This window comes from Bacillus sp. ISL-39 (assembly GCF_018613295.1).
Taxonomy (GTDB): domain Bacteria; phylum Bacillota; class Bacilli; order Bacillales; family Cytobacillaceae; genus Mesobacillus.
Map to the genome: position 1 here is coordinate 1 of NZ_JAGGQM010000017.1, position 57,671 is coordinate 57,671.

Below are 57,671 nucleotides of genomic sequence, written 5' to 3' on the forward strand. Positions count from 1 at the left end.
ACCTTCTATAAGGGCACGATTTGGCTTTAATCGTAACCTTATGCAGGGAGGTCACCTTCTATAAGGGCACGATTCAACTTTTATCGTAACCTTATGCAGGGGGGTCACCTTCTATAAGGGCACGATTCGGCTTTTATCGTAACCTTATGCAGGGAGTTTGCCTTTTATAAGGGCACGATTCGGCTTTTACCGTACCCTTATGCAGGGATTCCACCTTCCATAAGGGTACATTTCATTGATGAAATAGCATTTACCACTTCCGAAATTAACCACTCACAAAAAAGTAGACAAGCTCCGTTTCAGTGAGCTTGTCTACAGTCTGAACACCTAAATTAATGGTCAGGTGTTTGTTTTATTCTTCATCATTTTGTTTTTGAATTGCTCTTAATTCCTGTACACGAGATTTATCTTCTTCAAAGAACTGGACAAGGTCTCCAATCCTGTCGATTGCATCCCAGCTTAAATGATGTTCAATACCTTCTACATCATTATATATATTTTCCTCTTTTACGCCAATCACCTTCAGCAATTGCTCAAGTAGTTCATGACGGTCGACCAGCCTTTTGCCGGTTTTATATCCTTTTGGAGTCAGCACAAGACCTCGGTATTTCTCGTAAACCACGAACTGGTCTTTATCAAGCTTCTGGACCATTTTTGTCACTGAGGAGGGATGGACCGATAATGCCTCTGCGATATCCACTACCCGGGCATATCCTTTTTGTTCTATTAATATAAAAATTTGTTCAATATAATCTTCCATACTAGGTGTTGGCATCCCATGACCTCCAATGCTTAAGCAATAGCCATATTAAAGTTTACTATAGAAGGACAAGGGTGACAAGGCGCTATCCCCCTTGATTGACCGGCTGTGCAGCTATATCGAATTTGAGTTTATTTTCCTCTCCATCCCAATATAGCTTCGCGTTAAAGGTTTTATCCTTACTCTGGAAGCCTTCAATCACGTCTGTACTTCCTTCTGCCAACAGCTTCTTGATATTCTTCTGCGTTACTGTCTTTCCAAGGATTTGTTTGGAGAGAGTGAAGTTGCATTTAGTTTTCTGGTAGTTTGAACAGCCGTAGAACGTCCCTTTGTCCACAACCATGCCATCGCATATTTTACAATTTCCCAGGTTAGTAGTTCGGCGGGAACGCCCGCCCTTTTTCCCCGGCACAAAGGCGTTTGTTAGTTCCTCGGAAAAAGTCCAGCCTGAGGAGCCTTCGGAGGTTTCAGAAACAAGATGTTTAATCATTTTTGATGTCTGCTCAATGAACTGCTTGGGCGAAGCCTCTCCCTGCCCTATTTGATGCAGCCTCTGCTCCCATTTCGCTGTCATTTCCGGTGATGCAAGGACTTGTCCACCAACGGCCGCGACGAGTATTTTTGCTTTTGCAGTTGCATATACGAGGTTTTTGCGGACTTCAATATATGCTCTGTCTTTAAGCATGGTAATGATGCCTGCTCTCGTCGCTTCAGTTCCAAGGCCTTCTGCTTTCATCAAAACCTTTTCAAGTTCCTTGTCCTCAATATGCTTTCCTGCCGTTTTCATTAAGGTAATCAACTGGCCTTCAGTCAGCCTTTTTGGCGGCTGTGTTTTGCTTTCCTTTACCTCTGCTTTCATGACCGTTCCAGTTTCTCCTTGCTGGACAACAGGCAGCTCTGGCTCTTTGTCTGAGTCTTTTTGCGGAAGAACTTTTTTCCAGCCTTCATCCAGCTGGACTTTTCCCTTGGAAATAAACTCAGCTCGTCCCTCCACGACCGTCTTGATGGTTGTATATTCCGCGATGTATGGACCATAATGGGCTGCAATCAGTGTCCTTGCCAGCAAATCATATAATTTCAGCTCATCCCCGGACAGCCTGCTTAGGTTTGGAACTTGTTCGGTCGGGATGATTGCGTAGTGATCTGTGACTTTTTTTTCATTCACGTAGCGTTTATTATTTTTTATCGATGAATTTGGTAATGGAAAAAGCTGCTGATACTCAGGATTAGCCTGCAGTTTATTCAAAATGGCAGAAAAGCCTTCTGCTTCTCCTGGGGTTACATATCTGGAATCAGATCGCGGATAGGATACGATTCCCCTTTGATATAATCCTTGTAAAATGTCCAGAGTCTTTTTTGGCGACATTTTAAAACGGCGATTTGCTTCCGCCTGAATTGCAGAAAGATTAAAAAAAAGCGGCGGCAGGAATTCTTTTTTCTCAGAGGCAACCTCTGCTGCTTCCGCAGTCTTCCCATCGCAAAAAGCAGCAATTTTCTCGGCCATTTCTTTCGTTTTAATCCGTGAATCACTGTCTTTTTCCCATTTTCCGCTGTACTTCTTGCCATTGATATTGAATTTTGCGAGTACTTCCCAAAATGGTTCCGATACGAAATTTTCGATTTCCAGTTCTCGTTTTACAATTAAAGCAAGCGTAGGAGTCTGTACCCTGCCGACAGAAAACACGTCTGAATAGCCTTTCTTTTGGAGAAGAAGAGTGTACAGCCTCGATGCGTTCATGCCGACAACCCAGTCAGCACAAGCACGAGTGTATGCTTCAAAATATAGATTCTTTGTATCTGATTCTTTCAAAAGGTTTTGAAAGCCTTCCTTTATCGCTTTCGGAGTCAGCGAGGAAATCCACAATCTTTTCATTGGCTTCATGCAGTTGGCAAGGCGAAGGATGTTCCTGATGATCAGTTCACCTTCGCGCCCGGCATCGCCTGCATGGATGATTTCAGTGACCTGCGGATCGGTGGCAAGCTTTTTTATGATCTGGAATTGCTTTGCTTTCGATTTGACGACTTCATACTTGAAATTTTCCGGAATGATCGGCAGTGTATCCAGCGACCATTTTTTCCAGGCTGGATTATATTGCTCGGGTGCAGACAATTCCGTTAAATGGCCGATTGCCCATGAAACGTAAGCACCTTTAGGGAATATTTCATTGGGGAGTATCTCGATGAAACCATCCCTTTTTTTCATTTTGAATACGGAGGCCAGCGTTCTGCCCTGGTCAGGCTTTTCCGCAACAATCAATTTCATAATTTCCTCCTGAAAAACTTTTATATGAACGTGCTGTTTAATCTTCGAACTCTATTTTATCTTTTTTTCGACAAAGGCGTAAAGGACTTTTATTGCTGCTTTCCCCGCCTTCCTGCATTGACTGTGTACCCTAACCCTTAAAAAAAATAACAGGCAGCTGAAATGATCAGCTGCCTAAAAGATTTATTATTCCTCAAATGGCTCAACTATGTTGTTGTCATTAATGTACCATCGATTCCTGTTAACGACTGCCGAGACGGTTAAAATCAGCGAAGGAACTTTTTCGATCCGCACCACGATTGCCCCTACCAGCTGCTGGAAAATCACAAAGGATTCCCCATGGCTGAACCCCGCCCACTGGGGACCCATGATGGCAATGGAACGGATAATTTCTTCCTTTTCTGTTTGCTCAAGTGAAAGATGCGGAGAAAAAATGATAATCCAATCCTCATCACCTATCGAAAAGCGGTACATGCCCTCACCCTTTTAATTCATCATCATTGACTATTAAAAGATATGAACGGCGTCGGCAGATTATACCCCTACAATTGAATCATTAAGTACTCGAGAGATCCTTAACCCGCGATTCAGCCGCAAATCAACAAGTGTATCCCCGGTTTTAATCAATGCCCTTAACGGCTCGAATGGGTCAACCATCAAGATTGTCCCCTCTTCGCCGTCGCTAAGGAGGACACGCCTTCCTACAAGGCTGTCCATGATTCTGTACAGGAAAACGAGCATGATTTTCGGATTGAATTTTCCGAATACATCGTTTTGCATCTGGGAAATAACAATATGGAAAGGCTCTGCCTGGTGATAGACCCTTGAGGATGACATGGCATGGTATACGTCTGCAACGGCAACGATTTTCGCAAGCTCGTCTATCTTTTCGCTGCGCAGGCTGAACGGATAGCCTCCACCGTCCTCACGCTCATGGTGCTGAAGAGCAATCAGCGCAACTCTTTCATTTAGTTCTGGAATATCCTTTAACATCCGGTAGCCATAAGCTGTATGGCGTTTCATTTCAATGTATTCTTCCTGCGTCAGCCTTCCTGGCTTGTTCAGGATGTTGGCAGGGATACGAGCTTTCCCTATATCATGGAGTGTCGCTCCCAAAGTGAGATCATTCAACTCCGATTGGCCCAGATTCATCCATTTCCCTATCAATGTGGAGATGATGCCAACACAGACTGTGTGCCTGTAGGTATACTCATCCTGCGCCTTCAGCTCATAGAAGAGATGATAGATATGGGGAATTTCAGCCGCCTGCCTGATTACAGGCAGGATGTCATTCTTGATTTCACCAACAGGGACAACTCCTGTCTTTGCAACAATATCGAATATCTCTTCCATTTGCCTGGAAGCATCATCGATTTTCTTTGATATATCATCAAGCTTTTTATTTACTGCGATCTGTGGTGTGCGGTCCTGAATGGCATTGCCATTCCTGATTGTATCCAATAATGCATCAATTTGATGATCAGTTAAGGACGTGAACGCGGATGGAGTGGTCTTCTTCATTGATACCCTCCTCTTAGCTTATAATAGACTTGTAGTTTAAAATGATTGCTCTCTGATTAAGAAAATAATAACAAATATTTCCGGAAATAGGAACTAAAGAGGAGATAATTTCATTTTATTTTAAATTAACTAAATTTTAAGATTATTTAGTTTATATGGCGCTTACATTCTTGACTGAATCCTTCCCAATATTGTATATTTAAGACATCATTTAATAGATTATAATTGCCATGGCAAAACTGCAGGTGTATCCATTAGATGATAATATTCAACTTGGCACACATTTGTGCCGCGAAAGACATGGGAGGAAAGTTTAACATGCAAAACGGTAAAGTAAAATGGTTCAACAATGAAAAAGGTTTCGGTTTCATCGAAGTAGAAGGCGGAGACGATGTATTCGTTCACTTCTCAGCAATCCAGGGTGATGGTTATAAGTCACTAGAAGAGGGTCAGGAAGTTTCTTTCGAAATCGTTGAAGGAAATCGCGGACCACAAGCTGCTAACGTAGTAAAACTATAATTCAAAAAGTTGAAGGCTGGCGCCTGACGCCAGCCTTTTTTGATTGTTTGATTGTTCTGAGCGTTTTATGGACATTTTGACTTCGAACTTCCAATGAAATGTCCATTAAAAGCACTTTCTTAGACATTTTGACATCGATCTTCCACTGAAATGTCCATAAAAACCACTTTCTTAGACATTTTGACTTCACTCATCCGTTGAAATGTCCATAAAATTATCTTTCTTGGACATTTCGGCCACTCATTTCCTTTAAAATGTCCTTAAAAGTTCTACCATGAAATCGAAACTAAAGTCTTTGTCCGCATTTTTTTATTTTTTCCCCAACGGTGCATTCGTTAATGCAGAACCGGTGGGCATATCTTTTTCCGTTTTCTTGCCGGTGATGCTTTTTCAGGAAGCATCCATTGCAGTATGTATTGAGCAATGTTTCCACCTCGGCAAGGACTTCATTACGCGTCAATCTATTCCCGCCTTTCTCTCCTCGTTATAATATTTGCATTTTGCTATTGATCATTTTACCTTGCAATGCCTGTGTCGCCAGTTTGTCAGCCTCTTTATTTTCCTTCCTGCCTACAGGATTGTATTTCGGATACAATCCCAGTTCCTTGATCTTATTCTCAATCCTGTCGAGCCAGCGGTTCAGGGTTTCTTCATAGCATGGCCACTCACCCTCAAGCTGCTTGAGTACCACTTGCGAATCCCCTTTAATGTCACAGGTCATGTTCCTTACACCCATTTCCTCAAGGATGGTGAGGGCAAAATAAAGAGCAGCGTATTCTGCTTCATTATTCGTTTCAAGCTCATCGAAGACCTCATTGGCACGCAATCTGTACTTCTTCTTTCCCTGCTTGAAGTAGATTATGGTTCCAAGTCCTGCCTTATGATTAAAATTATCAAATCCACCGTCAAAGTAAACTGTAAGGTCATGAGGTTCTTCTTCCACTTCTTCAAGAAGCTTGCGCATCTCCTTTATCGTCCACGAAGTACCGATTTCATCTATAAAAGATATTTCTCCAGCTTTACCTGATTTCTCTAACTCTTCACCGGCCTGAAGTGCATGCTCACCATCAAGAAAATCTGAGCTGAACAGGATTCGATCTATTCCTTTTACTTTATATTCCCATTCCAATTTATATTTCATGAATTCTCCCCCGCATTCTAATCTGTTTTTTCGCTCCGCCAAATGGGTTATTTTTAGTTATCTTACCCATTTTCTGAACACGTTACAATGAAAAAGGGACGATGAAACTTTATTGGTGGTAGTATATTTTATAAATTATCGCTCCTATTATGATACACTAACTATTATCTGTACAAACAAACCGGGAGTGATCTTTGTTGTTCGAAGTTTATATTGATGGCGCAAGTGCTGGCAACCCTGGACCAAGCGGTGCTGGCATTTTTATAAAAGGAGAAGGAGAAGTTTTCAGATACTCCATCCCTCTTGGGGTCATGTCTAACCATGAAGCTGAATATCATGCATTTATAAAAGCATTGGAAATCTGTCTTGAAAAAGGTTTCAGTGTTGTATCATTCAGGACCGATTCACAGCTCGTAAATGCAGCAGTGGAAAAGGAGTTCGTGAAAAACAAGCTTTATTCCCCCCTGCTGGAAAAAGCATTAATGCTTGCCGGGCAATTTGATTTGTTCTTCATGAAATGGATTCCATCGAGTGAAAATAAAACAGCGGACGACCTGGCAAGAAAGGCTGTAAGGGAGAACAACATGAAAGGAACCGAAGAATAATATGAAAGCATCAACTTTCGCGGATTTAAGCTTGCTTTTCGTAGCCCTCATCTGGGGAGCAACATTTGTGCTTGTACAAAATGCAATATCTTTTCTCGAGCCACAATCCTTCAATGCAGTCCGATTTACCCTGGCAGCAATCTTGTTAGGACTTTGGCTTATGTTTTTTGAAAAAGACCAGCTAAAAAAGCTGGATAAGAAATTGGTATTATCCGGGATCATGCTGGGATTCTGGCTTTTCATCGGTTATGCATTCCAGACATTAGGATTGCTGTATACGACTTCATCCAAGGCTGGCTTTATAACTGGGTTGAGTGTGGTCCTGGTACCACTGTTAATGCTTGGAATCCTGAAACAGCGGCCGAGCTTGAACTCGATCGCAGGGGTCTCTGCAGCAACTGCTGGCCTTTATCTCTTAACAATGTCGGATGTATCCAGCCTGAATATTGGTGACGGCTTTGTCCTAATATGTGCCGCAGGATTTGCACTGCACATCGTTTTCACAGGAAAATTCAGCAGCAGTTATCCGACACTCCTTTTGACGATGATCCAAATCGCAACTGTAGGGGCTCTGTCAGCAATATCAGCTATCCTTTTTGAGGATTGGAAAAGAGCATTCAACCCTGAGGTCATCTTTTCAGCGAATGTCCTGATCGCCCTGCTGGTTACATCCATACTGGCGACTGCTCTGGCGTTTTTTATCCAGACGAATTTCCAGAAACACACAACGGCCACTCGAGTTGCCTTGATTTTTGCAATGGAACCAGTTTTTGCAGCAATTACGGCTTACTTCTGGGCAGATGAGCGCCTAACCTATCTTGCCCTTGCCGGCTGTGTATTAATTTTTGCCGGTATGGTTTTCGCGGAATTGCCGTCTGGCAAATTCGAAAGTTTCATTCGTAAAATAATCCCTAAAAAAGAGGCTGATTTCAAAGCATAGCGCTTTGGAACCAGCCTCTCTTTATATTCTAGTTCAGCTTCAGCGCTTGTCGGGGCTGACCCGGCGCTTCCACTTTTTGTCATACGGCCAAAAGCTCGATTTTTTTAACGTACTGCAACGCTTCTTTGCGGGAATGAATTTTATTAGAAGCAAAGGTTTCCAAGAGCGAAATATAAAAGCTTCCATCAAATCCTTTTTGGGCTTTTAGTGTGATTTCAATGGCTGTATTTGTGAGTTCATCGGTAGAATTTGTATACTGTTGACCGAAATAAATAAAGCCGATGGCGTCCTCACGCAAATGGAACCCTTTGCTTTTCAAATGAAGCAGGTAATCTTCAACTGTCCGCACTGACTGAATCAATCCTCTCTTCAAGCCGTTTCTAGTAAAATTTTACCGCAATATTCGAGCTTTTTCTACCGTTTTTTTGTTAAAAGATATCCAGCAAATCCCATTGCCATGCCAATAAGGGCTCCGCCAAGTACCTCTTTTGGCTGGTGGCCCAGCATTTCCTTCAATGGATCTGGAGACTTTTCTTCAAACTCTACAGGGTCATCCTCATGAATCTTATCCATTAATTCATCAAGATCATTAACTTTTAAAGTCAGTTCTCCTGTTTGTCTCCTTATCCCCTGGGCATCATACATGACAATAATGCCATACACGAGTGACAATGCAAAATCAACCGAACGTACACCTTTAGTAAGAGCAACATATGTTGTTAAAGATGAGACACCAGCTGAATGGGAGCTTGGCATTCCGCCGCTGGCCAAAAATAAATCTGGTTTCCATTCCTGTGTCTTAGCATAATGAAACGGTATTTTTAAAGCCTGAGCAAGGCCAATACTTGAAATTGCAATAACTGCACCTTTATTCATCTTCCGTCACCTCCATGTTATTTTGAAGAAAAATGATTGCTTTTATTCTTGCCCGTTCATAATAAGGATTAAGCTGTAATAAGCAGACAACCTATAAAGGTTAATTCTCATTTCTGAACATTTTTAAACAAAAATTTTTCTGGAGGGATTGCTGAATATGAGCAAAAAGGGAAACAGAGGGACAAAGGCACCCGGGGTAAATCCACAAGGCTATGGACAAGATGCTGAATTTGCTGAAGAACCAAAGTCAAAGCTGGAAAATGCCGCTAAGAAAAAGAATACAAAATAACGAAGTTTGCTGAACGCTAAACCATAAAAAAACGGCTGGTATATTACCAGCCGTTCCCATTAAGCGAGCATTTCGTATTCGAACAGACGGTGCAGCCCTTTGAGTTCAACTTCATTGAACTTGGAAAGAAGCTTTTCCCGGTCAATTTTAAATCTGGCGTCGTCGATCTTGCATTCAACAGGTACATCACATTTGATTTCAGCCAGCTGTCTGCTTAAATGAAGCATATCAAGGTCAGCTTCGATTTTAGCTCGCTGAGATTTTGTCAGTAGATGCAGGTTGGCGATGACACCTTCAACATCCCTATGTTCCTGAAGCAGCTTAATAGCAGTCTTTTCACCAATCCCGCGGACTCCAGGATAGTTATCACTTGGGTCGCCCATGAAGGCTTTTAAATCAATCATCTGTTCAGGCCAGATGCCTTTTTCTGCAAAAAGGCTATGGCGATCGTGGACTTGATAATTGCCGTAGCCCTTCTGGAGCAGGATGACAGAAACCCGGTCGTCAATAAGCTGTAGGATATCCTTATCACCTGTCAGAATCGTAATGGAGTCCACTTCCTTAGCCGTCCTGGCAATCGTCCCTATACAGTCATCAGCTTCATAGCCTCTCAAACCAATATTTGGTACATCCAGAGCTTCCACTACCTCTTTAACAAGGTCAAACTGCGGCAGCAGCTCAACAGGCGCCTCAGGTCTATTTGCTTTATAATGGTCGAACATTTCTGTACGGAAGGTTTTGCTGCCCATATCCCAGCATACTGCAGTATGGGTAGGCTTGAAATTTGCAACTGCAGTCGCAAAGTGTTTGATGAACCCGTGGATCGCATTTGTTGGGACCCCTTTGGAATTTATCATGAACTGTCCGGAAACAGCTGTTGCATAGAATGCTCTGAAAAGCAAAGCCATCCCGTCAACCAGCATTAGCGAAGTTTTATTATTTTCCAAGCTGGCACCTCCAATGAGAATTTTGAGCCATTGCTTTATTTAAAAAGCTTGATGCCTTAATGTGAAAGTCAACTTTGATATTATAACACAATTATAGGTGTTCCCTTGTATATTCCGAAAATAACCATTCTTCAATCATCTAACCAGACTGAGTCAAAGCGACTTTTCCCCAAAACATCATTCACTTTTGGAAACGGGATTTTCATGATAAGAAACCCAATCGCTGTAGCTTCCTGCATAGAGTCTGACATTCTTGAATCCAGCTTCTTTTAAGGCGATATAATTAGGCGTTGCCGTCACTCCTGAGCCGCAATAAACGATGATTGGCTCGCTAAAATCCAGGTCTTTAAATCTCTTTTCCTGCTCGTCCCGAGGCTTAAAAAAACCATTTTCAAAGCCGTCCATCCAAGGTTTATTAATCGCTGTCGGGATATGGCCGGGAATCCGGTCAATTGGCTCCTCGATTCCAAGGTAACGTCTGCTTTCCCGGGAATCAACAAGGACAGCACTCCCTTTCCCTTCAAGTGCAATATCTTTCACCTCTTCATAGGAAGCCAGCATATCGTTATTTTCATTTATCGTGTAATTTGTCTTTTGATAATGCGTTACGGATTCCTCAGTCGGATACCCTGCCTTCTTCCACGCGTCGAAGCCTCCGTTCAGGATATAGACTTTCTCATGTCCAACGTATTGAAGAAGCCACCACATCCTTGATGCGAATGCTCCTTCCTTTCCGTCGTAGACAACGATTGCTGTTTCATTATCGATTCCAGCATTCTGAAGCTTCTCTTTAAACTGACTTGTTTCAGGGAGAGGGTGCCTGCCGCCATGCTCCCCGACCGAACCAGAAAGATCTTTTTCCAGGTCGAAATAAACAGCGCCTGGAATATGGCTTTGTTCATATAGAAGACTGCCCTCATCAGGATTCCCCAGCTTGAATCGGCAATCGACGACTCTTGTATCCTTGTCTCCCAGACGATCATTAAGCCATTTTGAATCAACATGATTTCTCAAGGCATTCACTCCTTCGTTTGTTTTTGGACCATCAATTTTTTTACATGCTCCTTTGGATCCCAGCAGTTGAATTGATAGTGGCTTTTCGTTTCATAGCCAAGCCTTAGGCAATGATATTTCATTTTCCCATCCATTTTTTCAGCCTGAAAATTAACACAAGTAGCACATGCATGAAATCGATTACTGGTCATCCCTCATACAACCTTTATTGATCGTTTTTTATATTCATCAATGCAGCTTTCACAGTATCGATAGAGAAATTATCATCAAGGGCAGAGGTGATTCCTTCGAAATACTCGGTGATCTGCTCTGAAAAATCCTTTTGGACTTTCTCAAACTCACGATCTAATTCAGGAAGGTAGTGGTCTTTCATCCTTGCATTCTCTTTTTCAAGATAATCCCCTGCAGGTCCGTGTAAAAGCTTTTCAAGTTCATCTGCCATTAATTTCTTTTCATTTTTCTCAAAGAAGGATTTGGGATTCTTGAACATTCCAAGCGTCTTCTTGAATATCGCATGATCGATGTCCTGGTATGCTGTTTCAAAGTCTACTCCGGTTAATGGACCATTTTCTGTGGCAGAAATAGAAACCGAAGAATTAATTTTCAGCAATTCGGCTGACAAAGCTTCCTGGAACTCTTTCAATATCCGTAAAATAAACGCCTCGGCCCTTAATGAGGTGGCCCTCATTTCCTGAGCCAGATCATATCCAATGCTCTCAATCAATTCATCAAGCGCTGTTTCAAGAGCCTTCTTCATATTGCGCCCATCGTCCTTCAAAAGCGCTGGATTGAAGGCCTCCCTAAAGAATTCCCCAAACCTGATGAAGACACGCTGGCGAATATAATATGTCAATTCATCGCTTTCCTGGACAAGACGATCCTTAAGTACTGCCGGTTGCTTCTCGGATAAAACGCTCAGCATTTCTTCTTTTTGTGATAATAGCTTCCTCCGCCTATCATTCCTTGCAGCCTTGTCTTCTTCTGCCGACCTGATCATTTCCTCGATCACATTGACAGCCTGACGCCATTTTGCCTCTGCAGACTCAACAGCCATATTCATAAGGTCATTGGCAATGAATGAATAAAATGCCTTTTCAAATCGATTAAAAAGCTGGTCTCCACCAGTCTCATGATCCAGCTTAGCATTTAAGCCATTCAAACTTGAAACCGGGAATAGATGAGGCTTCCTGATGCCATATTGGACAAGCTGGTCTTTCACATATTCTAATACGGCTGACTGCTCTTCCTCCGAATTCGCCAAATCAACGGCATTGACAATGAAAAACATTTTATCAAGCTCAAAGGTATCCTTGACCCTGCCCAGCTGGATCAGGAACTCCCTATCCGCTTTTGAGAAGGCATGATTATAGTAGGTTACGAATAAAATAGCATCCGAATTCTTGATATAATCGAAGGCAACTCCTGTATGGCGGGCATTGATTGAATCGGCACCAGGCGTATCAACCAGAGTGATCCCCTCTCTTGTAAGTTCGCAATCATAATAGACCTCTATCCATTCAACAAAACAAGATTTTTCCTCTTCAGCAACATAGCCTCGGAATGATTCAAGATCAACAAAAAGCTTCTCGCCGAAACTATTTTTAAAATCACTGAATCCTTTGGCAAAAGCCTGGAGAAATGAGTAATGCGTTTTTTCTGCGGCACTGTAACCGCTATCCTCGGAATTAAGACTATTGATTTGATCGATCGCTCGTTCGAAATCAGTCGTGTTCTTGCCGAATAATCCCAGAGAGCGGTCCAGTTCTTTCAGCAATTCACTGGCACTTTTTATTTTGACAATGACCGTTCCGTGAGGATTCTCATTTGTCACCGGTTTAATTTTATTGATGGCAGCAGTTGTCGGATTTGGTGATACCGGCAAAATCCGTTCCCCTACCAGAGCATTTGCGAAAGAGGACTTCCCAGCGCTGAATGCCCCGAACAAGGCAACAGTAAATTCTCTTTCCTTTAACCTTGAGGCTTTATCCTTTAATTCACGGGCGATTTTTTTCAAGCCAGGTATATTCTCGATCTGTTCAGATGTAAAATTCATTTTTCTTACCAGCTTCTGTTGTTTCTCATGAAATTGTGCAATCTCAATCCCGCCTTGCTCGACAGGAGCTTCCTGTACTGAAGGATCGGTCACTTCCTTCGCAGTGTTTGATGAGGCAATATCATCAGTTACGATCACTTCTGGCTCGTCTTCGGCAGCCTTAAAAATCAGATACGCTTCCTCTTGATATTCTGTCGGTTGACCATACAGAATTTCTGATACGAGCCTGCGTTGCTCGGCAAGGTTTTCCAGGATGACATTCAATGCCTTCCACGCTGAGAAAAGCTTCGCGAGTTGTTCTTCTTTCTTGAGAAGTTCATTTATCTCCTCATCATCCTGACCTTTTACATAGCCGATGAACTTTTCCTTGATGGGCTCCAGCTTTCTTCTTGCAAGATTCTTCAATGCTTCGGCGACGTCGTTAGTATAATTGAGAACATAGTCTCCTGAAAGTCTGGCACCAGGCTTGACGGCTCCAGATAGCAGCTCGGTTTGGAACTCAATCTTAAAGCTATTGGCTGATGTCTGCAGCTCGGTCTGCGAAAGATTATGTTTCTTGAACAGCTCGGATAAAAAGTTCTTGATATGCCAGTCGAGCTGGGATTGAACTTTATCCTCGAGGTCTCGATAGAAACTGTCGAGTCTTGCTGTTCGTTCCTGTTCCGTTTTTTGTTTTGAAAATAGCAAACCCACTTTAAAGTCTGGCTGCCTGGACTGCAGATAAGCCTCCGCCAGCTCCCTTGTCTGGAATGGCATTAGATAGGCGCTTTTTAGAATATCATTGAGTCCATCCCGGAATTCACGTTCAGGATCCCGTTCACCCTGGATTTTTTCAATATTCATCCTTAAATTATCCAGTTCATATGACAGCTGTTGCCTTTCACTGTCCGAAAGCCCTTCGAGGATTGTTTCAAATTGATCGATTTCTTCAGAGACATTCTGATGAAGATGCGCCAAATGATCCTCGGTCAATTTTTCCATCGACTTAAAAATTGAAACTGGCAGTATTTCTTTTCTCTTACTCTTCCGCTCCATGATAAACGAAAGGAGTTTCTGAAATTGATTATGTGGCGATTCAGGGGCTTTCAGCGATGTATAAAAAATCCCCGCATGTTTTACTCCCCAGTCAGCAAAAGAATTTTCAACACTCGTCTTGAATTGCTCAAAAGACAATTCTGCATCCTGGTGCTTGTCGACCTGGTTGATAATCAAATATAGTTCTTTTCCTGCATCTGTTAATTCCTTCGTAAAAAGGAAATTCAGTTCAGATTGGACATGGTTATAATCCATCACATAAAACACGATATCTGAAAGATGGAGCGCCGATTCAGTGGCAATCCGGTGGGCATCATCAGTGGAATCGATCCCAGGTGTGTCCATGATGACGGCCTGTTCCAGAAACTCCGTACCATTATGGCTGATTTCGATAGCCTGGATTTGCTCGCCATCCTTGCAGTAAGTTTTGACAGTTTCATAATCATATGGTGCCGGATATAAGCGTGAGCCGCCGTCTTTGAAGATGACCTTTGCATATTCAGTACCTGACTTAATCCGTACCAGGTTCGCACTGGTCGGAATCGGGCTTGACGGCAGGATATTGTCGCCGATCAGTCTGTTGATCATGCTCGACTTCCCTGCAGAAAAGTGTCCGCAAAAAGCAATTGAAAATTCCTCCTCAACTGCTTTCCTTCCCAATTCCTTTACTTTTTCAGCTGTATCGTCATCGTGATTTGAATTCATTAAATTATATAAAGATAAAATCTTTCCAAGAAGCTTATGATCTTGCTGTGCAATAGTCTGGCCCATTCCTCTAACCCCTTGTGACAAAATTGTGAATAACTTTATTTTATATGATTTTTCGGTCTTTTCCTATAATTACATTTTCGCCTCTTAGAAAAAGTAAAACAAATACATTAATCAACCTAGAAAAGCACTGACAAATGGACAAAAAGAAAAAGCCCGAACTTAGTCCGGGCTTTCATCTAATTGAGAATCTGTTTATTAATGTGGTTTTAGTACATTGCTCAATACATATTTCATAAGTAAGGAGTAAGCTGCTATGGTAGAAACAACTAACATGGAAACCATTGGTACGACACCATCCTTAAGGTTCTTTTTTAACTGAGAATAATTTTCATCTTAAGGAAAGTGTAGCACTATTGATTATCATTTTCAATGGAAGCAGATTAATTGTCACACTTATTTAACAAATTCGGGACGAACCGACCCTGATTCGAGAATTCAGATTCATACATGGTCAACTCTCGCAATGCCTTCTCCTCTGCAGGAATCCTGATCGATAAAATCAGGATGTTCAGCAAGGTGAAGACTGCCATTGTGATATAGGCATTGAACATTAAAGGAATAACAATCAATTCTATTGCTACAATTAAATAGTTTGGATGCTTGATGATTTTATATGGTCCTCTTTTGATGACGTTAGCTCCTGGAAGAATGATGATCTTTGTATTCCAGAACCTTCCCAATGAAGAGAGTGACCAAATTCTCATCACCTGCGTAAAAATAAACAAAGCAAGTAATGCCGGCCAATATCCTGACAGGTTTTTATCAAAGAAGATCACTTCCAGGATAAAAAATATGAAAAAAGCTGTATGGATTGACACCATTGCGGGATAGTGCCCCTGCCCAAACTCTATTGCTCCCTGTGCTTTCATCCAGGCTTCATTTTTTCTGGCTATGACTAGTTCTGTCAGCCTCTGAAAGATGATTAATCCGATAAATATGAGGAACACCATGTTATTCCCACCTCATCAAAAGCAATTCGGAGCTAAATCCGGGTCCTAAGGCTGCCCCCAGTCCAAGATCGCCTGCCTCCGCTGTCTCCATAAACCTTTTTAATACATATAGTATTGTTGCTGAAGACATATTCCCATAATCTTTTAAGACCTCCATTGATGTCCTGGTCATTGCTTCAGGGAATTTCAGAGCAGAAACATAGGCATCCAGGACCTTCTTTCCTCCTGGGTGCGCAATGAAGTGATCGAGATTCGAAACGTCAAGGTTATTGCTGTTCAAAAACCTTAAAACATTGGGCTGAAGCCAGTTTTCGATGATCGTCGGTATATCCTTGGAAAACACGACATAAAGTCCCTCATTTTTCACTTCCCAGCCCATGACATCCTCAGAGTCAGGCATGGTTGTTGACTGAGTGCCGATAATATTAGGTGCAGCATCTTTTTTCATGATATTCTCATAGCCGGAATCATCACCACAGACCAGGGCGCACGCAACCCCATCCGCAAACAGTGAAGTTCCAATCAGATTGCTTTTTGAACGGTCATTACGCTGGAAGGTTAAACTGCACAATTCAATTGACAGCACCAGAACCTTTGCCTCCGGGTATGCCAGACAATATTCAAAGGCTCGCGACAGTCCAGCTGCCCCACCAGCACACCCAAGACCCCAGATTGGGATCCTTTTAGTATATTGAGATGATGGCAGGACATTCATTATTCTCGCATCAATGCTTGGGGTCGACACACCCGTGCTGCTGATAGTAAAAATAGCATCGATTTCTTCAAGATGTACTTGGTTTTTTAAAAACTCATCACTTTTCAGGCAATTCGAGATTGCTTGTGCTCCTAGTTCCACAGCTGCCTCAATATAGGCATTATTCTTCTCTTCAAAAGTATGGTCACTTTCAAACCAATCAAGATTTTTAGCAAAATGGCGTTTCTCGATTTGGCCATTCTGAAATACAGTTAGCAGCCTATTTATATCTTTAAAGGATTCTTTGAATAGCTTTTCTGCAAAATCCATTACCTTTTCCTGCTCTATTGAAAATGGCGGCACAGCTTCTGCGATGGATATAACTCTTGGCATGTTTATACTCTCCTCACATCTATGTACGGTTACTTTTTCCATTTACCCAGAGAGTATACAGTCAAACTAGACTTGGACTGAAACGAAAAAAAGCTTTCCCCACAAATAAGGGAAAGCCTAACGTTTTGAAGGAGTTGCTGTGCAAGTTCATTATACAATGCACTCAACCCTTGTACATTATAAAATCATTACCAGTTGACATTATATTTCTTAGAAGACTGTCTGTTTTTTACCTCATTGGCTTCTTTTGTACGAAGCAGAGTACCTGCTTTTACCTTTTTAGACCTCGCAGATCTTTTTCGGGTAATGGATCATTACATGTCGGTATCGTTCAAGCAGAAAGATACCCTTATGCAAGGCATTCCTCCTCCATAAGGGTATTATTCAAGCGTAAAGTTACTATTAAGCATGCAAATCCACTTTTTTTACAGTTTGCTCCTCAATAACATTTTCAGGACAATACAGTAAACAAACTACTGCTTATAGTAAGTCTATTTTATCAGGCAATCAAAAACCATGGATCGTCATTCCACCGTCTACAAACAGGGTTTGTCCAGTGACATAATTCCCGGCATCTGAGCTTAGGAATACCACCGGCCCCACAAGCTCAGGCAACTCCCCGATCCGCTTCAATGGTGTAACTGCCAGGATATCCTGCACATACGCTTCGTCGGCCAATAGCTTTTCAGTCAGAGGCGTTTTGAAGTACCATGGACCGATTGAATTCACATTGATACCGTATTGTCCCCATTCCATCGCAAGCACCTTTGTCATCTGCATAAGGGCTGCCTTAGTTGCCGCATAGGCCACGCCCGTCCTGAGGGCTACTTGCCCCGCTACAGACGCAATATTAATGATTTTGCCTCCTGATTCCTGTTCCTTCATGATTTTTCCCGCTTCCTGGGACATCATGAAGGCAGATTTCAGATTGGTATCCATGATTGTTTGCCATTCTTCATCCGTTGCTTCCAGAGCCTTTGAACGGATGTTCATACCCGCATTGTTGACAAGAATATCAATCTTTTTCCATTCAGACCTTACTGTAGAAATCGAATTATGTACTTGATCCCTTTTTGTCACATCTGTTGGCAGCACCAGAGTTTTTCTTCCCATTTTTTTAATTACCGAAGATGTTTCTTTGAGATCTTCCTCCGTGCGTGCAAGTAAGGCAACATCTGCTCCAGCTTCAGCCAGACCGATTGCAATCGCTCGGCCAATCCCTCTGCCAGCACCTGACACTACTGCTGTTTTACCTTTCAAATCAAAAGATGGCAAAAACATTCACATCATCCTCCCGTTCTAAAATTGACTTAATTTTAACATATTGTCCGGGAAAATCAGGATATCTCGCCTGCGAATACGAAAAAGCACCAAACCAGGTGCTATTTTTCGTCGGACTGCTTTTGTACCTCAATCCAGATTTGTTTTTCAGCTGCCCTCCCGCATTTTTTGCATAATCTTATTTCATCATATATGAGGCGGCAATGTTCGCAATAAAACTTTTGCATAAACCCACTTCCTGATAGATCCATTTTCTATTAGTTTATTAGCTAAACGTGGAATGGTGATTCCTGTTTTTCTAATTGCTTTTTTAAAAATGTCAAGTCGTTCTGTCACATCCCGATTTGATTGCTTGCTAATATGCTCAAATTTTCACATAAATCTATTCACAGATTTTTCACATTTACCCATCGTTACATGTGACTTAAATCACTGTATTGACGCGTTTTCACCATTAACATAGTAAATATATCAGGTATGAACAATTTGTGAACTGTCTGAAACCATATTTACGTTTCCAAATTGTTTTGTATTATGAAAATGTACTTATCATTTATAAACGAACATTTCATACGAAGGGAGTGGACCGGGATGGCTCAGCCTGGAATTGGGAAGAAAACACATACAAAGGTGGAAGACCAATCTTCCTTGAAAGGAACACTTGCATCCGTTTTCTTGTTAGGATTCTTTTTAATCGTTACTTGGGTAGGCGTTTATTTCTTGTTTGTTGATCGTTTCTAAGATAGACCAAAAGGGGAGAAAGAAGTTATGCATATTCATAAATTTGAAAAAATCTGGCTGATATTCGGAATTACGACCTTAATCGTATTCCTGACTGTTATTGGGGTCAGCGCCTTCTATTTAGGCAACCAGCCTCCGAGCTGCCTGGCAACAATCAATCCTGAAAAGGTAGATACTACAGCACCTTTCGATAAACCTGGACTAAAGAAGGTTGAAGGAAAAGAATGGGATTACGAACTTGTTTTCGTGGCATCGGCATTTGCCTACAACCCTGGGCAGGTCGAAGTTCCTAAAGGAGCTACAGTGAAAGTAATCGCGACTACAAAAGACGTCATTCACGGTTTCCAGGTTGCAGGAACTAATATCAACATGATGCTTGAGCCTGGATATATCAGTGAGTACGTCACCACGTTTGACAAAGCCGGTGATTACCTGATTGTTTGTAATGAATATTGTGGTGTCGGCCACCACATGATGTCGTCTAAAATCGAGGTGGTAGAATAATGAATACTAAATCAATTAATCCAAAGGTTGACCGCCGAGACGGCAAATTGGCAATGGCCCACTTTTATGTCGCTTTCATCGCTCTTGCAATTGGCGGTCTTGCAGGTTTGCTCCAGACACTTGTCCGTTCAGGAAAATTTGAATTACCTTCATGGACTGGGTATTACCAAATCCTTACCATCCATGGTGTCGTACTTGGACTCGTGCTTACAACATTTTTCATTATGGGATTCCAGCTCTCTCTTGTGAGCAAAACATCCGGAACATTAACAAATAAACAGCGAAAGACTGGCTGGATTGGTTTCTGGACGATGACAATCGGTACTGTAATGGCTGCTATCATGATCCTGACAAACCAGGCTTCTGTTCTTTATACATTCTACGCACCATTACAGGCACACGCACTCTTTTACTTGGGACTTACACTCGTGATCGTCGGAAGCTGGATTGACGGCGCTGCAATCATCATGGCTTACTCTTCATGGAGAAAAGCTAATCCTGGAAAGCCTAGCCCGCTGTTGACTTTCATGTCACTCGTCAACACGCTTATGTGGATCGTAGCTACGATTGGTGTTGCTGCAACAGTACTATTCCAGCTGCTTCCTTGGTCGCTTGGCCTTGTTGAGCGTGTAGATGTATTGGTCAGCCGTACATTGTTCTGGTATTTCGGCCACCCGCTTGTGTATTTCTGGTTATTGCCTGCATACATGGCCTGGTACGCAATCGTTCCAAAAATCATAGGCGGAAAGATTTTCTCTGATTCATTAGCTAGAATGTCATTCATTCTGTTCCTGTTGTTCTCAATTCCGGTTGGTTTCCACCACCAGTTAATGGAACCAGGTATTGACCCAGCATGGAAATTCCTTCAGGTTATTTTGACATTCCTTGTTGTCATCCCATCATTGATGACCGCATTCTCATTGTTTGCAACATTTGAAATGTTTGGCCGTTCTAAAGGATCTACCGGCCTATTCGGCTGGGTGAAAAAGCTTCCTTGGGGAGATGCCCGATTCGCAGTACCTTTCATAGGTATGCTTGCATTCATCCCTGCCGGTGCTGGTGGACTAGTCAACGCTTCCCACCAGTTGAACCAGGTAGTACACAACACAATCTGGGTTACAGGACACTTCCATTTAACACTTGCAACTTCAGTTGTCCTTACTTTCTTTGGGATTTCTTATTGGCTGGTCCCTCACCTGACTGGCAGGGTCTTGACAAAGGCTATGAATAAACTAGCCATTATCCAGGGAATTGTTTGGGCAATCGGTATGACATTCATGTCCGGTGCGATGCACGCAGCTGGTCTGCTTGGAGCTCCACGCCGTTCTTCATTCTCAACGTACGGCGGTTCAGAGCAAGCAGCTGAATGGATTCCTTACCAGGTTGCACAGGCAGTCGGCGGATCCATCCTGTTCCTTGGAATCATCCTGATGCTTTACATTTTCATTAACCTTGCATTCTTCGCACCTAAAGGGGAAGAAGAATTCCCTGTTGGAGAAGTTGCTGACCAAGCAGAGAAAACTCCGATGGTATTCGAAAACTGGAAGCTATGGCTTGGCATCACTGTCCTTTTGATTCTCTTCGCATACACGATACCGTTCATCGATATGATCGAAAATGCACCGATCGGGTCGAAGGGATATAAATTCTTCTAAAAAACCACTTTCTATGAATCAACCAAAACAGGGTATGAAATTCCAAAAAATTTCACCCTGTTTTTTGTTGTTTTAGCAGCATTTATACGATTAACATATAAATAAAAAACTTAATATCACACTATTTAGCATGCTGATCTTGTCATTCCCGCCCTGTTATTTTACATACAAAATACCTGCCATTAAAATCGAACATAACCCGATGCCTACCAATATAAGAGGCGTGTTATGGCCGCATCATGGAATAGCTTATTCGACTTCCATGAAAAAAATAGGATGCCTCAGCATCCTATTTTGCATTTTTACACATATTTTAATTAAAATTCTGCATTTCCTGGTGTACGAGGGAATGGAATGACATCGCGGATGTTCTTCATCCCAGTTAGATACATAACAAGTCGTTCGAATCCAATACCATAACCAGAATGCTTTGTGCTGCCGTATTTTCTAAGCTCGAGATACCACCAGTAATCTTCTTCCGCCATACCAAGTTCTTTAATTCGCTCTGCAAGAACGTCTTCTCTTTCCTCACGCTGGCTTCCGCCGATTAACTCGCCAATGCCGGGAACCAAAAGGTCTGTCGCGGCAACTGTCTTGCCATCCTCGTTCGCTCGCATATAAAATGCCTTAATTTCTTTCGGATAGTCGGTTACGAAGACAGGACGTTTGTAAATTTCCTCGCTAAGGTAACGTTCATGTTCCGTTTGCAAATCTGTACCCCATTCAACAGGGTATTCAAATTCCTTATCTGAGTTCTTCAATAATTCAACAGCTTCGCTATAAGTAACGCGTCCGAAATCGGATTCTAATGCATTCTTCAATCTTTCGATAAGTGTTTTATCAATAAAGCTGTTAAAGAAGGCCATTTCTTCTGGTGCATGTTCAAAAACGTAATCAATGACATACTTGACCATTTCTTCTCCAAGGTCCATGATATCCGGTAATTCTGCAAAGGCAACTTCCGGCTCGATCATCCAGAATTCTGAGGCATGTCGTGCCGTATTGGAATTTTCTGCTCTGAAAGTCGGACCAAAGGTATACACATTACGGAAAGCAAGAGCAAAGCTTTCGACATTTAATTGGCCGCTAACAGTTAAGTTTGTTTCTTTACCGAAGAAATCTGCACTGTCATCCACTTTTCCGTCTTCGGTTTTTGGAAGCTGGTTCAAGTCCATTGATGTTACACGGAACATCTCCCCTGCTCCTTCAGTATCACTTCCGGTAATAATCGGTGTATGTACATATACAAACCCTTTGTCTTGAAAGAATTTATGAAGGGCATAGGATGCAAGAGATCTTACTCTGAAGACGGCTGAGAAGGCGTTGGCTCTCGGACGTAAATGAGCGATTGTTCTCAAATATTCAAGGGTATGTCTCTTTTTTTGTATAGGATACTCTGTATCCGACAATCCCTCGACTACAATTTTTGTTGCTTTGATTTCAAACGGCTGCTTCATTTCAGGAGTTGGAACAAATTCACCTTCTACTAAAACAGAAGAGCTAATAGGCAGCTTTGTAATTTCTTTGAAGTTATCAAGGGTATCTTCAAAAACAACTTGTACACTCTTAAAGAATGTTCCATCGTTTAACTCCATAAAACCAATGGTTTTGGAATCGCGTAGCGTACGGATCCACCCTGTAATTTGAACAGTTTTGTCTTTAAAATTTTCTTGATTTCTGTATAAATCTTTTACTACGGTCTTAATCATAATTAGCCTCCTTATGGTAATTTTTTTGCAATAAAAAAAGCCTTCTATCCCCAAAAAAGGGACGAAAGGCTGAACTTCCGCGGTACCACCCAAATTGTCATAAAATGACCAACTTTACTATTGCATATCCCAGTCTATAACGTGCTGGAAACGTCTAAGCCTACTCACGATATCCCTTTCGGTTAGAACTCAAAGGTGTTCTTCATTTATGCTTCATCGCCAGGCTTCCACCGTCCCCGGCTCGCTATCGAATATAGCAAAAACTACTTTCCTTTTCATCGATTTAAAAATATGTAGTTTTCAAAGGATTTTTACTGTAATAATTTATCACAAAACATAATCCTTTGTCTAGTTGCCCCCTAAGTTATCTGCATTTTTCGCTAAAAATCTTTGATTACAATCTAAAGTGAAACAATTTACCTAAACCAAAAAGTGCTTTAATTTGAAGGAAAAGGAGCCTAGGTTTGTGACCAGGCTCCTTTCTCTGTTAATTCGTGCGTTTATTATTTGCTTTTTTACCACTTCAAACGAGATTGAATCACACAGTGAAGTGCTTTTTTTGCTTCCTGATGGGAATTGAGATATTGATAGATATTACAGATATGATAATCAACGCAGATCCGAGCATCTGAAGACCGCCCAGCCTGTCACCATACACCAGTATTCCCAGCATGGTGGCAATGACAGGTTCCAGTGTAGCAACTACTGCAGCAGTACTGCTTTCCGTCCTTTCAAGGCCCCAGGAGTATGCAAAATATGCAATCACAGTCGGGAAGATCCCTAAGCCTATCGCATAAAGCCACGCATTCCCGGTGAAAAGGACAGAAGCCTTGCTGACTATACCAGTTGTCGGAGCCAGGGCAGCCGAAGCCACAAGGAATGTATACAAAGTGACTGTAAAAGGATGGTACCGCCTTAATGCCACCTTGCCAAATATACTGTAAAGAGCGTAGCCGAACCCTGCCCCTAGGCCAATAAGGATACTGGAGACAGAAAATGACGTTCCCCCGTGCCCTGTAATGCCTGCGGCAAGTGTGCAGCCGATGACCGTCATGACAATCGCCAACAGCTTCCTCCTGTTAATGCTTTCTTTCAGGAAAAGAAATGATAAAACCGCAACAAAAGCAGGAGAAGTATACAGTAAAGCTACAGCAATCGGGATGTTCATCAGGTTGATTGCCGTAAAATAAGACCAATTAAAAAAAACAATGCTTAAAATTCCTGTACCCACAAAAAGATACAAGTCTTTCACCCTGATTTTTAAATGACTTCGGTAAAAAGCAATTCCCACCAGAATCAAAATAATGGCTGCGGTCAACACACGGATAGCCACAATCTCCATAGCACTGAACCCGGCATTATTCAGGCCTTTAACAAAAAAACCAATCAGGCCCCACATTGCCGCAGCAAATGCGATCATAAAATAAGGCAATTTCCCGTACATACATTCACCCACAGAAAAGATGGCAGGAAGACTGCCATCTTATTTTCTAAAAAAGAATCTTATTAAACCAGCTGATATACTTTATTGTATTTTTCGTATAAATAATCGACTAAGTACTGAGCATTAAGTCCCTCTCCAGTTACATCAGTCAATATTTCAAGTGGTTTTTTCATTTTTCCATGCTTATGGACTTTCTCAGTCATCCACTCTTTAACCGGCTGAAGATTTCCTTGTTCCAGGAGTGCCTCATAGTCAGGCAAATCTTTGAGCATGGCATTCTTGAACTGCGCTGCATACATATAGCCTAAAGCATAGGATGGGAAGTAGCCAAAGCTGCCTCCTGCCCAGTGTACATCCTGCAGCACACCTTGTGCATCATTTTCCGGCCTGATTCCAAGATACTGTTCATATCTATCATTCCAGATCTGCGGAAGGTCCTTTACTTCAATTTCATCATTGAATAAGCCTTTTTCAATTTCATATCGTACCATCACATGGAGTGGATATGTCAGCTCATCTGCCTCAATCCTGATCAAGCTTGGCTTGGACTCATTAATTGCACGATAGAATTCCTCTGCCTCCACCCCGGTAAACTGTCCTTCAGAGAACTCCTGCAGCAGGCTGTAGTTGTGCTTCCAGAAAGAGTAATTTCGTCCAACAAAGTTCTCATAGAAAAGCGACTGTGATTCATGGATGCCCATTGAAGTGCCTGAACTCAGAGGAGTTCCAACCAGTTCATCCGAGATGTTTTGTTCATAGAGAGCGTGGCCGCCTTCATGAATGGTACCGAAAACAGCTGTCCTGAAATCTGCTTCATCATATTTCGTCGTAACCCTTACATCCCCTGGGTTAAGCCCCATTGCGAATGGGTGAACCGTTTCATCAAGCCGGCCTGCATCAAAATCATATCCCATTTGCTTTAGGATCTCGAGGCTGAAAGCACGCTGCTTTTCTTTAGGAAAATGCTCAAAAAGGAACTCTGTATCAGGTTTGGCAGTTGAACTGGAAATCTGCTGTACAAGCGGGACAATTTTTTCACGAAGGTCTCCAAACACCTGGTCCAAAACATCGACCGTGACCCCAGGTTCATACATATCGAGCAAGGTGTTGTATTTATTGCCTTCATATCCCCAGTAACCAATGAATCTCTTAGTGGTATCCACCAATTTTTCAAGATACGGTCTGAACATTTCAAAATCGGACTCTGCTTTTGCCTCTTCCCAAACACTTTCTGCTTTTGATTGAAGAATCACATATTCACGATATTCTTCTGCAGGGATTTTTTTATTGCGGTCATAATCCTTTCTGCACTCATCCAGCGTTTTACGGGTAATCTCAGATAAACTTGTTTCATTAGAAAGTCGTGCTATGTATGATGCCATTTCTTCTGATGTTGACATGTTAAAAAGCTCGGAAGATAGTACTCCGATCACTTCAGAACGCTGACCGGCTCCCTTTTTCGGGGCTCCTGTCCTTAAATCCCAATAAATTAAAGAAAGCGCCTCTCCATAGGCAGCCATTTTTTTGACATAATCCAAAAATTTCTTTTCTGTTTGCATGACTTCACTCATTCATTTCACCCCATTTTTCTCTTTCTCGTCTATCTTATCATACTTTTCTGAACTTTACGTTCAAGAAAATCTAAAAGCCATCCCGCCTAAAAGGGCTGTGCACTGAAGCCGTATTCTTTATGAACTTAATGAATTCTGAAACAAAATAAAAGTCTGTTTCGTAAAGATTATTGTTAAAATCCTAAAGTTGATTTTAACGTAAAATAAAGCCATTTTGCAGTTCTGTATTAAGTTTGACATACTCTTTTTTCACAAAAGAGTCAACTTTCCGAAGAAAAATTGGTCATTCAACCCGATTTTGTAGTCAATAGCAACAAAGTTTGAGAAAAGAGCCAAATAAAAACAACAGGCGAACCTGTTGTTTAATAGAATCATAGGATGTTTTCCAGATAATTATTTCGTTTTACCGATTGCCACTCGCCATGTTTCTGGGCCTTCCTCTAGATACTCCCATGAAAATGACTCCGGGCGTTCCATCATGAATTGGTATTGCAGCGGTCTAGGGTCATGGTCATTGACGATTTGCATGAATTCCCCCTTGTGCAGTGAGTCAAAGTTTTGGAATATGGTCGGGTGTTTTTCCCGTGGGGCATAATCAGGAACATTGATAATAACATTGAAAGTCATTTCACTCTCTCCTTTAATTTCTGATTTCCTTTACATTTACATTATAATTCTCCTGTATCCCACTTGTAGTGAGCGCGGTCACAGAGTAACTATGACTTCTTTCATTCGAGAAGTTCAGTCACCTCTAAATGTGATCTGTAAAAAAATAGAGGAACTACTTTTTCTAGAGAGAATTCTATGAAGGGGAGGGGATTTTTTGAAGGAGCTAGTTGGCAGCTGCGATCGTTGTGGAAAAGAGATTTTTTGCCTGGATGGTTTTTTGAATGGTGTACATAAAGATGGGAAAGTGCTTTGTTTTGAATGCGAAAAAGAAGAGGAACAAAAATCATAATAAAAACCGCAAAGCGATAACGCTTTGCGGTTTTCCTATTAATCTTCATCAACAGCCAAATCTTTTACTGGCAGCTGTTCTTCTTCTTTATGTGTCACATTACGGAGATTGAAGAGTGCTTTTACGCTGAATATTGCCAGCGCAGCAACACCAATCAAGAAAATCGTATCTGGTATTGCCCTCAGCGTCAGGAGCATTTCAACTGTTTCCCGCTGTAAGAACTGAGATGAACGTGAAGCTGCATAGCCATTGAAATATGCTTCTTTTAACTGAAGATATCCGACTGGCAGCAATGACAGGAATACCATGCCAGCCAAGCCTGCGTTCAGCATGATGACTATGAATTTAACCCACCTGTCGTTCCACTTTTCAGGCTTCACAATATTGCGCAATGAGTAGATCAATACTGCGCCTGCGAACATTCCATACACACCCATCATCGCCGCGTGGCCGTGTGCTGGTGTCAGGAATTGGCCGTGCTCAAGGAAGCTGACTGCAGGCAGGTTGATCAGGAAGCCAAGTACACCTGCACCTACCAGATTCCAAATGGCTACTGAAATCAAGAACCAGAATGTACCTTTATAAGGGAAATCAACTCCCCCATCCCTCATCATTTTGTACTGTTCATATGCTTCCAGAATGAGCAAGGTCAACGGGATGACTTCCAGAGCAGAGAATACAGAACCGAGCGCAATCCAGACTTCGGAAGAACCATTGTAATAATAATGGTGGCCGATACCGATGACACCTGCTCCCATCAGCAGGATTAACTGGAAGTATAATGCTTTTATTGTTGATTTTTTCGTGACTAGCTTCATTTGGACCATTAAGAAACCAATGACAACGACTGCGAAAACTTCGAATATTCCTTCAACCCAGAGATGGATGATCCACCAGCGCCAGTAGTCAGCAAAGGTATAGTGTGTGCCTGGATTGATCATGAAAGCGAAGAAGTAAAATGCTGGCACGGCAATTGCTGAGTAAAACAACAGGTGAATCAGGCCGCCTTTGTCTGATTCCCTCTTCAACCCACTCTTGATCCCGCGGAATACGATGAACAGCCAGATCAGCATTCCGGTCGCAAGAATGAACTGCCATATGCGTCCCAGCTCAAGGTATTCCCAGCCCTGGTGACCTAATAAGAACCAATTGTTGCCCAGGTAGCCGTTTGCACCAAGCCATTGGCCAATCATGCTGCCGGCTACAAGCACAACTAGTGCCCAGAATAATATGTCGACTAGTATTCCCTGGCGCTTTGGTTCATGCCCGCCGACCAGCGGAGCGATGAAGATGCCCATTCCTAACCATGCAGTCGCAATCCAGAAGATTGCCAGCTGAAGGTGGAATCCTTTTGTAATATTGAATGGCAGGATATCATGGACCCACTTCATTCCAAAGAAACTGTCAGGCTCGATATAATAGTGAGCGAGCAGCGCTCCGAACATTGCCTGAACAAAGAACAGTACAGAAACAACCGCGAAATACTTACCTGTTTTCAATTGCGAGGATGTAAGCGGAAGCTTCCTCAAATCGATTTTCGGGAAGTTCCCGGCTGTATAAGCCTCTTGCATCCCTAAATGATAACGGTAGAAAACAAACAGGATTAATCCTACGAATAGAATCAATATGGTCACACTCGCACCACTCCACCAGATTGCAGAGAAGGACATAGTGTTTCCGGCATCCTCATAATATGGCCAGTTATTTGTATAAGTAATATCATCTTCGGGTCTTTCTGTACTTGAAAGCCATGCTGTCCAGAAAAAGAAATCAGCGATTTGCTCAATCTGATCGCCCTTTGATACCCAGGCTCGCTCCCCGTCCGGCATATGTTTTTCCTGAATTAACCCTGGCTTTAGACCCCACTGATCACCTTCAGTAAAAATAGTATGATAGAATTCCCTTACCTTTTCGTGCCCATATATTTGTGCGTCTGTCAGCACCAGCTTATCGGTATCCGGCACATAACGGTTTTCACGCATCTCCTTCATGACAGTGTCCCGGATGATTGTTTGTTCATCTCCCGTCAACGCTTTAAAACCCTTACCATATTTTTCTTGTGACTTGAAGTCATGCATCCCATCAGTATAAATTTTCAGTGCCTCTGCCGTGTAATCAGGCCCCATATAGGATCCATGCCCTAATACAGTTCCATAATCCATCAAACCATATTTCTGGAAGACAGCCTGCCCTCCCATGATGCTTTCTTTCGTTAAGATGACCTCTCCCTTTTCGTTTGTCACTTCTAGCGGCCTAGGAGCCATATCTTTAAAGATCCAGTAACCTCCTGTCAGGAGTACTGTAAAGCTAAGTAATAATGTGATGATGAGTACGGATTTCAGCAGTGAGTTTCTATTTTTCTTGACCACTGCCTTCGTGGATGTTCCATGCTGGATTTCCATCTACCATACACCCCTTCCCTGTTTTTTTTACAACTTAAGCATAATGGGAATGAAATGTTTAGTTTGTGAAGTTCCTCATTTGCCGGGTGTGATATTTCCCACAGCAATGATAATTATTTTCATAAAAACGTCAAAATATGATTCAGGTCACTTTGCCCTCCTCTTTCCCTTGATAAAATTTACGGCAGATACTTAATCAAATCATAGAGGAGCAGATTGAGATGCATATATCACAAATCAGACAGCAATTGAAAGAAGTTCCTATTTTCAAAGAATTATCGACAGAGGAGCTGGATCCGATCATAGAAATCGCCCAGCCAAGATTCTTTAAAAATAAAATGTATGCTTTCATGCAGGGAGATCCGCTAGACCGCGTTTTCTTCATTCATTCAGGGAAGGTGAAAATTTATAAAACCGACTCATCAGGAAGAGAACAAATCGTTTCTGTCCTTGAATCCGGTGAAATGTTTCCTCACGCTGGCTTCTTCAGGAAAGGCCAATATCCTGCCCACGCGGAAATAATGGAAGACACACTGATGATCATCGTACCAATCTCTAAATTTGAAGAGATCCTGGTTGCCTATCCCGAACTATCTATTAAGTTATTCCGAGTCCTTGGAGAGAAGATCATTGATTTGCAGGCCAGGCTCGAGGAACAGATTCTTCACAATACATACGAACAGATCATTATGCTGTTACTCCGCCTTTGCAAGACAAATGGAGAAAAGAAGGAACATGGATTTAAATTGACCACCCATTTTACCAATAAGGAATTTGCCAACATGATCGGTACTTCCAGGGAAACTGTCAGCAGAACCATCAACCATTTAAAGAAAAAAGATTACTTAAGTTTGGATCCTGACGGCTACTATCTGATCGACCATGAAAAATTGCATCAGGAATTGTTTTAACAGGAAGAGCAATTTTTCTGCGGTTAAGTGATGCGTATCACGGCAGAAAAGAGTGAAAATGATTATCATTTAATCATACCAACTAAAGTATCGAGGAGCTGAATGATATGGAACACAGAACGATAGAATTGGATGTGCGTGAGGATATAAATAACAAGCTGGAGCCTTTCCAAAAAATCATGGAAGCTATTGGCGATTTAGAATTGAATGACAGACTGGTCCTCCATGCACCTTTCAAGCCTGTCCCCTTGTATGGGGTTTTAAAAGCAAAGGGATTTGAACACGTAGTCGAAAAAATCGAGGCAAAACATTATAAAATTACTTTTACAAAAAAGGGAGGGAAATAAGATGATCCTGGATAACAGAGGGCTTGAACCGCCACAGCCGATGATGCGGACACTGGCAAAGCTGGAGGAGCTTGAGGAAGGACAGACGCTTATCATTATCAATGACCGACGTCCGATGTTTCTGTTCGAGCAGCTTGATGAACTAGGATATCTTTATTTGACTGAACAGCAAGAAGATGGAAGCTATCGCGTGACTATTTCCCGCAAAGCGGGGTGAATCAAATGTTTCAGCAAAAAAGTGGTAACGAAACAAATATAAAGCTTCCTTTTTCATTCATCGGCTTCAGCATGCTCGCGTTAATTCTTTCACAGCTGCTAATCCTGCTGAACGGTGACCTTCTTGTTTCCGGCTTATTCCGATTGCCGGCAATCTGGTCTGCTGCACATCTGTTCGTACTCGGCTGGGCCCTGATGGTCGCTATGGGTGCCATGTACCAGCTGGTCCCTGTCGCATTCCTGACACCGATTTGGAACGAAAAATTTGGATTTTGGCAATTGGCTGTAACGACTGCAGGAATCGTATCTTTCGCTGCAGCATTATACCTTCGCCCACAGGATGCCTTGGTTCCAGGAATCCTGACATTGCTCGGAATTTTGATGTTCATATTTCAGATGTTCATGACGCTTAAAAGCCAGGCAAAACCAAATATCTTAACTTTGTTCGTCGGTACTGCACTGTTTTCTCTCCTGGCAACAATTACACTTGGTATCACATTGGTTCTGAGCATGAAAACAGGTTTTGTATCAGAGTATTATCAATCTATTTTTAAAACTCATATCCTGCTGGGTACAGTGGGCTGGTTCTCATTATTGATCTTTGGTTTTTCTTATAAAATGGTTCCGATGTTCTCACTTTCACATGGGTATTCCATGAAACCGGCACCATTTGTATTCGGTGTTTATGTTGTTGGAATTATCCTTTTAATCTTTTCCTTCTTAACGGGCAGCCATTTATTTGAAGTGTTGGGAACTTTCATGCTATTTGCCGGATTCATGATTTTCACCTGGCATGTCAAAATAATCATTGATAAGCGTGTGAAGAAGAAGCTTGACCGCCCATTCATGTTCGCCTTATTTGCGATTGGCTGCGGTGCTTTAATCCACTTTGCCGCTTTTGCAGGAAGTGCCGCAAATCTTTTTGCAAAAATGGCAGGGCCGATTATTTTACTATATTTAGTCGCATGGATTGCATTCAGTATCATTGGTTATCTATATAAAATTGTTCCTTTCTTGTGGTGGACTCATAAATACAGCAAGGAAATCGGTAAAAAGAAGGTGCCTGCGTTAAAGGACATGATGGATGAGAAGCTGGCACTGCCGCTTTTCATCTTGTTCACTGCCGGGACGATCCTTCTATTACTTTCATTCATTGTCAGGCTGATGCCGGTCTTTTACATCGGTCAGGGATTGATTGTTATCGGGACTGTCCTATTCAGTTATATTATCGCCAAAGTGGTCACTATTTAAGGAGGAGTTAGAAATGAATGAATTAATGGAAAAAATCAGGGGAAATTTAAAAAATGTTATCGATCCAGAATTGAATATTAATGTTGTGGATCTAGGTTTGATATATGAAATAGATGTTCCAGAACCCCGCAAAGCAAAAATTTTAATGACACTGACAACTCCGGGCTGCCCACTTCATGACAGCATCGCCAGCGGCATTAAATATTGCGTACAAGGCATGGAGGAAATTGACCATGCAGACGTCCAATTGACGTGGGAGCCAGCCTGGACACCAGAACGGATGACCGAGGATGGAAAAAGACAGCTTCAGGGTTTTTAATCAGGGGAAATGATGGTTTCATAATCAAACAGCAAAGATGCAAAGAAACGCTTGGGCTTCAAGCGTTTCTTTGCATCTTTGCATTGGCTTATTTAAGATTTGAAAGGCCAAATGACAATGCCTGCCGAAAGTTATTTTCTGCTTCCTGCAATTCTGCCAGCTGGAGTTCATCAGCCTGGAATTCATTACGCAAAGCCTCTGTACTAGTTGAAAGAGCTTTTGAGATCCTTTGGAAGTCGATAAATGTATAATTCATTGCCATCCCTCCGTTTCATAAGAAATGCGCAAGCGCCTTGTTCAGCCCCGACAAGCGTTGGAGGGCCGCCCACTGAAGTCGTTTTTGACTTCATAGGGCGGACCGAACTCGAAAAGCGTTTGCGACTGCCCAACTCCGACAAGCTCTGGAGGGCCTGACAGTGAAGTCGCTCTTTGACTTCATTGGCGGGACCGAAGAGTCTCGAGGAGTTAGGAGCCGTAGCTAGACAAACGTCTCGAGCTGCTCAAAGCTAACGTTTTTCGCAAGATACTCGAAGAAGCCCTCTCGGGGATGAAAAAGGCGCTGAAGCTGGACACTAATCTAAGTGTAAACAGTTGGTACTTTCTTATCCTTTACGAAATACAGATATAAATGTATTTTATGATGTTCTCCCCATATTTATTCCTGTTAGTCAGCCTAGTGGTTTTTTTAGAGGCTGTTTCATCTTGCATATTTCAATTTTTCCAGAAAAAATAAAGCCTCCTGGGATACAGGAGGCTGTGTCTTATTTATCAACTCTTGGAGGGCGTTTACCCCAGTACTGATAGTAATCTGTCCGGATGAACCCATTGAACAGCTTCCGTTTCTTAGTTGCCGGCTTTCCGTACACTTGTTCAAAGTCCTCATTGGAAGTCAGGATGTAAATGGACCATGTGTCAAGCGGATCAAAAGCCTTGCCCATCTGGGTGTACATTTCTTCAACTGCTTTCTTTTCACCCAGTCGCTCCCCGTATGGTGGGTTGCCAACAATGACGCCATAGTCTTTCTTTGTCGTAAAGTCCTGGACACGCATTTGCTTGAAGGAAATCAAATCGCCAAGCCCCGCTTCAAAAGCATTCTCTTCGGCGATTTTTACCATACGATGGTCGATGTCCATGCCGCTGATGTCCAGAGGCTGATCGTATTTTGCAAGATCCTCTGATTCCATCCTTACCTCGTCCCAAACGGAATCAGGAAGAATTGGCCAGCCTTCTGATACAAATTCTCTGTTAAAGCCTGGTGCAATATTTTGACCAATTAATGCAGCTTCAATCGGAATCGTTCCAGACCCGCAGAACGGATCGACAAAGGGCTTGTCCGGATTCCAATTGGTCAGCATGATCAGGGCAGCTGCAAGGGTCTCCTTCAATGGAGCCTCCCCCTGGCCAGTCCTGTAACCGCGCTTATGAAGGCCGCTTCCGCTGGTGTCTATTGTCAGTGTTACGACATCCTTCAGGAGGGCAACTTCTATTTTGAACAATGGCCCGTTCTCTTCAAACCATGTTGTTGTTTTGTATGACTTTCTCATTCGCTCAACAATAGCTTTCTTAACGATTGCCTGGCAATCCGATACACTGAAAAGCTTGGATTTCACTGACTTGCCCGAAACAGGAAATTCAGCATTCTCCGGTAAAAAATCCTCCCATGGGAGAGCCTTCGTTTTTTCAAATAATTCGTCAAAAGTATAAGCCTTGAATTCGCCGATTTTGATCTTAATTCGGTCAGCGGTTCGGAGCCACATATTGCTTCTGGCTATCGCCCTGGCGTCCCCTTTATAAATGATCTTACCGTTTTCCACCTGACATTCGTACCCTAAGTCACGGACTTCCTTTGCGACAATTGCTTCAAGACCCATAGCAGAGGTTGCGATTATATCAAAATTCTTCATCGTTTCACCCTTTATATCCAATATCTTATGTACTCCATTATTAAGTTTGCCCAATAGACTTAATATACATAAAAAAAGCTCTCCTGGCAAAAGGAGAGCTTTAGTAAACACTCATACAAATCCATTAATAACGTTCTGTAAGCCATGTTTTGTACCTTTGTACTGCAAACGACCAAAAGTCTCGTACTCCGGCGGTAATCATCTATCTACAGATGAGAACTCATCTGTCCTTCCCTTTGTTCAGTTCCTCCAGGAAGATGCCCCTACCATCGTTTGGGTTTCTCGCTCGTGGGGTTTACCTCGTTCCACCCTTCCGATTTCTCGAAAGGCTCCGTCACTGTGGCACTTTTACAGGTATTCATGCCATATCGTTGCCGACTTAGGCATTTTCCCGGCCGTCAGCCGAGCGTGAGCCCGACTGCCCTGGCTTATGAATTGGCCAGGCACGAACACTACAGGCATCTCAGCCTGTGCGAGCATGGACTTTCCTCTGCAGCAGAACTGCAGCGATTACCCGAACGTTATTAACAGCTACAAGAAACATTATATGAAATATAGGTTTGAAAAGCAATGGTAATACATTTCAAAAACTAGCAAATGCTGGATTAATCGTAAAGTTTATCCCCAAAAACATGCTTTTCCAGATTCGAAAGCCTTTTAAGGATATCGAAATTCGTTGTGCCGGCCGCCTGTGTGCTTGGTCGGCGTGAAGCTTCATCAAGTTGCTTTTTCAGGCGAAGATTGTCCTGTTGGAGCTCCTCGATCTCCTGCTGCATAACTTCATAGTCCTTGATAATCATATCAAGAAACTTATCGACATCTTCTGGTTTGTAACCACGCATTGCTGTTTTGAATTCTTTTTCTAAAATATCTTTAGCAGTCAACTGTATTTTATCGGATAGCATTCCATTCACCTCAATATACCCCAATCGTCACATTTATTTTTTCAAAAACAAGGGGATTTGTCAATTTTTCTTTTAATAAACTTATTTATGTGGTTCTGCAGGAAATATTTATGGTTAAAAACCCTGCTGTTTCAATTGTTCCTCTTCAACCGCCATTTGTAGATCGTACAATGTGATTAATCTTATATCATAATCGTTTGCTTCTTGGAATTTTTTTGCTGTTTCATATATAAATTTTGGACTGCCTTCTTTTTCAGGATCATATAGCAGGACCAACAAGTCGCTTTTCTCTATAAAAAATTGATTCTTCAACCTGAATTGCCACGGTCTTTCGTATGGCTTTTTAGTGATGGAATCAACATGGTCAGCGCCAGCAATCACTGATTCATACCACTCCTTATTGGCCTCTTTCCAAGTTTCCTCCTGATTCAGAAAAGGAGTGAATACAGAAAGTTTAAGTTCGGGATATTCTTCCTGGAGCTCGAATACAGCCTCACCAGCCCATAATTCAACACCGAGCTGTCCACTTATCATCACCCATTCAAGTCCTTCCTCAATTAAAGGGATCAAGTTCTTCTTTATCGCCATTTTTATGTATTCAGCTGACGGATGATCATGCTGGAATACGCCAAGTTCAAAAGGTTTATAACCAGATATCGCAGCTACTTTTACCATATAATCTCCTTTGAAACATTGATTATAAATAAATCCATATTGAAGGTATTCCCTTTTAGCAGTAAATATTACACCTGAAATTTTCAAAAATAGCTATTTACAAACCGATTGTACTTTCTAAACATATTTTTGCTTCCACAGTCTTATAAGCGTCAGGGCTCATTTCAAGGAGACTTCTACACATGTAATGAAATACTTTACTCTTGATTGACCAAGTAACTGTCTTCGAAAAGAGCTAAAAAAACAAGGGCTGCAAGAGCCCTTGTTGAAGTCATTTTATCGGCCAAATCCTGGACCGCCAAATCCTGGTCCACCAAATCCTGGGCCGCCGAATCCTGGGCCGCCGAATCCTGGGCGAGGTCTCGGACCAACTGGAGCCACTCCGCCTGGCACCGGACCAGGTCCACCATAGTGGTTCTGATGTGTCACCTGATTAACCGTAGACTGTGTTTGCGGGAAATAATGGACGTGATCATAATTGATGTGGTTTACGTTTGTAGTATGTGTTGGATGAACATGTGGTACCACATTATTGGTAAAACTATTGTTCACACAGCACTGAGTAGGATGAACTACTGTTGGCAATACATTTGTTGGCTTGCAGTGCATAGTGCATAACTCCTTTCAATTAGACTTATTGTTTACATTATCAGCCTATGTAGAAGTGATGCGCCTTGTACTAATGAAAACACCTATTTTTCAAAAGAAATTCCCGTGCAAGCACTTAGTGAAATTCTTAGAGGAATGTGTAAAAGTTGTCCTTCAACCCGCTGAAGATCACAGCGATGAGAGTAATCACAACAAAATATAGAACTAATACCGCTTTATACATCAAACCAGCCCCGTAAAATTATATTGTTTTTTAACACCATACAATTTTACATTTTACAACGTCTAAACCATACATACAACAGGATATTACAGGTTTTAAAAGGATAAATGTTAAAATTTTGTTACAATTCAGGATTCCGTGACGAAACCTGGCATAAAACCAATTTATTTTGGCGAATTCTGCGCTTGCCCGGGAAATTCTTTTCGGGAAATCCTCAGGATTCTTTTTTCGAGCTCGCCGGTAAAAATCATGTCTTTTTTTGTTGTACCTTTTTCTTCGCGGTGTATTTCTTCAGCAAGCCGGCAATACTTCATGGCCATTTCAAGGTTTTTCTCGCGATGCTCGAAATGTTTGGCCAGCTCGATGCACGCTTCTTTCTGCTGCTTTTTCGTTCCTTGGGCTGCACTTTCTTTCCATAGCGCAACTGCTTCTTGCCATTCTTTATGCTTTTTATACTCAAAAGCAAGTGCATGCTTAGCTGAAATCGCTTCCTCATTTCCATCATCTAGAAGCCCGCTGAACGCTTGCTTCGCTTTATCCGATTCGCCAAGATAGGAAAACCAGCGTCCCACCTCGTAAGTTTCCCGCGGTGTTTGTGTACGGTCCCTTCCGAGAATCTGGAAAGTTAAATGTGTATAGAGAGTCAATAGTGACAGGATATCCGTTTCATTGTGCCTAATGACTCCCAGCAAGCCTTCAGGGTTTTTTCTCTCCAGAAAGTCAAAATAGATCATTGGTGCCAAAAAGCCAGGAATGTCATCCTTTCTTTCAAGACCTAATACTTCTTGTTCCACAATGCTTAATTTCATCCGCTCAATTTTATGCTTCCATAATCTTCTCGCTGCATGATATAAATCAAAATGGCCAAAGGAAGGCAGCTTTGGCACATGGTCACGGACAAGGGTGTGCCTCGTTTTGACCTGTGGCCAATCGAAAGCCTTGCCATTGTACGTAACCAATGTCGTGTAATCGGCATTCATTAAAAAGCTCTGGTAAAGAGCTACTTCTGCTCCCGGATTTGGCAGGATATGCTGTTTCAATTTTAGTGAATTCCCTGAAATGGACGCATGGCCAAGCAGGAAGATGGTATTGCCTGTCCCTCCCCCAAGCCCTGTTGTTTCGGTATCAAAAAATACCATGTCGGCTGGGCTGTGCCCGAATGCAGAAAGCGGATGCTTTGTCTGCTCCTTGTTCCACAGTGAAACAGCCTCCAGTAAATCGCCGAATTGGTAATGGCCGTGCTGTTGGTCAAGTGGATAACTCACTTCCCTGACAAGGCAATATTGTCCGTCAAAATAGAAGGGGGATACCTGCTCCTGCTGCCAGACATCAAGAAATGGGATTTCCGGTGTTTCTTCCGCTTTAACCGGTTCGGTCTTGGGCTTTTCAGCTCCGCTTTTTATATGCGGCTTCAGCCTGTTCAATTTATTCTTGAGACTCATATTCCCCCTCCTTCCCTACACAGCCGCTTTAAGGAATAAATTCAGTAATTTTACAACATCATTTTTTGAATGAATAGAAGATGTATCCGTTCCGATGCAGGATGGGCACCCGTCTGAACACTGGCAATTCAGGACCATTTTTTTAGTTTGGTTCAAAATTTCTTCGATTCCGGTATATATTTTTTCGCTTAACCCGATTCCACCAGGGTAGCGGTCATAAAAGAAGATAGTTGGCTTTTCATTATGGGCCGCCTTGACCTGCGGAACTACATGAACGTCAGAGGGATCGCACATTACGAATAATGGGGCGATATGTTTTAGTGCCTGAGATGTCCCAATAAGCCCTTCCTCTAGCCGGTCATGGCCGAACTCCGAAAGCTCTTTGTTCAGTGATATCCATGCTGAGCTTGTATGGAGCTCCTCTTCCGGAAGGAAAATCGGTCCTGAACCAATATTCTCATGTGTTTCAAACCGGATCTTCTTGAAAATCGTTGCCATTGCTCTGACACTGACATCTCCATAGCCGATTTCTGTTTCTTCATTGCCCCTGATTTTATCTTCTTCAAGGACGCTAAGCTGGACAGCAAGATTGGCATCGGTAAAATAATCGACATCCACTTCACGGACAAACGCCTTCTTTTCCTCCCAATCAAGCTTTTCCACCTGAAATTGTATTCCCTGGTGGAGATAAATGGCTTCTTCATGCAGCAATGTCATCGCTGAAAAAGTATCCATTTCACCAATCACCCTTACATTGGCTACATCTGACTGGTCGATGATCACCACATTTTCCTGTGATGCTGAACGCAGGCTGATATTGTGTGCCGGGAAAGCGTCATTCATCCAGAACCACTTGTCTCCGTTCTGGTGAAGGATACGCTCTTCCGTCAAATATTCAAGTATTTCCTCAATTTCAGCAGCACCAAAAGTGTCGCCTTTTTTGAAAGGCAATTCATAGGAAGCACACTTGATGTGATCGATCAGGATAATCAAATTGTCCGGGTTGATTCTCGCCGTTTCCGGACTGCGATTAAAAAAGTAAGCAGGATGCTGGATAACGTATTGATCCAGCGGGCTGGAGCTGGCCACCATGATAACAACCGATTCCCCGTGCCGGCGCCCTGCCCGTCCTGCCTGCTGCCAGGCACTCGCGATCGTTCCCGGATAACCGTTCATGATACATACCTGTAGCTGTCCGATATCGACACCAAGTTCAAGCGCATTGGTGCTGACTACTCCATATATGTCACCTGAACGGAGGCCCTTTTCAATTTCGCGCCTTTCTGTCGGAAGATAGCCGCCCCGATATCCTCTGATTGCCTTTGGACCCAGCTTGTGTTTGACCAGCTCCTGAAGATAAGTAAGCAGGATTTCGACCCTCACCCTGCTTCTAGCAAACACGATTGTCTGGATTTTATTTTTCAGAAATTCACCTGCGAGCCTCCTGGTTTCAAGCGTTGCACTTCTGCGGACATTCAGCGGAATATTGACGACTGGAGGATTATAAAATAAAAAGTGCTTCCTTCCTGAAGGAGCTCCATTATTGTCAATCAGGATCATATCCTTTTCAGTCAAACCCTCAGCCAGTTCAAGCGGATTAGCAATCGTAGCGGAAGTACAGATGAAAACAGGATCGCTTCCATAGTAATTGCAGATTCTCTTTAATCTTCTAATGACATTTGCCACATGGCTGCCGAAGACTCCCCTGTAAATATGCAATTCATCAATGACGACATACTTCAAATTTTCAAAAAGGGAAACCCATTTTGTGTGATGCGGCAGGATCGCAGAATGGAGCATGTCCGGATTTGTGATAACGATATGCCCTGCCCTCCTGACCTTCTGGCGAATATTAGACGGAGTGTCTCCGTCATATGTATAACTATTGATTGCCAGCTCCGCCTCCTGGATCAGTTCATTGATCTCACTCTTCTGGTCCTGCGCCAGGGCTTTTGTCGGGAACATATACAGCGCCCTGGCATTCGGATCATTAATGATCGATTGTAATACTGGCAGGTTATAACACAATGTTTTCCCAGAAGCAGTCGGCGTGACAGCCACAATGCTCCGCCCCTGCATGATTTGATCATAAGAGGACTTCTGATGCGTGTACAGACGGGAAATTCCCCGTCTTTCTAATGCTGCTTTTAAAATCCCGCTTAAATCTTCTGGCATTTCTTCCGTTTTGGCTTCCTTCTCTTCAATCGTATGCCAGTGGACGATGTTTTTCTTTACCGATTCACTAACCTTTAGTTCTTGCAAAATCTCTTTCATGCTTTTCCGGACTTTCATAGCGTTCACCTCGTTATTCCTATTTTACCGAATAAACGTTCGTTGCAAAAGATAAAAGTTCAATAAATCAAACTGCTATTTTTTGGAATACACCCTCTTCCATCCCTAATAATATCTATTTACCCTTTCTCGGAACAATCTGTTATGTCTTTTAAATCAGCCTTTTGTTAAAATAGAGTGGACAAACAGCTGATAGAGGTGTTTTTTTTGAATAAAAATGAGATAAAAAGAATCCTGGCTAAATTTTCTTTGTTCAGGGATCTTGATGACCATGAACTTGAGAAGATTGTCGATATATCAATTTCACGAGAATGGAAGAAAAACAGCCATATTTTCATGCAGGGCGATCCGCTTGAAAATGTGTATTTTATTAATGAAGGAAAAGTGAAGATCTATAAAAGCGATGCCAATGGCCGGGAGCAAATAGTGGCCATTTTGAAAAAAGGAGAAATGTTCCCGCACGTAGGTTTTTTCAGGAAAGGCGGATATCCAGGTTATTCCGAGGTATTGGAGCAGGCAAGTCTCGTTGTCGTGCCGATTTCGCAGTTCGAGAAAGTTTTGGTTGATAACCCTCACTTTAGCATCAAGGTATTCAAGGTACTTGGAGAAAAAATCGTTGACCTTCAAGAAAGGCTTGAAGCACAAATCCTGAACAACACATACGAACAGATCATTAAGCTTTTGATCAGGCTCGGTGAACTTCACGGAGAAAAACTGGAGAATGGCACGGTTTTGCTAAAGGCTGATTTCACAAACAAAGACCTCGCCAATATGATTGGAACGACTAGAGAAACGGTAAGCAGGACGCTGACTAAATTAAAAAAAGACGAACTGATTACTACTGATTCAAATGGGAACATAATATTGAACCATGACGTTCTGATGGATGAGCTTGTTTAATTCCGCAAACTATTTACTACTTATCAAGTTCTAAAGCCTTCCGGAAAAAGCACCATAGCTAATAAGAAAATCGGTTTAACAAGTAGTGAACCATTTGATAGCAAACTTAATTAAACGCCCGAAGCATATGCTTCGGGCGTTCTTATTCTTTGGCTGTTTTCGTAAAGATTGTTGTTAAAATCCTAAAGCCGATTTTAACGTAATGTAAGCCATTTTGCAGGTCGGTATTTAGTTTGCATGCTCTTTTCTCACAAACGAGGAAACTTTTCGAATAAAAATAGGCCCTTCAATCCTATTTTGTAGTCAATAGCAACAAAGTTGAGAAAAGAGCCTATTCTTTTTATTCAGTTTTGCTTAATCCCATCATCGTTTCCATATCTTCCTGTGCGGTTGTGATCAACTTCAGGTTGAATGTATCCTGAAGTACTTCCATCACTCCACCAGAAATGAATTCAGGCGGCTTAGGTCCAATGCGGATATCCTGAATTCCAAGACTGAACAATCCAAGCAGGATCGCTACAGCCTTTTGCTCGAACCATGAAAGGACGATACTGACAGGCAGCTCATTAACGTCACATTCAAACGCATCAGCAAGTGCCTTCGCAATTTTTACAGTGGATACAGAGTTATTGCACTGGCCAAGGTCCAAGTATCTTGGAATGTTTGTTCCAGGAACCACTCCATAATCTACATCATTGAAACGGAATTTTCCGCAAGAAGTTGTCAGGATCACAGCTTCTGGAGGGAGTGATGTCGCAAGCTCACGGTAGTATTCTCCGCCTTTACCTGGTGCGTCACAGCCTGCAATAACGAAGAAGCGCTTGATTTTACCGGCTTTTACTGCATCAATGACCTCAGGCGCCAGTCCGATCACTGTTTCATGGTGGAAGCCTGTCACTAATGTTTCTTCGGATTCCATATTGGCTTCCGGAAGCTCCAATGCTCTTTCGATCAGCATGGAGAAATCATCATTTTCAATTTTGCTCACATTCTCAAGGCCCGCAACTTCATATGTAAACATACGGTCTGCATATGAACCTTTAATTGGCATTACACAATTTGTCGTGGCCAGAATCGCTCCTGGGAATTTTTCAAACAGGCGGCGCTGGTCGAACCAGGCTTTCCCGATGTTCCCTTTTAGATGCGGATACTTCTTCAATGCTGGATAGCCATGGGCAGGAAGCATCTCGGAGTGAGTATAGATGTTGATTCCTTTTCCTTCTGTTTGCTTCAATAATTCTTCAAGCGCGAAAAGGTTGTGACCTGTTACAACGATTGCTTTTCCTTCAATCTTATTCTGGCTGACCTTGACAGGCTGCGGAATTCCAAGACGGCTGGTGTGTGCCTCATCAAGCATTTCCATCACACGTACAGCTGACTGGCCAACCTTCATTGCCATATCGATATGTTCTTGAACATTAAAGTTTGAGTTGGTTAATGTCATATATAATGCTTCATGGGTTGTAGCGTCCACAAAGGGATCTGTGAAGCCAAGCTGGTTCGCATGTGTTCTATATGCTGCAATCCCCTTCAAAGCAAAAATCATTGTATCCTGAAGACTAGCGATAGTCTCATCTTTTCCGCATACACCAACAACTTTACATCCCCCTGTTGGCGTTTGTTCACATTGGTAACAAAACATATGTGCATTCCCCTCTTCTGCGTTATTTACTTTTTCAGCATACAGAGGATGAAAATCCTGTTAAGTGACCTAAATCACACTAAATGCATTTTTCACAAAGTGTTCAAAAATTAAGGGCGAAGTGATGAAGCCTTCCAAGGTAAAAAAAATACCAATATTGAACAGGGACATTCCTGTTAACATATCCTATTATAAGAATTCCTGCAGAGGAGGATGTTCCCAATGGCAACCAACCATCCTGACCGCCCAAAAAAACATGAGGCTCTGGAACAATGGTTAAAATCTATGAATCAACTGATACAAGAGAAGCCGGTTAAAGGCATACTGCAAAGCATTGATGATTTTTTCAGACAGCCCTTTCCACATTCACCCTTCAATGTGGTACTGCATGAAACAGAAAAGGAGTATATAGTAAAAGCAGAATTGCCAGGGGTTAAGAGAGACCAAATATCTATCAATATTATTAATAACTCGCTTACCATATTGATCAATCAGACTGACGTCACTTCAGAGATCAATGATATCACCAAAACGGAGAAGCACATGGCTTCGACCCGGCGATTGAGCAGGACGATTCCCTTTTCTGTTCCTGTCAATGAAAGAAAGACCCGAGCTGCCTATCGTGACGGGCTGCTTGAAGTCAAGGTTTCTAAAAAGCAAGGCAAGAAGATTGATATTTTGTCTGAGCAGGATGAATGAAATGATAAAAATCCTTATTGAACCCTTATATAGCAGACGATTACCTCGCATAAGGGTACGATTCCTTCTTTATCGTACCCTTTTAGCAGACGGAAACCTCGCATAAGGATACGATTCCCTCTTTATCGTACCCTTATAGCAAACGAAAACCTCGCATAAGGATACGATTCCCTCTTTATCGTACCCATATAGCAGAAGAAACCCTCGCATAAGGATACGATTCCCTCTTTATCGTACCCTTATAACAGATATAAACCTTGCATAAGGTAACGATTCCCTCTTTATCGTACCCTTATAGCAGATGAAAACCTCGTATAAGGATACGATTCCCTCTTTATCGTACCCTTATAGCAGATGAAAACCTCGCATAAGGATACGATTCCCTCTTTATCGTACCCTTATAGCAGATGAAACCCTCGCATAAGGATACGGTCAACAAACAAGCAGGCTAATTAAATGGCCTGCTTGTTTTTTTGTTCCTATAGCTTTCGATTCCCCTCATAGTAGTTCAGGTATTAAGGAAATCTCCATCTTACTTAAACCTTGAACATCCCGCCAAGTCCTTTGACCAGTGAAGAAACCTGTGTCACTGCATTCATCATCTGTCCAGCCGTATCCACCATTTTGTTGACATCCAAGTTCCCATCCTGGCTCTTAAAGGAGTTCATAATCGATTGCAGGCCGGATGGCTGCTTAGGCATGAATGCATATTGCGGATAGGGATTGAAATTCTGATAATCGTTTTGTGGATTATAGTAACCGTAAATCGGGTCACCCTCAGGCTCAAGGGGATTCTGGAAAAGCATTTTGGAATAGTCATTCTTGTTCCCGGCCATTTGAATAGGCTGATTCCAAGAGCCATTTCCCTGCATATACGGGTTCATTGGATATCCCTGCTGCATATATGGGTTCACCGGGTTTTCCTGCTGTATATATTGGTTAGGCCAGTTTCCTGGCGACGCATTCCAATGTAGAGCGTTATATTGTTGAGGGTATGGCTGCTGCCGGTTCAAACCTTGATTATTCACGTTTACAAAGTTCGGATCTAAATTATATTGGTTTTCCCACCATTGTGGATGACTGGCATTCGTCTTATTTCTGCGGCCAAACATGGCGAACATCCTCCTCCAGGTTTTCATTACGATATTATATGTTATGGCCGCCCAGTTGGTGATAATGCTGGAAGGTGCTTCCGGTTTTGTCTAATGATGAAATATGTTGTCGGAAGTTTCAATTTTTGAAAAATAAATGACAATTGGATTTTCGTGATACGATTATTTCAAATGATGGAGGAGGATGAATATGAACGTTCACGAACTGAAAAATCTTTTTGCCGAGACAAAAGCATATACTCCTGAACATGTAAATGAATTGCTTGATTTCACTAAAAAATCGTACATTCAAAATGAAATTACCATTTTAGAATACCGGAACCTGGTTCGTGAGCTGGAGTTGCAAGGAGCCGTCATTCCTGAGGAACAGAAAGAAATATCCATCTAAACAGATCGAAGCACCAGTTCAGAACTGGTGCTTCTTTATTTTCAGCTGCCTGGCTGACCGGAATCTTCTTCAATGGCAATAATCATGCTGTTTAAAATGAATTCGACCGACTGTAATTGATCGAGGAACCTCTTCTTGCTTGTTTCAGGAAAAAAAGCCTGAACAGAGATGACTTCCAAATAATCAGCCGCTGTTTCGATTTGATTAGCGTGGAGGTTCTTTGGTCTGTTATCCCTTACCCATTTAGCGGCAGATTCTCTCCAGGCATCCGCTGCTATTTTTACCTCATCAGCAAATGGCTTTACTTCCGAATAAAAGTCGCCCCTGATTCCCTTTTCCTTAGAATATTGAAATTTTTTATGGGCTGTATCCACATTTACCAGCAATTTCCGGGACAATGTAAGAATACTATTTTCCAATTCCATGTTCATCACACTTTCTTAAAATCTATTTTAGTTTCGCTATTGTGTCTCGTTGATTCAGTAATACAAAAAAGTAGCCTTCTTTTAAAAAGCTACTTAGTTGAATCTATTCTATTATAAATTAAAAACTCAATTCAAGTTTTAAAGATGTATGTTCAGGCTTGGCATGCAAGGCTGGGGTCATCGGCTGGGGCAGTTTAGCTTCCATTTTTTCTAAAAGAATGCTGGTTTCTGCTAAATGCATGGAATGGGTCCCATACATTGTCTTTCGGATTTCCGTCAATGAATCATGCAGGTTAATATCTGTCACTTCAAGGCTATGGGCCATGTCAGTCAACATCCCTAAAATCTCATCTTTTTCAATTCCTGGTCTCATCGGACATCTCTCCTTACTATAGTAACTTTTTGGGCTGGCAGAACCGATCTCACTGCATGTCAAAGAATCTGATACGGAAATAAAGGAACTTTACTTGTAAATTCTATTTTTGGCTGAAACCTCCTTCCACGTTGACAAAACTAGAAGGAATTCGCCAAACAAAGTGCTTTTCAGCAACAATCTATCCAGCCTTCGACATGCAATTGCCGAATGAAAAACCAGCAAATGAACAAACTAATCTCGGGAGGTGTTCAAATGAATAAAAAACAACAGAAAACTGCACAGCAGCCTGGTAAAACCGCTGAGAAGAAAACAGGATATGGCGACAAAAAATTAGAAGGACCTAACCGTCCAGCAGAATGAACCAAAAAGCGTAAGCGACTCGTTCAGCCCCGACAAGAGACTCAAGGATGCCGACTTGGGAATGAAAACCGGCTGGGCGCTGGAGCTGGATTAAGAAACAAAAAGCAAGGAGCTCCCTTGCTTTTTTGTTTTGTTCATTCCGGTGTGAATAACTCCTTCAGCGAAATCAAAGCATGTAATTGTTTTTGTTTTTTTTTGTACCATCCGGTCAAGTGGACAGGATGCCTGTGATTGATTTCCTGGCTGAACCATTTTTGGTGATATCCCCTCTCTTTATACCAATCACCTTGCTCGTGGAAATGATGCTGAATAATTGGGTATGTACAGCGAAGGAATGGAGTGTCTCTTTTTTTAACACAAGGAAAGTACTGTTCATAATCATGCCTTGAAGCAGTATGTTCCGTATTCACAGCAAATTCCAAAAATAAAGGATAGTAACGGTTGTCAAACAATATTGATGCAAGCCGCTTTCCAAGGTTAATTCTTTTGCTGACAGATTTGAATCCATTCACACTTGCCCCGTAAAGTTCTCCCTCGCACGTCGGAAAAAGGACTGTGCTGAAATGAAGATAATCTTCGAAGGAAAACATCAAGGTATTGAATACTCGCTTTTTATATAGTGGATGCCTTATAACAGGATTATGAATCACGTTTTGTTCATTTATGATCAAAGCAGTCAATAGCCTCTTCTTATCTCCATGCTCCCAAAATATCTGCCATTCCCTTTCCATAAAAGACGAAACATCCAGGAATTTCAGCAAGTGAAACATTGGTGAGCTTTTTTTCGTCGAATAGGAGTATAAAAGGAGCTGAGAATAGGCATCGCGATAGATCAGCCAATTCGCCCTTTCATATGTTAGGAACAAACGCTGGCGGATTGGAGGATCCAGAAACTTGGGGAACCAGTCTCCCTCCAGGTCGCACATATTATATCCGCCATTTCTTGAAACCATGCTGGCCAGGAATGACCAGATCATTTCTGGATATTCCAGATAGAAATCCAGATATGCTCTTGTTCTTGAGATATTATCTAAATTCTTGTCATGTGTTTCCTGTCTGATTTTTTGTAGAACTTCTGCTTCATCGTCAGTCGGTTGGTCAAATTGAGGATTTTGGGTTATTGACACACCTTTTCTCTTCCTTTTCAATAGGTTCTTTATAGGGTGAATTGAAATGAGGCTTTTTATTCAACCAAAGTCCGTTGATATTTGGTATGATATAGAGTAGTCTGCGAGGTGGTAAGCTTGATATTCAATTATCCAAATGGAAAGAAATATACTCCAAACACAAGTAATGAGCCGGCAAAGAAAGCCCGGGTGCAAAAAAACTCAGCCTATAGCAACAGAGGGATGACATTGGAGGAGGACCTGAATGAAACGAACTCCTACTATCTTGATCGTGGCATAGCGGTAATCCATAAAAAACCGACACCCGTTCAAATCGTTAATGTGGATTATCCGCGCAGGAGTGCAGCAGTTATAAAAGAGGCATACTTTAAACAAGCTTCTACTACAGACTATAATGGGGTTTACAAGGGGAAATACATTGATTTTGAAGCGAAAGAGACAAAGTTTTCAACATCTTTTCCTTTGAAAAACTTTCACGGACACCAGATAGTCCATATGAAAGCCGTACTTGATCAAGAAGGCATATGTTTTGTGATTCTCCGCTTCTCCACCGAAGAAGAGATCTATCTGCTCGAAGCCAGCCATTTACTTAATTTTTGGGAACGAATGATAGCTGGCGGCAGGAAGTCAATCACAAAGGAAGAGGTCATGAAAGTGGGCCATCAGATCCCCCTTGGCCTTCATCCAAGGATTGACTATATAAAGATTATCGATTATCTTTATAAACTTAGTTAGTTTTTTATTGCGAGAAAGGAATGAACTATATATGGCACAAAAACCTCAAACTAGAGAGGAGCGACGAAGACAGCAGGCGGCCAAGAATAAAAAACCCCAAGGCAAGAAAGCGAATAAAGGATTGTTCAAGAAAATTTTCCTGACGCTGATCGCCCTTGGCATCATTGGCATGCTGACTGGAATCGCCACCTTTGCATTCATGATACAGGATACGCCGAAACTTGATGAATCCCTGCTAAAAGATCCGATATCTTCTAAGATTTATGATAAAGACAAGAAGCTCGTAACAGAAGTAGGCTCCCAGAACAGGGATTATGTTGCTTATGAAGATATACCAAAACTAGTTGAAAATGCCTTTTTAGCAACAGAGGATGTCAGATTCTATAAACATAATGGTATAGACGTCATCCGCCTTGGAGGAGCTGTTATAGCAAATATAACTGAGGGCTTTGGTTCCGAAGGTGCTTCTACCATCACTCAGCAGGTTGTCAAAAACTACTTCCTCGGCTTTGAAAAAACGATTTCAAGGAAGGCGCAGGAAGCATGGCTTGCATACCAGTTGGAACAGAAATATACGAAAGAACAAATCTTTGAAATGTATGTAAATAAAATTTATATGTCAGAAAATATGCACGGTGTCCTGACTGCATCAAAGACATACTTTGGCAAAGATGATTTAAGTGAGCTTGAGCTTCATGAAGCAGCCCTGCTTGCAGGTATGCCTCAGAGCCCTAATAATTACAATCCTTTTACGAATCCTGAAAAAGCGGAGCAGCGAAGGAACACTGTATTATTGCTGATGCATCAGCATGGCTTCATTTCAAAGGAAGAGAAAGAAAACGCACAAAAGATTCCAGTTGAATCCAGCCTCGTTAAGGAAGAAAACAGGAAGAATAAGAATGAAGAACCATTCGATGCCTTTGTTGACATGGTGATCGAAGAGGTTACGGAAAAAACCGATTTTGATATCTTTTCCGATGGACTTGAAATTTATACAACCCTTGATCAAAATGCACAGAAACATGTGGAAAATATCCTGAATACAGATGCTGCTGTACAATTCCCTAATGAGGAAATGCAGGCTGGTATCACACTGCTTGATACAAAAACAGGGGAAATACGCGCAATTGGCGGCGGCCGAAACCAACAAGTCAAGCGAGGCTTGAATTACGCAATTGATGTTAAAAGACAGCCCGGGTCAACGATTAAGCCAATCCTGGACTACGGCCCTGCAATAGAGCATTTGCAATGGGGTACCTATCATATGCTTGAAGATAAGCCTATGACCTATTCAAATGGCCAGCCAATCGGCAACTGGAATGACAAGTATAATGGCATCATGACAATGAGAAATGCCCTGGCAAAATCAATTAACATCCCTGCCCTGCAGGCATTCCAGGCTGTAGGTGCTCAAAAAGCCAGAGAGTTTGGAGTCAATCTTGGGTTGACTTTAAAAGACCCTATATATGAATCTGCTTCAATCGGAGCCCATGATATTGCACCGATCGAAATGGCAGGCGCGTATGCGGCTTTTGGAAACAACGGTTTCTTTACAGAGCCATACTCGGTTAAAAAGGTAGTCCTGCGTGACAAGACTGAAATCGATTTGACTCCAGAGACTGAAGTCGTCATGAAAGATTATACTGCTTTTATGATTTCGGATATGCTTAAAACTGCAATCAAGCAAGGTACCGGTGCAACTTATGCAAATATCTCCAACCTTCATGTTGCGGGAAAAACAGGTACAACAAACTACACGCAAGATGAAATCAATGATTGGGGAATTAAAAAAGGCGGTGTCCCTGATTCCTGGTTTGTAGGCTATACAACAAGGTATACTGCTTCCGTATGGACCGGCTACAAAGACAGAAAAACTGCACTTTACGGTACAGAACAGAAAATCTCACAAATGCTTTTCAAGGATCTAATGTCATATGTATCTAAAGATGCAGATACTCCGGACTTTACCGTGCCAAAAAGTGTAGAAAGAGTTAAGATCGAAAAAGGCACGATGCCTGCAAAGCTAGCGAGTGAATATACTCCGAAGGATGAAATCCTTTATGAGTGGGCTGTTAAGGGCAATGTGCCAAAGGAAACTTCAAAGAAATTCGAAAAGCTTGAAACTCCTTCAAAGCTTGAAGCAAAATACGATGAAGCGAAAAATGAAATCATCCTAAGCTGGGAATTTGAACAGGAGAATAAAGGAGATATTCAATTCGAGGTTACCGCATCCCTTGATGAAGGTCCTGAACAAAAATTGACCACGACAGCTGAGACAGGCTTGAAAATCGCCAATGCGGTTCCGGGCGGAATCTATTCATTCAAAGTCACAGCGATACGTGGAGAACAGCGATCTGATCCAGCCACTCTGAAAGTCGAAGTTCCAAAACCACTCCTGCCAGAACAGGAAGATGGCGAGAATGAAGAAGAAGAGAATGATGAAGGAAATGGAAATGGAAACGGCAATGGAAATGGAAATGGAAATGGAAATGGAAACGCTGATGGCACTGGTGATGGTGATGATACTGGCGATGGTGATAGTGCTGGAAACGGCGATGAAAATAATGACGACGGTGGGGATGGGAATAATCCCCCTGGAACATAAACCTTACTCAAAAAAACAAACGTCCTGAATCAGTCAGGACGTTTGTTTTTTGATTTGTTTAATATTGCTTGTTTAGCAAACTGCTTTTCCTGTTCTACGAACAATTCAGCAAGCTGTTTATAAGAATGAAAGAGTTTTGGTCTAGATACAATGAAATCAAGTCTTTCTTCTGCATTCACCGGTTTGATTTTACAATCCTTAATCGAATGCATATCCTGATTCAGGCTGTTTGAAAGAATAAGGAACTGTTCAAATAGCAGGATCGCCCTCTTCATCAAAGGCTCTGCCAAATCGCTTTCCCTGTTCCTGAAGTGAGCGGCTAACTTGTCCTTACACTGATTCCACTCACTGAGAAGTCTTTCCACTGCCATGTCGCGATCCTGCGAGAAAGTATCTATTCTATCCATTACGCTTTTGCTCTCATCCTTTTCTTGCCCTCTCTGCATATCTCCAGCAAAGGACATGTTTCACACTTGGGGTTTTGCGCTTTACAATGGTACCGTCCAAAAAAGATCATCCTGTGATGCGTGATTGACCATTCTTCCTCAGGAACCTTTTTCATCAGAGTCTTTTCAACCTCAAGAACTGAATCCTTCCAGCGGCAAAAAGCCAGACGCTTGCTCACCCGCTCTACATGTGTATCAACTGCAATGGCTGGTACTCCAAATGCTACTGAAACAACAACGTTTGCAGTTTTACGCCCAACACCAGGAAGCTTTGTCAATTCATCCCTGTCCCGCGGTACTTCTCCGCCATACTCATCTATAATCATCCTGCAAAGCTTCTGGATATTCTTCGACTTATTTCGATATAATCCAATTGAGCGGATGTCCTGCTGAAGTTCTTCCAATGAAACACTCAAAAAATCCTCAGGAGTTTTGTATTTTTGGAATAAGTTTTTTGTCACCTTGTTCACAAGTGCATCAGTGCACTGCGCAGATAGGGCGACAGCAATCACCAGCTCAAAGGGATTCGAGTGAACAAGCTCACAGTGCGCATGAGGGAACATCCTCCCCATTTCATCTAGAGAAAACCTAATCTGTTGTTTATTTAGCATGTCTATCACCACTTTTCTATATTTGACCTTCCGAAATTTAAATGTCCCTTAAGTTCACACTGCTGAATCGGGCCATTCAAATTAAAAGGCTATTCTCGCAAAGATGTTGTTAAAATCCTAAAGCCGATTTTAACGTGATTAAAAGCCATCTTGTAGTTCAAATAAGTGTGCAAGCTCTTTCCTCATAATTAGCTTTATTTTAAACATAGGCCATTCAATCCTATTTTGCAGTCATTAGCAACAAAGTTTGAGAAAAGAGCCAATTAAAAAAAGAGAGAATGGATGAATTCTCTCGTTACAATTATTGTTCAAGCCAGTTATAAAACGGAACAGGATTCGCAGAAACTTTAGGTTCTTCCTTCCCTGTCTTTTGCGTACTCTGATGCTGCCTGAATTTCCTTCCATAACTTTTTGCTTGTTCAATTGTCTTGATTCCATTCTTCTTCCATTCAAAAAGAATCCGGTCTATGTACCGAAAATTCAATTTGCCAGAGATGACAGCTTCTCTTAACGCAGCTTTAATGATGATTGGATCATGGTGATCATCGTCCATCCACATTGCCAGTGACTCACATTCAAATGGTGATAACGGCCGGCCGAATTCCCTTTCAAACGTTGTATATAAATCCGTCTCTTGCTTTTGGTCCAGAACCTCTTTTTCCTGTTTCCGCTTGAGCATAAACTGATCGAACAGCTTTTCCCATAGCGGTTCCAGTGAATATTTTTCATATCTGATTCCGTCCGTGGAGTTCCCGTCGCTTATCGATATAAACCCTCTTTGAATCAGTGCTCGGAGCAAATCGGTACATTCGAAAGCCGATATCGTCATGCGGGCTGCAAGTTCCGTAGGCGTAGGAAATTCATTTCCTTTTTCAGAAAAATAGAATACATGAAGTAGTAGTGCCAATTCTTGTTCGTTCAATCTCATTTCTTTGTACTGCGTAAGCAATACAGCTGGAATTGTAACATTCCCCTCTTTCAGCCAATCTAACAAATCTGCTTTTTTCATTCCGGACACCTCTTTTCATAGTATAGCATGAACAAGCCCGGCTGGTAATAAAATAGAAAAAGATTAAAAAGGGAAATTAGTCGAAAAATAGCGAAAAGAAAAAAAGCGCAAGCGCCTCGTTCAGCCCCGACAAGCGCTGTCCGCCAAAAAGCGCCACGTCTGGAGCTGGAATATGAATCCTATGGAAAGTAACAAATTCCTTCTAAAAAACAAAACAAAAGGCCTTTCAATATACGGGCCTTTTGTTTTTTAAATACACCTCTGAAACAGATATTATTATTGATTAGGACGGTTCAGCAACCTAGGGAATAGAATTCGATTCACGTTCATGTTCTAACCCGCTGATCCACGCTGCCTGATTTAAACCCGGCTTTCAATGAACTTATGGATCCTGCTGACAGCTTCCTCCAGCTGGTCAAGGGAGGTTGCATATGATAGTCGCATATAGTCTGGAGCTCCAAATCCAGAGCCAGGAACAACCGCAACATTGGCTTCTGTAAGCAACACTTCTGCAAACTCATCTACATCCTTGCAGCCTGACATCAGTGCTGCTTCTTTTGCATTCGGGAACAGGTAAAACGCTCCCTGTGGCTTAATGCAGTTGATCCCTGGAATGTCGTTCAGTTTTCCATGGATGATTTCCAGCCTATTTTCAAACGCTGAACGCATTGTTTCCACGGCATCCTGTTCTCCTGCATATGCAGCTATGGTTGCATACTGTGCCGGAGTAGTCGGATTTGACGTGCTGTGGCTTGCCAGGTCGGTCATTGCCTTGATGATTCCGCTGTCACCTGCTGCGTAGCCAATTCTCCATCCTGTCATTGAATGGGATTTGGAAACACCATTAATGATGACGGTCTGCTTTTTCAGATCTGCTGAAAGCTGGGCAATCGAGAAATGTTCAGCATCTCCATAAATTAATTTTTCATAGATTTCATCCGAAATGATCAGGATGCCCTTTTCCAGGCAGACTTCTCCAAGGGCCTGCAATTCCTCTTGAGAATAAACCATCCCGGTAGGGTTGCTAGGAGAATTGATGATCACTGCCTTTGTCTTTTCTGTGACCTTCTCCTTCAATTGATCCGGAGTAATCTTGAAATTGTTCTGCTCCAGTCCCTCGACGTAAACCGGATTCCCGCCTGCAAGCTTGACCTGCTCTGGGTAACTGACCCAGTAAGGAATCGGAATGATGACTTCATCTCCCTCATTGAGCAATACCTGAAAAAGTGTGTACAAACCATGCTTAGCTCCACTAGTCACAATGATTTCATTCTGCTGATAGTCAAGTCCTTGATCTTTTTTTAACTTAGCTGCGATTTCCTTTTTCAAATCTGGAAGTCCGCCAGATGGTGTATACTTTGTGAAGCCCTCATTCATTGACTTTACAGCAGCATCGATAATATGCTGCGGCGTGTTGAAGTCTGGTTCTCCTGCTCCGAGTCCAATCACGTCTTTCCCTTGCGCTTTCAATTCTTTTGCTTTTGCGGTAATTGCCAAAGTTGATGAAGGAGTGAGCGCTCCCACTCTGCTGGCTAACTGGATCTCCATCCCTTTACCTCCTATGTTTTTTTACATGTATGACGTCCTGTAAACTCCAAAATTTTCCACAGGACTTACAAATTATCAATAGCCCTGAGTTTTTCCCCCGTATCAAAATCGACATAATAATAATTGATTGTGTCGCTGTTGTTTCGGTAAAAGATTTCCCATGCGGGCCTGTCCGTCTTTTGTATTCTGGCCATACCGAGCCTTACTTCAATGATTTCATTCGGATTTTTTTCCTGATATAGTTTATTTAAAGCCTCTTTTTTCGTGATACCATTTTTAGCATTTCTTGTGATAACTTCGCTGTTTTTTTCATTGATCCATACATAAACAGCTTCTTCTTTGGCATTTTTTCCGGTCATCACATAATACGTTTCTTCTCCGCTGTACAAACTGAAGTTTGTGAAATCGGTAAGGTTTGTTTCCTTTAACGCAATTTGTACAGCCTCTTTTTCTGCTGCCTTGACTGGCTCAACAGCGTTTAAGTATACATTGATCAGAATCCCCGTTATTGTAGCAATAATGAGAATGCTGAAAAATATCCATTTCTTCACATGTATCCCTTCTTTATGTATGCTCTTTTCTGCTTAACAAAACAGCAGGTCATGCCAATTACTCTTAATATCATGTTCGGTAAATGGTGAAAACTGCTATTTCTTTATCATCCTGATCCAGTGCAAGACCGAACATAAGATCATCACGCTTCAATGTCCTGTTAAGGGCATCTACTATTTTATATAAATCAGGACTATTCTGGACTTTCACGGTTGAGACTACTTCAATTTTGCTTTCCACGACTGTTCCCTCTCCTCTAACACAATTTTTGTCATTTATATATGAGCGTTCAACTGGCAACAATAGAATTAATACCACTTATTATATCAGGAGATGGCCCTCACTGGTAAGAGTATTACTGCCACACAAAAAACTTTTCTAGTCCAAAACATTAAAAATGGCTGCGCATTTTATGCGCAGTTTTTCTTTAGCCATTTGGTAATTTCAGAAGTGATATTTTCAGCTAGGAAGGTGCAGCTTTTATTCTTCGCTCAAAATCGTTATGACATCATAGGTTGAATCGGTAAGCTTAATTGTAACAGTACCATGCTGCTTTGTGAAATAAACATCAATCCAGGCTTCATGGAGCATTTCCACTAAATCCGGGTCGGGTTTAATCGAATTGGATTTAAAGATTACTGCGAGTTGTGGGTCTAAATGCTCGATCAGCAAATCAGAAAACGATCCTTTTGCAGCAAAGAAAGGCAATTTCACTATATTGACATTCTTCAATGGTTCGGCAAGAAAAGCTTGCTCTGAAGCATGGCTAGCCGAACTAATATAAAAAATCTGATGATGGAAAAATTGAAAAGAAATATCCGTCCCTTCATTTTCTTCACTGCCATCAAAAATGACCTCAGCAGTCAATCCTGGCATTAGCTTTAACAATTCTCCCTGCTTCCAGCTTTGAACCTTCACTTCCGTCGGAATTGAAACTTCTGTAAGGACCTGATTACCAGCTTTCCCGGTAAATATCCGGCGAACATTATATTTCTCGATAATTTGTCCGAGGTTTTCCTGCGCTGTATTCGCTGTTAAAATAATCGTCGATAAATCCTTAACATGAAAAAGAGCGAGCAGCCTTTCAAGCTCTTTTAAAGTACCCTTTCCACCCGTGTTGACCAGTATATTATCCCCATTGGCGTGCTGGATTAGCGCAGCCTCTCCATCGCTGATTGCTAAAAAAGTAAAGGCCAATTCGTTTCTTTTCAGGTTGACATCCACTCCTTCAACCTCTACAGGAGAAGAAGGAGATTCATACGGGAAATAATACCAATTCATAAATGCCAGGATTGCTAATATCAGCTTCATGTATACTCCTCCAATTACTTCTAGCTTTAGAGTGCGTCATTTAGCTGAAATTATAAAAAGCTTTTTAAAAAAGGCAGTTTTCACCTACGCAGAATATACGCAGCGGTCCTACAGCCAATCATGAATCATTTCGACTATTTCTGTTATAGACCTTTTTTCAACTGGAACATCAGGTACGGAATGTAAAAAGGCTCTTCCATAAGAAGTTGTAACAAGCCTTCGGTCGAAGACAAAAATCAAACCTCTATCATTTGATGTACGGATTAGCCTTCCGAATCCTTGTTTAAATCTCAAGACGGCTTCAGGCAAGGATAGTTCAGAAAAAGGACTGCCCCCCTTTTCCTTGATCAAGGAACATTTCGCTGCTGTAATTGGTTCATCAGGAGGTGTAAATGGAAGCCTCACAATGATCAAGCAGGACAGGTCCTCACCCGGAATATCGACACCCTCCCAGAAACTGCTGGTCCCAAATAGAATCGCTTTCTCAAATCGCTTGAAATTCCTGGTCAGTCTTGTCCTGCTGCCTGCAGTAATACCCTGGGCAATCAAAATATATTCTTCCAGGAGGCCGCTTTCCTTGATCAATTCATAAGCCTTTTTCAGCATCTCATGGGAAGTAAATAAAATCAGCATCCTGCCTTTAGTTGCTTCTGCAATCGATATGATATGTTCGGTAACGGCTGCAACATAATCATCATTGGAAACAGACTTTATATCCGGCAAGTCATCAGGGACAACAAGCTTGACCTGGGAACCGTAAGAAAACGGCGATGGTATTTGCTTTTCCATAAGCGTATTCCGGATTCCCAATTCCTTTTTGATAAAAGTAAAGGAATTATTAACAGACAGGGTTGCAGAGGTAACAACTACACTTCTTTTTTTCGCAAAGAATTGTTCTGCCAAATAATCAGATACATAAACAGGGCGTGAAAAAATGGTCGTTGAATTTTGTAAAGCCCTCATATCTGCCTCGATCCATCTCACATAGCCGCTATCATCCATAAAAAGAGTCCTGGCCGTAATGCAAATTTGTTCCAAGTCTTCTTTAACTTGTACAACCTCTTCAAGGATTGATTGCTGAACGCCTGTATATTGCTGAGAGCTTTTCCCAGCCTCAAGCAGCCTTTCCTCCAAAGCCGAGATTAAATCCTTTAAGTGAAAATAAAACCTTTCGGCGGTTGTCTTCAATGCATTCCATATTCGATTATCCCTGTCCGGAACCATGCTTGCATGTATTTTGCTGCCATGAGTTTTATTCTTCAGCGTTTTTCTTGCATAGGTTCCCGCAAGCTTGAATAGTTCCTCTGTTTCGTATACCAGGTCGGAAATCAACTGATTGATTTCAAACGAATGAAGTCTGCCGGAATTAAAATCGCCGTTATTATGGTTCAGCAGAGTCTCCAATTTATAGAACAGCTGGTTTTGATCATATAGCCCAAGCTGATTAAGTACTAGTCTGACAGCGAGATAATCCAGTGATTTCCCAAAGTACTTTCCTGCCGCTTTTTCGAACTGGTGACCTTCATCGAGTACGGCATAGTCATAATTCGGTAACGGACCTTTGTCTGAAACAAGGTCGGCAAGCATCATGGAATGGTTCGTGATCAGAATATCCGCATGCTGTGCTTTTTCAACCGCCCTTTGATAAAAATCATGGCCTTCCCAGTGCTTTGTCTTGAGGAATAGTGCACGTTC

Annotated in this window: 57 protein-coding genes, 1 other RNA gene and 1 other annotated feature (1 of these 59 running past the window's edge); of the genes, 18 read left to right on the forward strand and 40 right to left on the reverse strand. The window is 42.0% G+C overall.

Translation table 11 applies throughout. The annotated features are described in order from the left end of the window. Window positions 1-352 precede the first annotated feature (352 nt). From mntR to J7E37_RS13690, 4 genes are all read right to left on the reverse strand, one after another. Entirely contained in the window at window positions 353-775 is a 423-nt protein-coding gene (mntR, locus tag J7E37_RS13675; protein WP_215024489.1) for a transcriptional regulator MntR, read from the reverse strand. Between the two features lie 70 nt (window positions 776-845). After that, on the reverse strand, window positions 846-3,023 hold the full coding sequence (locus tag J7E37_RS13680) for a DNA topoisomerase III (RefSeq protein WP_215024491.1): 2,178 nt from the start codon (window positions 3,021-3,023) through the stop codon (window positions 846-848). A 186-nt stretch (window positions 3,024-3,209) separates the two neighbouring features. Then, window positions 3,210-3,497, reverse strand: a complete 288-nt coding sequence (locus tag J7E37_RS13685; protein ID WP_214736983.1) for a hypothetical protein — start codon at window positions 3,495-3,497, stop codon at window positions 3,210-3,212. Window positions 3,498-3,557: 60 nt separating this feature from the next. Further along, complete coding sequence (locus J7E37_RS13690; protein ID WP_215024493.1) at window positions 3,558-4,544, reverse strand: HD-GYP domain-containing protein; 987 nt, start codon at window positions 4,542-4,544, stop codon at window positions 3,558-3,560. A gap of 318 nt (window positions 4,545-4,862) precedes the next feature. On the opposite strand from J7E37_RS13690, the gene cspD reads away from it, so the two are divergent. After that, window positions 4,863-5,063, forward strand: coding sequence for a cold-shock protein CspD (gene cspD / locus J7E37_RS13695; protein ID WP_023627628.1), 201 nt, complete (start codon window positions 4,863-4,865; stop codon window positions 5,061-5,063). 286 nt (window positions 5,064-5,349) lie between these two features. Here cspD and J7E37_RS13700 read toward each other — a convergent pair whose 3' ends face one another. Further along, entirely contained in the window at window positions 5,350-5,523 is a 174-nt protein-coding gene (locus tag J7E37_RS13700; protein WP_215024495.1) for a zinc-finger domain-containing protein, read from the reverse strand. 24 nt (window positions 5,524-5,547) lie between these two features. Beyond that, the gene (locus J7E37_RS13705) at window positions 5,548-6,204 is read right to left on the reverse strand and encodes a reverse transcriptase-like protein (protein WP_214736988.1); all 657 of its coding nucleotides are present in this window, start codon (window positions 6,202-6,204) and stop codon (window positions 5,548-5,550) included. Window positions 6,205-6,401: 197 nt separating this feature from the next. Here J7E37_RS13705 and J7E37_RS13710 point away from each other — a divergent pair, with 197 nt between their 5' ends. Together J7E37_RS13710 and J7E37_RS13715 are read left to right on the forward strand one after the other, a co-directional pair. Continuing rightward, on the forward strand, window positions 6,402-6,809 hold the full coding sequence (locus J7E37_RS13710; RefSeq protein ID WP_214736990.1) for a reverse transcriptase-like protein: 408 nt from the start codon (window positions 6,402-6,404) through the stop codon (window positions 6,807-6,809). 1 nt (window position 6,810) lies between these two features. Beyond that, complete coding sequence (locus tag J7E37_RS13715) at window positions 6,811-7,749, forward strand: DMT family transporter (RefSeq protein WP_215024497.1); 939 nt, start codon at window positions 6,811-6,813, stop codon at window positions 7,747-7,749. A gap of 79 nt (window positions 7,750-7,828) precedes the next feature. Here J7E37_RS13715 and J7E37_RS13720 read toward each other — a convergent pair whose 3' ends face one another. Continuing rightward, the gene (locus tag J7E37_RS13720; protein WP_353050021.1) at window positions 7,829-8,098 is read right to left on the reverse strand and encodes a DUF6123 family protein; all 270 of its coding nucleotides are present in this window, start codon (window positions 8,096-8,098) and stop codon (window positions 7,829-7,831) included. 65 nt (window positions 8,099-8,163) lie between these two features. Beyond that, complete coding sequence (locus J7E37_RS13725) at window positions 8,164-8,625, reverse strand: divergent PAP2 family protein (protein ID WP_215024501.1); 462 nt, start codon at window positions 8,623-8,625, stop codon at window positions 8,164-8,166. 157 nt (window positions 8,626-8,782) lie between these two features. Here J7E37_RS13725 and sspL point away from each other — a divergent pair, with 157 nt between their 5' ends. Further along, on the forward strand, window positions 8,783-8,914 hold the full coding sequence (sspL, locus tag J7E37_RS13730) for a small, acid-soluble spore protein L (RefSeq protein ID WP_023627620.1): 132 nt from the start codon (window positions 8,783-8,785) through the stop codon (window positions 8,912-8,914). Window positions 8,915-8,973: 59 nt separating this feature from the next. On the opposite strand, the gene J7E37_RS13735 is transcribed toward sspL, so the two are convergent. The 6 genes from J7E37_RS13735 to J7E37_RS13760 form a co-directional block, all read right to left on the reverse strand. Beyond that, window positions 8,974-9,837 carry a 5'-3' exonuclease gene (locus tag J7E37_RS13735; RefSeq protein ID WP_215024573.1) on the reverse strand — a complete coding sequence of 288 codons (864 nt, stop codon included), beginning with the start codon at window positions 9,835-9,837 and terminating at the stop codon, window positions 8,974-8,976. Window positions 9,838-10,038: 201 nt separating this feature from the next. Then, window positions 10,039-10,884 (reverse strand): sulfurtransferase, encoded by an 846-nt coding sequence (locus J7E37_RS13740; RefSeq protein WP_483297212.1) that lies wholly within the window; start codon window positions 10,882-10,884, stop codon window positions 10,039-10,041. Window positions 10,885-11,080: 196 nt separating this feature from the next. Further along, window positions 11,081-14,734: a dynamin family protein gene (locus J7E37_RS13745; protein ID WP_215024505.1), complete on the reverse strand. Its 3,654-nt coding sequence runs from the start codon at window positions 14,732-14,734 to the stop codon at window positions 11,081-11,083. 380 nt (window positions 14,735-15,114) lie between these two features. Next, the gene (locus tag J7E37_RS13750; RefSeq protein WP_214737006.1) at window positions 15,115-15,684 is read right to left on the reverse strand and encodes an isoprenylcysteine carboxyl methyltransferase family protein; all 570 of its coding nucleotides are present in this window, start codon (window positions 15,682-15,684) and stop codon (window positions 15,115-15,117) included. Window position 15,685: 1 nt separating this feature from the next. Continuing rightward, the gene (locus J7E37_RS13755) at window positions 15,686-16,771 is read right to left on the reverse strand and encodes a type III polyketide synthase (protein WP_215024507.1); all 1,086 of its coding nucleotides are present in this window, start codon (window positions 16,769-16,771) and stop codon (window positions 15,686-15,688) included. A gap of 507 nt (window positions 16,772-17,278) precedes the next feature. Beyond that, the gene (locus J7E37_RS13760; RefSeq protein WP_215024509.1) at window positions 17,279-18,052 is read right to left on the reverse strand and encodes an SDR family NAD(P)-dependent oxidoreductase; all 774 of its coding nucleotides are present in this window, start codon (window positions 18,050-18,052) and stop codon (window positions 17,279-17,281) included. A 591-nt stretch (window positions 18,053-18,643) separates the two neighbouring features. Here J7E37_RS13760 and J7E37_RS13765 point away from each other — a divergent pair. Genes J7E37_RS13765 through J7E37_RS13775 form a run of 3 tightly spaced genes read left to right on the forward strand, consistent with a single transcriptional unit; the run spans window position 18,644 to window position 20,952 of the window. Beyond that, the gene (locus J7E37_RS13765) at window positions 18,644-18,793 is read left to right on the forward strand and encodes a hypothetical protein (protein WP_023627611.1); all 150 of its coding nucleotides are present in this window, start codon (window positions 18,644-18,646) and stop codon (window positions 18,791-18,793) included. 27 nt (window positions 18,794-18,820) lie between these two features. Continuing rightward, a complete protein-coding gene (locus J7E37_RS13770) occupies window positions 18,821-19,297 on the forward strand; it encodes a cytochrome c oxidase subunit II (RefSeq protein WP_215024511.1) in 477 nt (158 codons plus the stop codon). Then, complete coding sequence (locus J7E37_RS13775; RefSeq protein ID WP_192470440.1) at window positions 19,297-20,952, forward strand: b(o/a)3-type cytochrome-c oxidase subunit 1; 1,656 nt, start codon at window positions 19,297-19,299, stop codon at window positions 20,950-20,952. Before J7E37_RS13770 ends, J7E37_RS13775 begins: the two co-directional genes overlap by 1 nt. Before the next feature lie 317 nt (window positions 20,953-21,269). On the opposite strand, the gene asnS is transcribed toward J7E37_RS13775, so the two are convergent. From asnS to J7E37_RS13795, 4 genes are all read right to left on the reverse strand, one after another. After that, on the reverse strand, window positions 21,270-22,661 hold the full coding sequence (gene asnS / locus J7E37_RS13780) for an asparagine--tRNA ligase (protein ID WP_215024513.1): 1,392 nt from the start codon (window positions 22,659-22,661) through the stop codon (window positions 21,270-21,272). 54 nt (window positions 22,662-22,715) lie between these two features. Continuing rightward, window positions 22,716-22,949, reverse strand: a binding site (T-box leader). Between the two features lie 250 nt (window positions 22,950-23,199). After that, entirely contained in the window at window positions 23,200-24,105 is a 906-nt protein-coding gene (locus J7E37_RS13785) for an EamA family transporter (RefSeq protein ID WP_214781062.1), read from the reverse strand. A 62-nt stretch (window positions 24,106-24,167) separates the two neighbouring features. Beyond that, window positions 24,168-25,676: a carboxypeptidase M32 gene (locus J7E37_RS13790; RefSeq protein ID WP_215024515.1), complete on the reverse strand. Its 1,509-nt coding sequence runs from the start codon at window positions 25,674-25,676 to the stop codon at window positions 24,168-24,170. Window positions 25,677-26,069: 393 nt separating this feature from the next. After that, complete coding sequence (locus J7E37_RS13795) at window positions 26,070-26,303, reverse strand: DUF2249 domain-containing protein (RefSeq protein ID WP_214737023.1); 234 nt, start codon at window positions 26,301-26,303, stop codon at window positions 26,070-26,072. A gap of 196 nt (window positions 26,304-26,499) precedes the next feature. Here J7E37_RS13795 and J7E37_RS22295 point away from each other — a divergent pair, with 196 nt between their 5' ends. Beyond that, window positions 26,500-26,634 (forward strand): hypothetical protein, encoded by a 135-nt coding sequence (locus J7E37_RS22295; protein ID WP_285289118.1) that lies wholly within the window; start codon window positions 26,500-26,502, stop codon window positions 26,632-26,634. A gap of 38 nt (window positions 26,635-26,672) precedes the next feature. Here J7E37_RS22295 and J7E37_RS13800 read toward each other — a convergent pair whose 3' ends face one another. Next, complete coding sequence (locus J7E37_RS13800; protein ID WP_215024517.1) at window positions 26,673-29,036, reverse strand: nitric-oxide reductase large subunit; 2,364 nt, start codon at window positions 29,034-29,036, stop codon at window positions 26,673-26,675. Window positions 29,037-29,257: 221 nt separating this feature from the next. Between J7E37_RS13800 and J7E37_RS13805 the strand changes: the two genes are divergently transcribed. From J7E37_RS13805 to J7E37_RS13825, 5 genes are all read left to right on the forward strand, one after another. Then, window positions 29,258-29,947 (forward strand): Crp/Fnr family transcriptional regulator, encoded by a 690-nt coding sequence (locus J7E37_RS13805; RefSeq protein WP_215024519.1) that lies wholly within the window; start codon window positions 29,258-29,260, stop codon window positions 29,945-29,947. A gap of 107 nt (window positions 29,948-30,054) precedes the next feature. Beyond that, window positions 30,055-30,294 carry a DUF2249 domain-containing protein gene (locus J7E37_RS13810; RefSeq protein WP_214737029.1) on the forward strand — a complete coding sequence of 80 codons (240 nt, stop codon included), beginning with the start codon at window positions 30,055-30,057 and terminating at the stop codon, window positions 30,292-30,294. Between the two features lies 1 nt (window position 30,295). Further along, window positions 30,296-30,511 (forward strand): DUF2249 domain-containing protein, encoded by a 216-nt coding sequence (locus J7E37_RS13815; protein ID WP_214737031.1) that lies wholly within the window; start codon window positions 30,296-30,298, stop codon window positions 30,509-30,511. A 5-nt stretch (window positions 30,512-30,516) separates the two neighbouring features. Further along, window positions 30,517-31,761, forward strand: a complete 1,245-nt coding sequence (locus J7E37_RS13820) for a hypothetical protein (protein ID WP_215024521.1) — start codon at window positions 30,517-30,519, stop codon at window positions 31,759-31,761. Between the two features lie 13 nt (window positions 31,762-31,774). Continuing rightward, window positions 31,775-32,080, forward strand: a complete 306-nt coding sequence (locus tag J7E37_RS13825; protein WP_215024523.1) for a metal-sulfur cluster assembly factor — start codon at window positions 31,775-31,777, stop codon at window positions 32,078-32,080. Between the two features lie 88 nt (window positions 32,081-32,168). Here J7E37_RS13825 and J7E37_RS13830 read toward each other — a convergent pair whose 3' ends face one another. From J7E37_RS13830 to J7E37_RS13865, 8 genes are all read right to left on the reverse strand, one after another. Then, the gene (locus tag J7E37_RS13830) at window positions 32,169-32,336 is read right to left on the reverse strand and encodes a hypothetical protein (protein WP_215024525.1); all 168 of its coding nucleotides are present in this window, start codon (window positions 32,334-32,336) and stop codon (window positions 32,169-32,171) included. Between the two features lie 505 nt (window positions 32,337-32,841). Beyond that, entirely contained in the window at window positions 32,842-33,984 is a 1,143-nt protein-coding gene (locus J7E37_RS13835; protein WP_215024527.1) for a THUMP domain-containing class I SAM-dependent RNA methyltransferase, read from the reverse strand. A 133-nt stretch (window positions 33,985-34,117) separates the two neighbouring features. Beyond that, window positions 34,118-34,506: RNase P RNA component class B (gene rnpB / locus J7E37_RS13840), an RNA gene on the reverse strand. Window positions 34,507-34,589: 83 nt separating this feature from the next. After that, a complete protein-coding gene (gpsB, locus tag J7E37_RS13845; protein WP_023627594.1) occupies window positions 34,590-34,889 on the reverse strand; it encodes a cell division regulator GpsB in 300 nt (99 codons plus the stop codon). 114 nt (window positions 34,890-35,003) lie between these two features. Continuing rightward, on the reverse strand, window positions 35,004-35,564 hold the full coding sequence (locus tag J7E37_RS13850; RefSeq protein ID WP_215024529.1) for an SLOG family protein: 561 nt from the start codon (window positions 35,562-35,564) through the stop codon (window positions 35,004-35,006). Window positions 35,565-35,840: 276 nt separating this feature from the next. After that, a complete protein-coding gene (locus tag J7E37_RS13855; protein ID WP_215024532.1) occupies window positions 35,841-36,173 on the reverse strand; it encodes a CotD family spore coat protein in 333 nt (110 codons plus the stop codon). A gap of 387 nt (window positions 36,174-36,560) precedes the next feature. Beyond that, window positions 36,561-37,838, reverse strand: coding sequence for a ribonuclease H-like domain-containing protein (locus J7E37_RS13860; RefSeq protein ID WP_215024534.1), 1,278 nt, complete (start codon window positions 37,836-37,838; stop codon window positions 36,561-36,563). Between the two features lie 15 nt (window positions 37,839-37,853). After that, window positions 37,854-40,130 (reverse strand): DEAD/DEAH box helicase, encoded by a 2,277-nt coding sequence (locus tag J7E37_RS13865; protein ID WP_215024536.1) that lies wholly within the window; start codon window positions 40,128-40,130, stop codon window positions 37,854-37,856. 207 nt (window positions 40,131-40,337) lie between these two features. On the opposite strand from J7E37_RS13865, the gene J7E37_RS13870 reads away from it, so the two are divergent. Beyond that, the gene (locus tag J7E37_RS13870) at window positions 40,338-41,030 is read left to right on the forward strand and encodes a Crp/Fnr family transcriptional regulator (RefSeq protein ID WP_215024538.1); all 693 of its coding nucleotides are present in this window, start codon (window positions 40,338-40,340) and stop codon (window positions 41,028-41,030) included. Window positions 41,031-41,370: 340 nt separating this feature from the next. Here J7E37_RS13870 and hcp read toward each other — a convergent pair whose 3' ends face one another. Beyond that, entirely contained in the window at window positions 41,371-42,672 is a 1,302-nt protein-coding gene (gene hcp / locus J7E37_RS13875) for a hydroxylamine reductase (RefSeq protein WP_214781038.1), read from the reverse strand. Between the two features lie 222 nt (window positions 42,673-42,894). Here hcp and J7E37_RS13880 point away from each other — a divergent pair, with 222 nt between their 5' ends. Next, window positions 42,895-43,371 (forward strand): Hsp20/alpha crystallin family protein, encoded by a 477-nt coding sequence (locus tag J7E37_RS13880; RefSeq protein WP_214781034.1) that lies wholly within the window; start codon window positions 42,895-42,897, stop codon window positions 43,369-43,371. A gap of 536 nt (window positions 43,372-43,907) precedes the next feature. Here the strand turns inward: J7E37_RS13880 and J7E37_RS13885 are convergent. Continuing rightward, the gene (locus J7E37_RS13885; RefSeq protein WP_214781030.1) at window positions 43,908-44,483 is read right to left on the reverse strand and encodes a YppG family protein; all 576 of its coding nucleotides are present in this window, start codon (window positions 44,481-44,483) and stop codon (window positions 43,908-43,910) included. Window positions 44,484-44,673: 190 nt separating this feature from the next. Here J7E37_RS13885 and J7E37_RS13890 point away from each other — a divergent pair, with 190 nt between their 5' ends. Beyond that, window positions 44,674-44,871: a YppF family protein gene (locus J7E37_RS13890; RefSeq protein WP_214781027.1), complete on the forward strand. Its 198-nt coding sequence runs from the start codon at window positions 44,674-44,676 to the stop codon at window positions 44,869-44,871. Between the two features lie 41 nt (window positions 44,872-44,912). Here the strand turns inward: J7E37_RS13890 and J7E37_RS13895 are convergent, their stop codons facing one another. From J7E37_RS13895 to J7E37_RS13905, 3 genes are all read right to left on the reverse strand, one after another. Then, on the reverse strand, window positions 44,913-45,296 hold the full coding sequence (locus tag J7E37_RS13895) for a YppE family protein (protein WP_214781024.1): 384 nt from the start codon (window positions 45,294-45,296) through the stop codon (window positions 44,913-44,915). A gap of 118 nt (window positions 45,297-45,414) precedes the next feature. Continuing rightward, window positions 45,415-45,669: a hypothetical protein gene (locus tag J7E37_RS13900; RefSeq protein WP_214781021.1), complete on the reverse strand. Its 255-nt coding sequence runs from the start codon at window positions 45,667-45,669 to the stop codon at window positions 45,415-45,417. A 497-nt stretch (window positions 45,670-46,166) separates the two neighbouring features. Further along, window positions 46,167-47,153 (reverse strand): DUF2515 domain-containing protein, encoded by a 987-nt coding sequence (locus J7E37_RS13905; protein ID WP_215024575.1) that lies wholly within the window; start codon window positions 47,151-47,153, stop codon window positions 46,167-46,169. 126 nt (window positions 47,154-47,279) lie between these two features. Here J7E37_RS13905 and recU point away from each other — a divergent pair, with 126 nt between their 5' ends. After that, window positions 47,280-47,894, forward strand: coding sequence for a Holliday junction resolvase RecU (recU, locus tag J7E37_RS13910; protein WP_483297213.1), 615 nt, complete (start codon window positions 47,280-47,282; stop codon window positions 47,892-47,894). A 31-nt stretch (window positions 47,895-47,925) separates the two neighbouring features. Next, window positions 47,926-50,499 carry a penicillin-binding protein 1A gene (locus tag J7E37_RS13915; protein ID WP_215024540.1) on the forward strand — a complete coding sequence of 858 codons (2,574 nt, stop codon included), beginning with the start codon at window positions 47,926-47,928 and terminating at the stop codon, window positions 50,497-50,499. A gap of 29 nt (window positions 50,500-50,528) precedes the next feature. On the opposite strand, the gene J7E37_RS13920 is transcribed toward J7E37_RS13915, so the two are convergent. From J7E37_RS13920 to dinG, 8 genes are all read right to left on the reverse strand, one after another. Next, the gene (locus J7E37_RS13920) at window positions 50,529-50,906 is read right to left on the reverse strand and encodes a YpoC family protein (RefSeq protein ID WP_215024542.1); all 378 of its coding nucleotides are present in this window, start codon (window positions 50,904-50,906) and stop codon (window positions 50,529-50,531) included. Next, the gene (nth, locus tag J7E37_RS13925; RefSeq protein ID WP_215024544.1) at window positions 50,906-51,556 is read right to left on the reverse strand and encodes an endonuclease III; all 651 of its coding nucleotides are present in this window, start codon (window positions 51,554-51,556) and stop codon (window positions 50,906-50,908) included. The genes J7E37_RS13920 and nth overlap by 1 nt, the downstream gene beginning before the upstream one ends. A gap of 301 nt (window positions 51,557-51,857) precedes the next feature. Continuing rightward, window positions 51,858-52,565, reverse strand: a complete 708-nt coding sequence (locus J7E37_RS13930) for a DnaD domain-containing protein (RefSeq protein ID WP_214781004.1) — start codon at window positions 52,563-52,565, stop codon at window positions 51,858-51,860. A gap of 360 nt (window positions 52,566-52,925) precedes the next feature. After that, on the reverse strand, window positions 52,926-54,107 hold the full coding sequence (locus J7E37_RS13935) for a pyridoxal phosphate-dependent aminotransferase (RefSeq protein ID WP_215024577.1): 1,182 nt from the start codon (window positions 54,105-54,107) through the stop codon (window positions 52,926-52,928). A 71-nt stretch (window positions 54,108-54,178) separates the two neighbouring features. Further along, a complete protein-coding gene (locus tag J7E37_RS13940) occupies window positions 54,179-54,664 on the reverse strand; it encodes a cell wall elongation regulator TseB-like domain-containing protein (protein ID WP_214781001.1) in 486 nt (161 codons plus the stop codon). 70 nt (window positions 54,665-54,734) lie between these two features. Further along, entirely contained in the window at window positions 54,735-54,905 is a 171-nt protein-coding gene (locus J7E37_RS13945) for a YpmA family protein (RefSeq protein WP_214780998.1), read from the reverse strand. Between the two features lie 240 nt (window positions 54,906-55,145). After that, window positions 55,146-55,976 (reverse strand): ComEC/Rec2 family competence protein, encoded by an 831-nt coding sequence (locus J7E37_RS13950; RefSeq protein ID WP_214780996.1) that lies wholly within the window; start codon window positions 55,974-55,976, stop codon window positions 55,146-55,148. 108 nt (window positions 55,977-56,084) lie between these two features. After that, window positions 56,085-57,671 carry the 3' portion of an ATP-dependent DNA helicase DinG gene (dinG, locus tag J7E37_RS13955; protein WP_214780993.1) on the reverse strand. Its footprint extends 1,209 nt past the window's final position, so 1,587 of the gene's 2,796 nt are visible here — the last part of the coding sequence; its start codon lies off the right edge, out of view; the stop codon is at window positions 56,085-56,087.

What these genes read in the sequence shown, in the direction of transcription:
- mntR (WP_215024489.1), bottom strand. Translation starts at nt 775, where the DNA reads ATGCCAACACCTAGTATGGAAGATTATATTGAACAAATTTTTATATTA.
- J7E37_RS13680 (WP_215024491.1), bottom strand. Translation starts at nt 3,023, where the DNA reads ATGAAATTGATTGTTGCGGAAAAGCCTGACCAGGGCAGAACGCTGGCC.
- J7E37_RS13685 (WP_214736983.1), bottom strand. Translation starts at nt 3,497, where the DNA reads ATGTACCGCTTTTCGATAGGTGATGAGGATTGGATTATCATTTTTTCT.
- J7E37_RS13690 (WP_215024493.1), bottom strand. Translation starts at nt 4,544, where the DNA reads ATGAAGAAGACCACTCCATCCGCGTTCACGTCCTTAACTGATCATCAA.
- cspD (WP_023627628.1), top strand. Translation starts at nt 4,863, where the DNA reads ATGCAAAACGGTAAAGTAAAATGGTTCAACAATGAAAAAGGTTTCGGT.
- J7E37_RS13705 (WP_214736988.1), bottom strand. Translation starts at nt 6,204, where the DNA reads ATGAAATATAAATTGGAATGGGAATATAAAGTAAAAGGAATAGATCGA.
- J7E37_RS13715 (WP_215024497.1), top strand. Translation starts at nt 6,811, where the DNA reads ATGAAAGCATCAACTTTCGCGGATTTAAGCTTGCTTTTCGTAGCCCTC.
- J7E37_RS13725 (WP_215024501.1), bottom strand. Translation starts at nt 8,625, where the DNA reads ATGAATAAAGGTGCAGTTATTGCAATTTCAAGTATTGGCCTTGCTCAG.
- sspL (WP_023627620.1), top strand. Translation starts at nt 8,783, where the DNA reads ATGAGCAAAAAGGGAAACAGAGGGACAAAGGCACCCGGGGTAAATCCA.
- J7E37_RS13735 (WP_215024573.1), bottom strand. Translation starts at nt 9,837, where the DNA reads ATGCTGGTTGACGGGATGGCTTTGCTTTTCAGAGCATTCTATGCAACA.
- J7E37_RS13745 (WP_215024505.1), bottom strand. Translation starts at nt 14,734, where the DNA reads ATGGGCCAGACTATTGCACAGCAAGATCATAAGCTTCTTGGAAAGATT.
- J7E37_RS13750 (WP_214737006.1), bottom strand. Translation starts at nt 15,684, where the DNA reads ATGGTGTTCCTCATATTTATCGGATTAATCATCTTTCAGAGGCTGACA.
- J7E37_RS13755 (WP_215024507.1), bottom strand. Translation starts at nt 16,771, where the DNA reads ATGCCAAGAGTTATATCCATCGCAGAAGCTGTGCCGCCATTTTCAATA.
- J7E37_RS13760 (WP_215024509.1), bottom strand. Translation starts at nt 18,052, where the DNA reads ATGTTTTTGCCATCTTTTGATTTGAAAGGTAAAACAGCAGTAGTGTCA.
- J7E37_RS13765 (WP_023627611.1), top strand. Translation starts at nt 18,644, where the DNA reads ATGGCTCAGCCTGGAATTGGGAAGAAAACACATACAAAGGTGGAAGAC.
- J7E37_RS13770 (WP_215024511.1), top strand. Translation starts at nt 18,821, where the DNA reads ATGCATATTCATAAATTTGAAAAAATCTGGCTGATATTCGGAATTACG.
- J7E37_RS13775 (WP_192470440.1), top strand. Translation starts at nt 19,297, where the DNA reads ATGAATACTAAATCAATTAATCCAAAGGTTGACCGCCGAGACGGCAAA.
- asnS (WP_215024513.1), bottom strand. Translation starts at nt 22,661, where the DNA reads ATGATTAAGACCGTAGTAAAAGATTTATACAGAAATCAAGAAAATTTT.
- J7E37_RS13785 (WP_214781062.1), bottom strand. Translation starts at nt 24,105, where the DNA reads ATGTACGGGAAATTGCCTTATTTTATGATCGCATTTGCTGCGGCAATG.
- J7E37_RS13790 (WP_215024515.1), bottom strand. Translation starts at nt 25,676, where the DNA reads ATGAGTGAAGTCATGCAAACAGAAAAGAAATTTTTGGATTATGTCAAA.
- J7E37_RS13795 (WP_214737023.1), bottom strand. Translation starts at nt 26,303, where the DNA reads ATGACTTTCAATGTTATTATCAATGTTCCTGATTATGCCCCACGGGAA.
- J7E37_RS13800 (WP_215024517.1), bottom strand. Translation starts at nt 29,036, where the DNA reads ATGGAAATCCAGCATGGAACATCCACGAAGGCAGTGGTCAAGAAAAAT.
- J7E37_RS13805 (WP_215024519.1), top strand. Translation starts at nt 29,258, where the DNA reads ATGCATATATCACAAATCAGACAGCAATTGAAAGAAGTTCCTATTTTC.
- J7E37_RS13810 (WP_214737029.1), top strand. Translation starts at nt 30,055, where the DNA reads ATGGAACACAGAACGATAGAATTGGATGTGCGTGAGGATATAAATAAC.
- J7E37_RS13815 (WP_214737031.1), top strand. Translation starts at nt 30,296, where the DNA reads ATGATCCTGGATAACAGAGGGCTTGAACCGCCACAGCCGATGATGCGG.
- J7E37_RS13820 (WP_215024521.1), top strand. Translation starts at nt 30,517, where the DNA reads ATGTTTCAGCAAAAAAGTGGTAACGAAACAAATATAAAGCTTCCTTTT.
- J7E37_RS13825 (WP_215024523.1), top strand. Translation starts at nt 31,775, where the DNA reads ATGAATGAATTAATGGAAAAAATCAGGGGAAATTTAAAAAATGTTATC.
- J7E37_RS13830 (WP_215024525.1), bottom strand. Translation starts at nt 32,336, where the DNA reads ATGAATTATACATTTATCGACTTCCAAAGGATCTCAAAAGCTCTTTCA.
- J7E37_RS13835 (WP_215024527.1), bottom strand. Translation starts at nt 33,984, where the DNA reads ATGAAGAATTTTGATATAATCGCAACCTCTGCTATGGGTCTTGAAGCA.
- gpsB (WP_023627594.1), bottom strand. Translation starts at nt 34,889, where the DNA reads ATGCTATCCGATAAAATACAGTTGACTGCTAAAGATATTTTAGAAAAA.
- J7E37_RS13850 (WP_215024529.1), bottom strand. Translation starts at nt 35,564, where the DNA reads ATGGTAAAAGTAGCTGCGATATCTGGTTATAAACCTTTTGAACTTGGC.
- J7E37_RS13855 (WP_215024532.1), bottom strand. Translation starts at nt 36,173, where the DNA reads ATGCACTGCAAGCCAACAAATGTATTGCCAACAGTAGTTCATCCTACT.
- J7E37_RS13860 (WP_215024534.1), bottom strand. Translation starts at nt 37,838, where the DNA reads ATGAGTCTCAAGAATAAATTGAACAGGCTGAAGCCGCATATAAAAAGC.
- J7E37_RS13865 (WP_215024536.1), bottom strand. Translation starts at nt 40,130, where the DNA reads ATGAAAGTCCGGAAAAGCATGAAAGAGATTTTGCAAGAACTAAAGGTT.
- hcp (WP_214781038.1), bottom strand. Translation starts at nt 42,672, where the DNA reads ATGTTTTGTTACCAATGTGAACAAACGCCAACAGGGGGATGTAAAGTT.
- J7E37_RS13880 (WP_214781034.1), top strand. Translation starts at nt 42,895, where the DNA reads ATGGCAACCAACCATCCTGACCGCCCAAAAAAACATGAGGCTCTGGAA.
- J7E37_RS13885 (WP_214781030.1), bottom strand. Translation starts at nt 44,483, where the DNA reads ATGTTTGGCCGCAGAAATAAGACGAATGCCAGTCATCCACAATGGTGG.
- J7E37_RS13890 (WP_214781027.1), top strand. Translation starts at nt 44,674, where the DNA reads ATGAACGTTCACGAACTGAAAAATCTTTTTGCCGAGACAAAAGCATAT.
- J7E37_RS13895 (WP_214781024.1), bottom strand. Translation starts at nt 45,296, where the DNA reads ATGGAATTGGAAAATAGTATTCTTACATTGTCCCGGAAATTGCTGGTA.
- J7E37_RS13900 (WP_214781021.1), bottom strand. Translation starts at nt 45,669, where the DNA reads ATGAGACCAGGAATTGAAAAAGATGAGATTTTAGGGATGTTGACTGAC.
- J7E37_RS13915 (WP_215024540.1), top strand. Translation starts at nt 47,926, where the DNA reads ATGGCACAAAAACCTCAAACTAGAGAGGAGCGACGAAGACAGCAGGCG.
- J7E37_RS13920 (WP_215024542.1), bottom strand. Translation starts at nt 50,906, where the DNA reads ATGGATAGAATAGATACTTTCTCGCAGGATCGCGACATGGCAGTGGAA.
- nth (WP_215024544.1), bottom strand. Translation starts at nt 51,556, where the DNA reads ATGCTAAATAAACAACAGATTAGGTTTTCTCTAGATGAAATGGGGAGG.
- J7E37_RS13930 (WP_214781004.1), bottom strand. Translation starts at nt 52,565, where the DNA reads ATGAAAAAAGCAGATTTGTTAGATTGGCTGAAAGAGGGGAATGTTACA.
- J7E37_RS13950 (WP_214780996.1), bottom strand. Translation starts at nt 55,976, where the DNA reads ATGAAGCTGATATTAGCAATCCTGGCATTTATGAATTGGTATTATTTC.